The organism is Pseudonocardia sp. DSM 110487 (assembly GCF_019468565.1).
Lineage (GTDB): Bacteria > Actinomycetota > Actinomycetes > Mycobacteriales > Pseudonocardiaceae > Pseudonocardia.
The window spans coordinates 5,558,242-5,613,661 of sequence record NZ_CP080521.1; the positions used below are offsets into that span (position 1 = coordinate 5,558,242).

General features: G+C 73.0%; 63 protein-coding genes (2 of these 63 running past the window's edge). 45 read left to right on the forward strand and 18 right to left on the reverse strand.

Annotated features, from left to right (window positions below):
• On the forward strand, positions 1-49 hold the 3' end of the coding sequence (locus K1T35_RS25855; protein WP_220254296.1) for a helix-turn-helix transcriptional regulator. The gene continues 254 nt to the left of window position 1, outside the view; only the last 49 of its 303 coding nucleotides appear in the window; its start codon lies beyond the left edge, outside the window; it ends in the stop codon at positions 47-49.
• Positions 46-813, forward strand: coding sequence for a DUF899 family protein (locus K1T35_RS25860; protein ID WP_220254297.1), 768 nt, complete (start codon positions 46-48; stop codon positions 811-813). Before K1T35_RS25855 ends, K1T35_RS25860 begins: the two co-directional genes overlap by 4 nt.
• Here K1T35_RS25860 and K1T35_RS25865 read toward each other — a convergent pair.
• Both K1T35_RS25865 and K1T35_RS25870 read right to left on the reverse strand, forming a co-directional pair.
• Complete coding sequence (locus K1T35_RS25865) at positions 786-2,348, reverse strand: AMP-binding protein (RefSeq protein ID WP_220254298.1); 1,563 nt, start codon at positions 2,346-2,348, stop codon at positions 786-788. The two genes, K1T35_RS25860 and K1T35_RS25865, sit on opposite strands and share 28 nt — an antisense overlap.
• A 329-nt stretch (positions 2,349-2,677) precedes the next feature.
• On the reverse strand, positions 2,678-2,845 hold the full coding sequence (locus tag K1T35_RS25870; RefSeq protein WP_220254304.1) for a hypothetical protein: 168 nt from the start codon (positions 2,843-2,845) through the stop codon (positions 2,678-2,680).
• A 181-nt stretch (positions 2,846-3,026) separates the two neighbouring features.
• On the opposite strand from K1T35_RS25870, the gene K1T35_RS25875 reads away from it, so the two are divergent.
• Entirely contained in the window at positions 3,027-3,686 is a 660-nt protein-coding gene (locus K1T35_RS25875) for a hypothetical protein (protein ID WP_220254305.1), read from the forward strand.
• A gap of 191 nt (positions 3,687-3,877) precedes the next feature.
• Positions 3,878-4,219, forward strand: a complete 342-nt coding sequence (locus K1T35_RS25880) for an Lsr2 family protein (protein ID WP_220254311.1) — start codon at positions 3,878-3,880, stop codon at positions 4,217-4,219.
• Between the two features lie 10 nt (positions 4,220-4,229).
• Here K1T35_RS25880 and K1T35_RS25885 read toward each other — a convergent pair whose 3' ends face one another.
• Positions 4,230-5,003: a 3-hydroxyacyl-CoA dehydrogenase gene (locus tag K1T35_RS25885; protein WP_220254312.1), complete on the reverse strand. Its 774-nt coding sequence runs from the start codon at positions 5,001-5,003 to the stop codon at positions 4,230-4,232.
• A gap of 49 nt (positions 5,004-5,052) precedes the next feature.
• The gene (locus tag K1T35_RS25890) at positions 5,053-6,264 is read right to left on the reverse strand and encodes an MFS transporter (RefSeq protein WP_255620718.1); all 1,212 of its coding nucleotides are present in this window, start codon (positions 6,262-6,264) and stop codon (positions 5,053-5,055) included.
• 270 nt (positions 6,265-6,534) lie between these two features.
• On the opposite strand from K1T35_RS25890, the gene K1T35_RS49060 reads away from it, so the two are divergent.
• Positions 6,535-6,681 (forward strand): hypothetical protein, encoded by a 147-nt coding sequence (locus K1T35_RS49060; protein ID WP_255620720.1) that lies wholly within the window; start codon positions 6,535-6,537, stop codon positions 6,679-6,681.
• Complete coding sequence (locus K1T35_RS49065) at positions 6,678-6,899, forward strand: hypothetical protein (RefSeq protein WP_255620722.1); 222 nt, start codon at positions 6,678-6,680, stop codon at positions 6,897-6,899. The genes K1T35_RS49060 and K1T35_RS49065 overlap by 4 nt, the downstream gene beginning before the upstream one ends.
• A 2-nt stretch (positions 6,900-6,901) precedes the next feature.
• On the opposite strand, the gene K1T35_RS25900 is transcribed toward K1T35_RS49065, so the two are convergent.
• On the reverse strand, positions 6,902-7,198 hold the full coding sequence (locus K1T35_RS25900) for a hypothetical protein (RefSeq protein ID WP_220254316.1): 297 nt from the start codon (positions 7,196-7,198) through the stop codon (positions 6,902-6,904).
• A gap of 27 nt (positions 7,199-7,225) precedes the next feature.
• Positions 7,226-7,687 (reverse strand): ATP-binding protein, encoded by a 462-nt coding sequence (locus tag K1T35_RS25905; protein WP_220254318.1) that lies wholly within the window; start codon positions 7,685-7,687, stop codon positions 7,226-7,228.
• A 140-nt stretch (positions 7,688-7,827) separates the two neighbouring features.
• Between K1T35_RS25905 and K1T35_RS25910 the strand changes: the two genes are divergently transcribed.
• The 7 genes from K1T35_RS25910 to K1T35_RS25940 are packed head-to-tail and all read left to right on the forward strand — an operon-like array spanning position 7,828 to position 11,984.
• Positions 7,828-8,451 carry an AIM24 family protein gene (locus K1T35_RS25910; protein WP_220254320.1) on the forward strand — a complete coding sequence of 208 codons (624 nt, stop codon included), beginning with the start codon at positions 7,828-7,830 and terminating at the stop codon, positions 8,449-8,451.
• Positions 8,451-9,101, forward strand: a complete 651-nt coding sequence (locus K1T35_RS25915) for an AIM24 family protein (protein ID WP_220254326.1) — start codon at positions 8,451-8,453, stop codon at positions 9,099-9,101. Before K1T35_RS25910 ends, K1T35_RS25915 begins: the two co-directional genes overlap by 1 nt.
• A gap of 5 nt (positions 9,102-9,106) precedes the next feature.
• Complete coding sequence (locus K1T35_RS25920) at positions 9,107-9,865, forward strand: AIM24 family protein (protein WP_220254334.1); 759 nt, start codon at positions 9,107-9,109, stop codon at positions 9,863-9,865.
• A 50-nt stretch (positions 9,866-9,915) separates the two neighbouring features.
• Positions 9,916-10,965, forward strand: a complete 1,050-nt coding sequence (locus tag K1T35_RS25925; RefSeq protein ID WP_220254338.1) for an aromatic acid exporter family protein — start codon at positions 9,916-9,918, stop codon at positions 10,963-10,965.
• Between the two features lie 47 nt (positions 10,966-11,012).
• On the forward strand, positions 11,013-11,498 hold the full coding sequence (locus tag K1T35_RS25930) for a phage holin family protein (protein WP_220254340.1): 486 nt from the start codon (positions 11,013-11,015) through the stop codon (positions 11,496-11,498).
• Entirely contained in the window at positions 11,495-11,839 is a 345-nt protein-coding gene (locus tag K1T35_RS25935; protein WP_220254341.1) for a DUF3618 domain-containing protein, read from the forward strand. The genes K1T35_RS25930 and K1T35_RS25935 overlap by 4 nt, the downstream gene beginning before the upstream one ends.
• Positions 11,826-11,984: a hypothetical protein gene (locus K1T35_RS25940; RefSeq protein WP_220254342.1), complete on the forward strand. Its 159-nt coding sequence runs from the start codon at positions 11,826-11,828 to the stop codon at positions 11,982-11,984. Before K1T35_RS25935 ends, K1T35_RS25940 begins: the two co-directional genes overlap by 14 nt.
• 10 nt (positions 11,985-11,994) lie before the next feature.
• Here the strand turns inward: K1T35_RS25940 and K1T35_RS25945 are convergent, their stop codons facing one another.
• Entirely contained in the window at positions 11,995-12,510 is a 516-nt protein-coding gene (locus K1T35_RS25945) for an MFS transporter (RefSeq protein WP_220254344.1), read from the reverse strand.
• Between K1T35_RS25945 and K1T35_RS25950 the strand changes: the two genes are divergently transcribed.
• Complete coding sequence (locus tag K1T35_RS25950; protein ID WP_220254345.1) at positions 12,490-12,816, forward strand: MarR family winged helix-turn-helix transcriptional regulator; 327 nt, start codon at positions 12,490-12,492, stop codon at positions 12,814-12,816. The genes K1T35_RS25945 and K1T35_RS25950 overlap by 21 nt on opposite strands.
• A 43-nt stretch (positions 12,817-12,859) precedes the next feature.
• On the opposite strand, the gene K1T35_RS25955 is transcribed toward K1T35_RS25950, so the two are convergent.
• From K1T35_RS25955 to K1T35_RS25970, 4 genes are all read right to left on the reverse strand, one after another.
• Positions 12,860-13,522 carry a VC0807 family protein gene (locus tag K1T35_RS25955; RefSeq protein WP_220254346.1) on the reverse strand — a complete coding sequence of 221 codons (663 nt, stop codon included), beginning with the start codon at positions 13,520-13,522 and terminating at the stop codon, positions 12,860-12,862.
• A complete protein-coding gene (locus K1T35_RS25960; protein WP_255620731.1) occupies positions 13,519-14,121 on the reverse strand; it encodes a TetR/AcrR family transcriptional regulator in 603 nt (200 codons plus the stop codon). The genes K1T35_RS25955 and K1T35_RS25960 overlap by 4 nt, the downstream gene beginning before the upstream one ends.
• 73 nt (positions 14,122-14,194) lie before the next feature.
• Positions 14,195-14,836, reverse strand: a complete 642-nt coding sequence (locus K1T35_RS25965; RefSeq protein WP_220254348.1) for an NAD(P)-dependent oxidoreductase — start codon at positions 14,834-14,836, stop codon at positions 14,195-14,197.
• A 14-nt stretch (positions 14,837-14,850) separates the two neighbouring features.
• Complete coding sequence (locus tag K1T35_RS25970; RefSeq protein ID WP_255620732.1) at positions 14,851-15,726, reverse strand: EamA family transporter; 876 nt, start codon at positions 15,724-15,726, stop codon at positions 14,851-14,853.
• 112 nt (positions 15,727-15,838) lie between these two features.
• Between K1T35_RS25970 and K1T35_RS25975 the strand changes: the two genes are divergently transcribed.
• A complete protein-coding gene (locus tag K1T35_RS25975) occupies positions 15,839-16,345 on the forward strand; it encodes a MarR family winged helix-turn-helix transcriptional regulator (protein ID WP_220254350.1) in 507 nt (168 codons plus the stop codon).
• Between the two features lie 111 nt (positions 16,346-16,456).
• On the opposite strand, the gene K1T35_RS25980 is transcribed toward K1T35_RS25975, so the two are convergent.
• Together K1T35_RS25980 and K1T35_RS25985 are read right to left on the reverse strand one after the other, a co-directional pair.
• Positions 16,457-17,860: an HNH endonuclease signature motif containing protein gene (locus tag K1T35_RS25980; protein ID WP_220254351.1), complete on the reverse strand. Its 1,404-nt coding sequence runs from the start codon at positions 17,858-17,860 to the stop codon at positions 16,457-16,459.
• 435 nt (positions 17,861-18,295) lie between these two features.
• Positions 18,296-19,195, reverse strand: coding sequence for a helix-turn-helix transcriptional regulator (locus tag K1T35_RS25985; RefSeq protein WP_370645133.1), 900 nt, complete (start codon positions 19,193-19,195; stop codon positions 18,296-18,298).
• A gap of 144 nt (positions 19,196-19,339) precedes the next feature.
• Between K1T35_RS25985 and K1T35_RS25990 the strand changes: the two genes are divergently transcribed.
• Positions 19,340-20,359: an alcohol dehydrogenase catalytic domain-containing protein gene (locus K1T35_RS25990; RefSeq protein WP_255620735.1), complete on the forward strand. Its 1,020-nt coding sequence runs from the start codon at positions 19,340-19,342 to the stop codon at positions 20,357-20,359.
• A 103-nt stretch (positions 20,360-20,462) separates the two neighbouring features.
• Here K1T35_RS25990 and ligD read toward each other — a convergent pair whose 3' ends face one another.
• Complete coding sequence (gene ligD / locus K1T35_RS25995) at positions 20,463-21,431, reverse strand: non-homologous end-joining DNA ligase (RefSeq protein WP_255620736.1); 969 nt, start codon at positions 21,429-21,431, stop codon at positions 20,463-20,465.
• Positions 21,432-21,638: 207 nt separating this feature from the next.
• Between ligD and K1T35_RS26000 the strand changes: the two genes are divergently transcribed.
• From K1T35_RS26000 to hrpB, 6 genes are all read left to right on the forward strand, one after another.
• Entirely contained in the window at positions 21,639-22,631 is a 993-nt protein-coding gene (locus K1T35_RS26000) for a hypothetical protein (RefSeq protein WP_220254354.1), read from the forward strand.
• 106 nt (positions 22,632-22,737) lie between these two features.
• On the forward strand, positions 22,738-23,742 hold the full coding sequence (locus K1T35_RS26005) for a DUF892 family protein (protein WP_220254356.1): 1,005 nt from the start codon (positions 22,738-22,740) through the stop codon (positions 23,740-23,742).
• Positions 23,743-23,816: 74 nt separating this feature from the next.
• Positions 23,817-24,446: a HemK2/MTQ2 family protein methyltransferase gene (locus tag K1T35_RS26010; protein ID WP_370645134.1), complete on the forward strand. Its 630-nt coding sequence runs from the start codon at positions 23,817-23,819 to the stop codon at positions 24,444-24,446.
• A 37-nt stretch (positions 24,447-24,483) separates the two neighbouring features.
• Positions 24,484-24,660 (forward strand): CDGSH iron-sulfur domain-containing protein, encoded by a 177-nt coding sequence (locus tag K1T35_RS26015; RefSeq protein ID WP_220262864.1) that lies wholly within the window; start codon positions 24,484-24,486, stop codon positions 24,658-24,660.
• Positions 24,647-25,663, forward strand: coding sequence for an iron-containing redox enzyme family protein (locus K1T35_RS26020; RefSeq protein WP_220254365.1), 1,017 nt, complete (start codon positions 24,647-24,649; stop codon positions 25,661-25,663). The genes K1T35_RS26015 and K1T35_RS26020 overlap by 14 nt, the downstream gene beginning before the upstream one ends.
• A gap of 51 nt (positions 25,664-25,714) precedes the next feature.
• A complete protein-coding gene (gene hrpB / locus K1T35_RS26025; protein WP_220254367.1) occupies positions 25,715-28,144 on the forward strand; it encodes an ATP-dependent helicase HrpB in 2,430 nt (809 codons plus the stop codon).
• On the opposite strand, the gene K1T35_RS26030 is transcribed toward hrpB, so the two are convergent.
• On the reverse strand, positions 28,110-29,366 hold the full coding sequence (locus K1T35_RS26030; protein WP_255620738.1) for an MFS transporter: 1,257 nt from the start codon (positions 29,364-29,366) through the stop codon (positions 28,110-28,112). The genes hrpB and K1T35_RS26030 overlap by 35 nt on opposite strands.
• Before the next feature lie 54 nt (positions 29,367-29,420).
• Between K1T35_RS26030 and K1T35_RS26035 the strand changes: the two genes are divergently transcribed.
• From K1T35_RS26035 to K1T35_RS26065, 7 genes are all read left to right on the forward strand, one after another.
• Positions 29,421-30,278 (forward strand): metallophosphoesterase, encoded by an 858-nt coding sequence (locus K1T35_RS26035; protein ID WP_220254368.1) that lies wholly within the window; start codon positions 29,421-29,423, stop codon positions 30,276-30,278.
• Positions 30,279-30,336: 58 nt separating this feature from the next.
• Positions 30,337-31,452: a glycosyltransferase gene (locus K1T35_RS26040; RefSeq protein ID WP_220254369.1), complete on the forward strand. Its 1,116-nt coding sequence runs from the start codon at positions 30,337-30,339 to the stop codon at positions 31,450-31,452.
• A gap of 69 nt (positions 31,453-31,521) precedes the next feature.
• Positions 31,522-32,748: a GNAT family N-acetyltransferase gene (locus K1T35_RS26045; protein ID WP_220254370.1), complete on the forward strand. Its 1,227-nt coding sequence runs from the start codon at positions 31,522-31,524 to the stop codon at positions 32,746-32,748.
• Positions 32,749-32,786: 38 nt separating this feature from the next.
• Entirely contained in the window at positions 32,787-33,233 is a 447-nt protein-coding gene (locus tag K1T35_RS26050; RefSeq protein WP_220254371.1) for a DUF2795 domain-containing protein, read from the forward strand.
• Positions 33,234-33,430: 197 nt separating this feature from the next.
• The gene (locus K1T35_RS26055; protein WP_220254373.1) at positions 33,431-34,396 is read left to right on the forward strand and encodes a TIGR03885 family FMN-dependent LLM class oxidoreductase; all 966 of its coding nucleotides are present in this window, start codon (positions 33,431-33,433) and stop codon (positions 34,394-34,396) included.
• Positions 34,393-36,003 (forward strand): alpha-amylase family protein, encoded by a 1,611-nt coding sequence (locus K1T35_RS26060; protein WP_220254374.1) that lies wholly within the window; start codon positions 34,393-34,395, stop codon positions 36,001-36,003. The genes K1T35_RS26055 and K1T35_RS26060 overlap by 4 nt, the downstream gene beginning before the upstream one ends.
• 73 nt (positions 36,004-36,076) lie before the next feature.
• Positions 36,077-36,988, forward strand: a complete 912-nt coding sequence (locus K1T35_RS26065; protein ID WP_220254376.1) for an aminoglycoside phosphotransferase family protein — start codon at positions 36,077-36,079, stop codon at positions 36,986-36,988.
• A 3-nt stretch (positions 36,989-36,991) separates the two neighbouring features.
• Here K1T35_RS26065 and K1T35_RS26070 read toward each other — a convergent pair whose 3' ends face one another.
• On the reverse strand, positions 36,992-37,918 hold the full coding sequence (locus K1T35_RS26070) for an AraC family transcriptional regulator (RefSeq protein ID WP_220254377.1): 927 nt from the start codon (positions 37,916-37,918) through the stop codon (positions 36,992-36,994).
• Between the two features lie 103 nt (positions 37,919-38,021).
• On the opposite strand from K1T35_RS26070, the gene K1T35_RS26075 reads away from it, so the two are divergent.
• Genes K1T35_RS26075 through K1T35_RS26095 form a run of 5 tightly spaced genes read left to right on the forward strand, consistent with a single transcriptional unit; the run spans position 38,022 to position 42,255 of the window.
• The gene (locus K1T35_RS26075; protein ID WP_220254379.1) at positions 38,022-38,942 is read left to right on the forward strand and encodes an NADP-dependent oxidoreductase; all 921 of its coding nucleotides are present in this window, start codon (positions 38,022-38,024) and stop codon (positions 38,940-38,942) included.
• A 55-nt stretch (positions 38,943-38,997) separates the two neighbouring features.
• Positions 38,998-39,798: an SDR family oxidoreductase gene (locus tag K1T35_RS26080; RefSeq protein ID WP_220254381.1), complete on the forward strand. Its 801-nt coding sequence runs from the start codon at positions 38,998-39,000 to the stop codon at positions 39,796-39,798.
• On the forward strand, positions 39,795-40,580 hold the full coding sequence (locus K1T35_RS26085) for a 5-formyltetrahydrofolate cyclo-ligase (RefSeq protein ID WP_220254383.1): 786 nt from the start codon (positions 39,795-39,797) through the stop codon (positions 40,578-40,580). The genes K1T35_RS26080 and K1T35_RS26085 overlap by 4 nt, the downstream gene beginning before the upstream one ends.
• Complete coding sequence (larA, locus tag K1T35_RS26090; protein WP_220254384.1) at positions 40,577-41,875, forward strand: nickel-dependent lactate racemase; 1,299 nt, start codon at positions 40,577-40,579, stop codon at positions 41,873-41,875. Before K1T35_RS26085 ends, larA begins: the two co-directional genes overlap by 4 nt.
• A 17-nt stretch (positions 41,876-41,892) precedes the next feature.
• Positions 41,893-42,255: a DUF2784 domain-containing protein gene (locus K1T35_RS26095; RefSeq protein ID WP_220254386.1), complete on the forward strand. Its 363-nt coding sequence runs from the start codon at positions 41,893-41,895 to the stop codon at positions 42,253-42,255.
• A gap of 162 nt (positions 42,256-42,417) precedes the next feature.
• Here K1T35_RS26095 and K1T35_RS26100 read toward each other — a convergent pair whose 3' ends face one another.
• Positions 42,418-42,621 (reverse strand): hypothetical protein, encoded by a 204-nt coding sequence (locus K1T35_RS26100; protein WP_220254388.1) that lies wholly within the window; start codon positions 42,619-42,621, stop codon positions 42,418-42,420.
• A gap of 62 nt (positions 42,622-42,683) precedes the next feature.
• Here K1T35_RS26100 and K1T35_RS26105 point away from each other — a divergent pair, with 62 nt between their 5' ends.
• The 11 genes from K1T35_RS26105 to K1T35_RS26155 all read left to right on the forward strand — a co-directional run bounded on the left by K1T35_RS26105 (position 42,684) and on the right by K1T35_RS26155 (position 54,984).
• Positions 42,684-43,730 carry a LacI family DNA-binding transcriptional regulator gene (locus K1T35_RS26105; protein ID WP_255620744.1) on the forward strand — a complete coding sequence of 349 codons (1,047 nt, stop codon included), beginning with the start codon at positions 42,684-42,686 and terminating at the stop codon, positions 43,728-43,730.
• A 205-nt stretch (positions 43,731-43,935) separates the two neighbouring features.
• Positions 43,936-44,847, forward strand: a complete 912-nt coding sequence (locus K1T35_RS26110) for a hypothetical protein (protein WP_220254392.1) — start codon at positions 43,936-43,938, stop codon at positions 44,845-44,847.
• Positions 44,848-45,229: 382 nt separating this feature from the next.
• The gene (gene araB / locus K1T35_RS26115; protein ID WP_220254393.1) at positions 45,230-46,909 is read left to right on the forward strand and encodes a ribulokinase; all 1,680 of its coding nucleotides are present in this window, start codon (positions 45,230-45,232) and stop codon (positions 46,907-46,909) included.
• A 5-nt stretch (positions 46,910-46,914) separates the two neighbouring features.
• Complete coding sequence (locus K1T35_RS26120) at positions 46,915-47,598, forward strand: L-ribulose-5-phosphate 4-epimerase (RefSeq protein WP_220262866.1); 684 nt, start codon at positions 46,915-46,917, stop codon at positions 47,596-47,598.
• Entirely contained in the window at positions 47,595-49,082 is a 1,488-nt protein-coding gene (gene araA, locus K1T35_RS26125; protein ID WP_220254394.1) for an L-arabinose isomerase, read from the forward strand. Before K1T35_RS26120 ends, araA begins: the two co-directional genes overlap by 4 nt.
• Before the next feature lie 23 nt (positions 49,083-49,105).
• A complete protein-coding gene (locus tag K1T35_RS26130) occupies positions 49,106-50,095 on the forward strand; it encodes an aldose epimerase family protein (RefSeq protein WP_220254401.1) in 990 nt (329 codons plus the stop codon).
• A gap of 108 nt (positions 50,096-50,203) precedes the next feature.
• Complete coding sequence (locus tag K1T35_RS26135) at positions 50,204-51,100, forward strand: helix-turn-helix transcriptional regulator (protein ID WP_220254406.1); 897 nt, start codon at positions 50,204-50,206, stop codon at positions 51,098-51,100.
• 63 nt (positions 51,101-51,163) lie between these two features.
• Positions 51,164-52,003, forward strand: a complete 840-nt coding sequence (locus tag K1T35_RS26140) for an SAM-dependent methyltransferase (protein WP_220254408.1) — start codon at positions 51,164-51,166, stop codon at positions 52,001-52,003.
• 585 nt (positions 52,004-52,588) lie between these two features.
• Entirely contained in the window at positions 52,589-52,975 is a 387-nt protein-coding gene (locus tag K1T35_RS26145) for a hypothetical protein (protein WP_220254411.1), read from the forward strand.
• 189 nt (positions 52,976-53,164) lie between these two features.
• A complete protein-coding gene (locus K1T35_RS26150; RefSeq protein WP_220254412.1) occupies positions 53,165-54,091 on the forward strand; it encodes a DMT family transporter in 927 nt (308 codons plus the stop codon).
• Positions 54,092-54,141: 50 nt separating this feature from the next.
• Positions 54,142-54,984, forward strand: a complete 843-nt coding sequence (locus K1T35_RS26155) for a sugar phosphate nucleotidyltransferase (protein ID WP_220254414.1) — start codon at positions 54,142-54,144, stop codon at positions 54,982-54,984.
• 23 nt (positions 54,985-55,007) lie between these two features.
• Here the strand turns inward: K1T35_RS26155 and K1T35_RS26160 are convergent, their stop codons facing one another.
• Positions 55,008-55,420 carry the final stretch of a glycoside hydrolase family 13 protein gene (locus tag K1T35_RS26160; RefSeq protein WP_220254415.1) on the reverse strand. 1,222 nt of this gene lie beyond the right edge of the window, so the window shows 413 of its 1,635 coding nt (coding positions 1,223-1,635); its start codon lies beyond the right edge, outside the window; its stop codon occupies positions 55,008-55,010.

The window sequence follows — 55,420 nt, forward strand, 5'->3', positions numbered from 1 at the left end:
CGCGCGGCTCGCCGCCCTCAAGCAGGCCCTTGACGAGGAGGAGACATGACGTCAACGCAACCGACATCGACGCAGTGGTGGACCGAGCTCAAGAGCATCACCCTGCACGTCGAGGGCGAGTCGCCGCGGCTGTGGCCGGAATCGGCGGCCGAGGAGTACCGCCTGGCGCGCATGGAGCTGGTGGCGGCCGAGGCGGAGCTGCGCGACCGGATCGAGGCCGTGGCCGCGCGGCGCCGCGCGCTCCCGCCCGGCGGTGAGCTGCCCGACTACCGCTTCGCCGAGGGCCCCGACGACCTCTCGGTGGACGGCCCCGAGCGACCCGTCGCGCTCTCGGAGCTCTTCGCGGGCCACGCCGAGCTCGTGCTCTACCACCTCATGCTGCACCCCGAGGACACGAAGGCCTGCGCGGCGTGCTCGATGTTCGTCGACGGCCTGGACGGGGTCGAACGGCACCTGACCCGGCGCGCGGGCTTCGCCGTCATGGCGCCGGCGCCACTCCCCGTGCTGCGCGCCTGGGCCCGCAGCCGTGGCTGGCGGCGGGTGCGACTGGTCTCCTGCGCCGGCACGACGTTCCTCGACGACCTCGGCGTCGCGGGGTCCCGCGGTGCGCTGTTCCCGGCGTTCAGCGTGCACGCCAAGGGCACCGAGGGCCGGATCCGGCACGTCACCACGCAGCCGGCCGATTTCCCGGACGGCACCGGCCGCGGCATGGATCTGATGAGCCCGGTCTGGAACCTGTTCGACCTGCTCCCGTCCGGCCGCGGCGACCAGGAGCCCGACAACACCTACCCGCTCGCGCCTGCCGTGCGCTGACCCGCCATCTCACGCAGCACGTACTTCTGGACCTTGCCCGTCGACGTCTTGGGTAGCGGCCCGAACACCACCGCCTTCGGTGCCTTGAACCGCGCCAGCCGCCCGCGGACGTGCTCCCGCAGCTCCTCCGCGGTGGCGCTCGCGCCGTCGTGGAGGGTGACGTAGGCGACGGGTACCTCGCCCCATCGCTCGTCGGGCGCGGCCACGACGGCCGCCTCCAGTACCGCGGGGTGGTCGGCGAGCACCTGCTCCACCTCGACGCTCGCGATGTTCTCGCCGCCGGAGATGATCACGTCCTTGCTGCGGTCGCGCAGCTCCACGTAGCCGTCGGGGTGCACGACGCCGAGGTCGCCGGTGCGGAACCAGCCGTCGGGGGCCGCAGCGGCCGTCGCGTCCGGGTCGTGCAGGTAACCCAGCATCACGTTGTTGCCGCGCAGCGCGATCTCCCCGATCGTCGCGCCGTCGGCCGGGACGTCCGCGCCGTCCGGCCCGACCACGCGGGCCCGGCAGGAGATCATGTTCCCGACGCCTTGGCGGGCCTTGAGCCGCGCCTGCTCTCCCGGGTCGAGGCCGTTCCACTCCGGCCGCCAGTCGCAGATCATCACCGGGCCGAACGTCTCGGTGAGGCCGTAGAGGTGGGTGACGTCGAATCCCAGCTCGCCCATCCTGCGCAGGATCGCGGGCGTCGGCGGAGCCCCACCGGTGGCCACCCGGACCGTGCGCTCCAGCGGGGCCGCCGCCGCGGCGTAGGCGATCATCGAGAGCACCGTCGGCGCGCCCTCCAGGTGGGTGACGCCCTCATCGCGCATCAGCCGCCAGACCTCGTCGGGCTCCACCTTCGGCAGGCACACGTGGGTGCCGGCGGCCGCGGTGACCGCCCACGGGAAGCACCAGCCGTTGCAGTGGAACATCGGCAGCGTCCACAGGTGCACGGCCGACGGCGAGAGCCCGGTGTGCGCGGCCATGGCGAGGGCCTGCAGGTAGGCGCCACGGTGGTGGTACATCACGCCCTTGGGCCGCCCGGTCGTCCCCGACGTGTAGTTGACCGAGAGCAGGGCTCGCTCGTCGCTCGGCGTTACGGTCAGCGGGGTGGCAGCGGCAAGCAGTTCCTCGTAGCGCTCCCCCACCGGCACGAGCACCGGTGGCTCGGCCAGCCCGGACACGGCTTCGGCGACCAGCGCGTCGAACACCGGGTCGTGCACGAGGACGGCCGCCCGCGCGTGCCCGAGGATGTAGGCGATCTCCGCCGCCGCCAGCCGGGTGTTGATCGCGACCAGCGGCACCCCGGCCCACGGCACGCCGAAATGCGCCTCGAGCAGGACGTGGGTGTTCGGCGCCAGCACCGCCACCGGCCGACCCTGCGCGAGGGGCGCGAGCGCGCCCGCCAGCCGCGTGCACCGCTCGTGCAGCTGCGCGTAGCTGTAGCGCAGGGCGCCGTCGACGACGGCGATCCGGTCGCCGTGCGCGGATGCGGCCCGATCCAGGAACGACACCGGTGTCAGCGGCTCGAACGAGAGGTCCACGGGGACGTCCATGCGGCCACTATCTCCCGCCGGGCGCCTCGACGCCCCGTCCTCCTAGCCGGGGCACTGGTATCTGGCGGCCGGCCCGGCACCTCCTGACGAGCGGTAACGCCCGCACCGCGATGGCCGAGCCCTTCAGGCACGCGCGGCGGGACTCCCGCCGTCGAAGGGACCGACCATGAGCGAGCTTGCGAGCGAATCGACGTCAGAGCGCCTGCGCGAAGCGCACGCGATGAGCACCAACTTCCCCGCCGAGCCATGGCACCGGCACGACCAGCGCTGCTACTGGGACCACACCCGCTGCGGCTGGGTCTGCCCGGCCGAGAACATCGAGCCGGACGTCATGGCGACCGAGGTGGCTCCTCCAGAACGGCCGCCCGCTCGTGCAGCCGTGCCCGGATCTCCTCCGGCGTGTACGCCCGCCGTTGCCGTTCCTTCCGCGCGATGACGACGCCGGTGGCGGCGACACCGGCAAGCCCGGCGAGTCCGAGCAGCTTCCACAGGCGCATGCCGCCAGTGTCCCGCGCCGGGAGCCCGGTACGTAGATCGGGGGATCCAGGTTTCCGCTGGGTGCGCCGGCGGGCCGGCCTCGTACCGGGCGTACTCGGTCGGTTCGCCGGTGCGCCCAGCGGGAAGCTGGGCCGTCGAGGTACGTGGTGGGCTCCCGGCGCGGGGCACTAGCTTAGCGGCGTGCCCGGCACCCCGATTACCCTCGACGAGGCCTGCGAGCTGGTGCGTACGGGCGACATGTGGCTCTTCCGCGGCTCCTCCGGCGCCGACCGGGCGATCCGCGGCGTCACCAACGCGCCGATCAACCACGTCGGCATGGCCCTCGTACTCGACGACCTCCCGCCCCTGATGTGGCACGCGGAGCTGGGCCGTGCGCTCCCCGACCTCTGGACCGGCGCCCGACACCGCGGCGTGCAGCTGCACGACATGCGCGACGCGGTGCTGCAGTGGGGCCATCGCTACCGGCAGCGGGCCTGGCTGCGACAGCTGGAGGGGCCGGTCGAGCGCGCACACGAGGACGGCGCGCTGCGGGCGGTCGCCCGGCTGGACGGCAAGCCGTTCCCGTCCGCGGCCCGGCTGACGGGCCGATGGCTGCGCGGCCGGCTGCCGGCCGGATTGCGCAGGCGCCGATCCGCATCCGAAGCCGGTTTGGAGAGCGCTTACTGCGCGGAGGTCGTCGCCCTCACCTACCAGGAGATGGGGCTATTGCCGCCAGATCGCAACCCGGACTGGTATGACCCCGGACGGTTCTGGAGCGGCGACGATCTCGACCTCGCGCCCGGGTTCCGGCTCGGCGGTGAGATCGCTGTGAAGCTGCCACCGGCTCCGGCCACGTCCTGACGCTCCACCCTTTCCCGGGGAGCGCGATCCATTCTGGTCACGGCACACCCATGGGTCAGGTCCCGGATCGACAATGCGCACCGGACTCCTTTATCATCGATCCCGAAATTAGTGCCCACCGTTCTCCAGCGCCGGATCCCCGCCCCGCGGGTAGTCCGGCGTACCCGGAGCAGTTCTGAAAGGCAGCACCAGTGGCCAAGCAGACGACCGTCACCCTGGTCGACGACCTGGACGGCAGCGTCGCCGACGAGCAGGTCGAGTTCGCGATGGACGGCAGGTCCTACGAGATCGACCTGTCCTCGGCCAATAGCGCCAGATTGCGCGAGGCCCTCGCGCCCTTCGTTTCCGCAGCTCGTCGCACGAGTGGACGCCGCCGTTCGGGTGGCGGTGGCGCCGTCGCCGCGGCCCGGCCCAGCACCGACCGCGAGCAGAACCAGGCCATTCGCGAATGGGCCCAGCAGCAGGGCATGAAGATCTCCGAGCGGGGCCGTATCCCGTCCAACGTGCTCGAGGCCTACCACAAGGCGCACTGACTCATCCTGTTCAGCGCGGGGCCATCCGGATTGCGCCGTCGAGCCGGATGACCTCGCCGTTGAGCATCGGATTGACAACGATGTGCGTCACGAGTGCCGCATACTCCGCGGGATCTCCGAGTCGGGCGGGGTGCGGCACCTGCTCACCGAGCGAGGCGCGCACCTCGTCCGATGCCCCGGCGAGCAACGGGGTGTCGAACAACCCGGGCGCGATCGTCATCACGCGGATCTGGGCACTCGCGAGATCGCGCGCGATCGGGAGGGTCATCCCCACCACGCCGCCCTTCGACGCGGAATAGGCGGCCTGGCCGATCTGGCCGTCGAACGCCGCCACGGACGCGGTGTTGACGATCACGCCACGCTCCTCGCCGATCGGGTCGAGCCGTGTCATTCGCTCGGCGGACAAGCGGATCACGTTGAACGTGCCGATCAGGTTGATCTCGATGACGCGCGTGAAGTCGGGCAGCGGGAACACCCCCTTGCGCCCGATCGTCCGGTGGGCGGTGCCGATTCCGGCGCAGTTCACCGCCACCCGCAGTGGCCCGAGCTCGTCGGCCAGATCGAGGGCGGCGGCCACGTCGGCCTCGCTGCGGACATCGGCGGGGGCGAAACGCACCCCGTCGCCGAGTTCCCTGCTGATCGCCGCGGCGCGCTCGGCACCCTCGGACGTCGGCAGGTCGACGATCACCACTTGCGCGCCCGCGGCGCGCAGCGCCTTGGCCGTGGCGAGTCCCAGCCCGGACGCGCCTCCGGTGACCAGCGCAACCCCATTCGTGATGTCCACAGTTCCCGCCTTCTCGCCTCGGTGATCGTCGGGACCTGTCATACCACCGTCAGTCGGCCACCGGGCCGGGGTCGACCGTCCCCCGGTCGCCGTAACGGCGGCGGGCGAGCACGGCCGCGATCGCCAGCGGCACGGACACCGTGAGCGCCGCCCGGAACACCGTGTCGAACGCGGCCGCGTCGGCGAGCGGGGCGAGTACCGCGGTGCCGACCGAGCCGCCGAGGAACAGCAGGGCTGCGAAGAGCGCGATCATCGCCGCCCGCTCCCCTGGCACCACCTCGGTGGCCCAGCTCTGCAGCGTCGTGTGCAGGAACGCCCACGACCCGCCCACCAGCAGTCCCCCGACGGTCACCGTGGTGAGCGAGACGGTCAGCGCGGGCAGTGTCCAGCCGGCGATGAGCATGGCCGCGCCGATCGCCGCGAGCCCGGACGCCGACAGCCGCCCGACCAGGAGTCGTACCACGCGCGACAGGACGACGGCGCCCACTCCGAACGACGCCGCCACCAGCCCGGCGATGGCCGCCGACGCGCCGAGCGCCTGCACCGCGGGCGCGAGGTAGGTCACCACACCCAGCACGACCGCGCCCTCGACGAGCACCAGGACGAGCACTGCGAGCGCCCACCGGTGGCGCACCACGGCGCCGAGGGAACGCATCGGGCTCCTGGTCACCGGCTCACGCTCGGGCTCGGGCAGCCGGCGCAGCGCCACCCACAGGGCGGCAGCGGCCACGCCGGTCGCGGCCGGCACCACACGCCAGCCGACCAGGTCAGCGGCCACTCCTGCCCCGGCCGTCGCGAGCGCCGTACCGAGCGACGACGCCGTGAGGACCTCCGCGAGCGGGCGCTGCCGCATCTGCGCGGGCCACATGTCGCCGACGTACACCAGCGTGGCCGGGATCAGCGCGGCTACGCAGGCGGCCGCGATCGTGCGGGATATGCCGAGGACCAGCAGGTTCGGGGCGACGGCCGACACGACGCCTGCCAGCGCGGCCCCCAGCAGCGCGATCCGCATGACGCGGACGCGCCCGATTCGATCGCTCACCAGCCCCCACACGGGCTGCATCAGCCCGTAGGCGAGGTAGTAGGCACTCGCCACGGCGATCACGGCCACGAGCGGCGCCCGCATGTCGATGCTGATGACCACCATCAGCGGCGCGAGAGAGAACCGGTCGCAACTGCTGGTCAGCCCGGTCAGCTGCAGCAGGCGCAGGCGGGTCCGCTCGCCGCTTCGGCCCGTCGTCGCGCCGGTCTCGCCAGTCACCGTTCGACCATGCGCCGCCCCGGCGCGATTCGCTGCGTGGCCTGCACGTGAGTCTTGCCACTGCACGTGGGTCGGGCAGCTGGGCCTCGACCCGGTGTTCACGTTCGCCGCGTCGCTGCTGTGGGTGCGCGACGGTGCCGCGCTGCCCGCGGCGCTGTCGATCACGCCGGAGTTTCTGCGCAACCCCGCGTCGGAGTCCGGCGCGGTGGTCGACTTCGGGACTGGCAGATACCGCTCGGGCGGCGGTTCCGGGCGCTCAAGCTGTGGGCGGTGGTGCACGGCACGGGACTGTCGGGTTTGCGGTCGCACATCCGCGAGCACGTCGCGCTCGCCGCGAAGCTCGCCGATCGGGTGCGCGCCGACCCTGCGTTCGAGCTGGCACCGAGCCGTCGCTCGGGCTGGTATTCCTCCGGATGATCACCGGCGCCGGTCCAGAGGCCGACGACGCCGCGACGCGCGAGGTGCTCACGCGCGTCAACGCCTCCGGCGCGGCGTTCCTGACGCACACCGTGACCGGCGGGCGTTACGTCATCCGCGTGGCGATCGGCGCGGTGACCACCCGCCCCGAGGACGTCGACCAGCTGTGGGACCGGCTGCGCGCCGAGGTGGCCTCGGTCCTGCGAAGCCGGCCGTGACACTAGCCGGGTTCGCCGCGCCACTTCCGGTACAGCACCCACACCAGGTCGACGAGGGCGATCACCGCGACGACCACCATGGCCCATCCGAGCATCGGGAACGCGTTCGCGAAGCCGATCCACGCCGCGCCGGCCGCGAACACGAGCCCGAACACCGCGAGCACCGCCCGCAGCGTCAGCGCGCTGTAGGCCGGGGCGGCCCCGCCGAAACCGGCCGTGGGGTCGTGGTAGTCGGGCAGGCCACGCTCGTAGTCGGCCCGCGTGCGGTGCGGCCTGTCCTGTCGTTGCCGCTTCACCATGAACCCGGGGTACCCGCCTCCGGGGTATCAGGCCTCCTCGTGCTCCCGGTCGCCGTTCGCATCGGGAATCCGGTGTCGCAGGAGCACGCGGCTGCCTCGATGGTCGAAGTGGATGAGCACCGACTCGGACATGTGGCTCATCAGCGGGATCCCCCGCCCACCCTCCTTGGGCCCGTCCGACGGGGGCCGCCAGCTGCCGTGGTCGACGACTTCGATGCAGAGCGTCGCTGGTCCCGATGGTCCCGACTCCGTCCACAGCGTGAGCTCGACGGCGCCGGCCTCGTCGGGGCCGTAGGCGTGCCGCACCGCGTTGGCGGCCGCCTCGTCGACGGCGAGCACGACGTCGGCGACCTCGATCTCCGTGAGCGCCAGTGGGGCGAGCCAGCCGGAGAGCTCCCGCCGGATCACCGCGAGCTGGTTCGGGTCCGCCGGCCAGCTGCGGTGAACGAACTCGATGCGGCCGGGGGCGGGCCGGCGCGAAACCTCCATACCCGTCACGTTCCACGACTTCCCGGAGAAGCAAACGTCGCCGGCCGCTCGGACACAGCCGGTGGCCCGTTCGTCGCGCCGAGTAGACCGGCGAGCGCTGCCTTCACCTGCTGTTCACCCCCCGCCGTGATGATCACGACGTGCGCGGGTTCCGGCTGAACGGCCATCGGGTGCTCGAGATCGACCTGCAGGGCGGCTCGGTGCGGGCCGCCACCGGCTCGATGATCGCCTACACCGGCGAGGTGACCTTCCGCAACGCAGGCCTCGGCGGTGGCGACGGGCTGCGGGCGGCGATCAAGCGCCGGGCCACCGGCGAGTCGGTCGCGCTGATGCAGTGCTCCGGCACGGGCACCGTCTGGTTCGCGAAGGACGCGATGGACGTCGTGATCGTCGAGCTCGACGGTGACACCCTCAAGGTCGAGTCCGAGCAGCTGCTCGCGATCTCCGACGGCCTGCGCACCGACGTGGCGTTCGCCGGGTTGCGCGGCGCGTCGTCCGGGCAGGGCCTGTTCACCACCACCGTCACCGGCGCGGGCGCGGTCGCCCTGCTGTCGGCGGGCGGGCCGCTCATCGCGCTGGAGGTCTCGCCCCAGTTCCCGCTCGTGGTCGACCCCGACGCGTTCGTCGCCAGCAGCGGCAGGCTCGACCAGACCTTCGTCACCGACGTGTCGTGGCGCAACCTGATCGGCGAGAGCTCCGGCGAAGCGTTCTCCCTGCGCTTCGACGGCACCGGCGTCGTCTACGTCCAGCCTGAGGAGCGGTAGTGCCCTTCACCGAGGTGAACCCGAAGGTCGTCATGGCCGCGGTGGCGCCGGGCACGGAGGTGCTCGCCCGCCGCGGCGCGATGCTCGCCTACACCGGCGACGTCGGCTTCGCCCCCGTCCACACCGGGCAGGGCGGGATCGGCGGCATGGCCGGCCGGATGGTCCGGGGCGAGCAGGTGTCGCAGATGGTCGCCCGGGGACGCGGCACCGTCTACTACGGCTTCCGCGGCATGTACGTCACGATCGTCGAGCTCGACGGCTCCGGGCCGCTCTCCGTCGAGGCCGACCGCCTCGTTGCCCACGACGCCGCGCTGCAGTCCACGGTGGTCTTCCTCGGCCAACAGGGCGGCATCCGCGGCGCGGTGCGGGGCGCCGTCACCGGCCAGGGCATGTTCACGACCCAGCTGCACGGGGTCGGCTCGGTCGCGGTGCTCTCCCACGGCGGCACCATCGCCCTTCCGGTGCAGCCCGGCCGGCCCACCACGGTCGACCCCCAGGCCTACGTCGCCCACGTCGGGCAGGTGAACGCCGACATCGCCGTCAACGCGAGCTGGCGTGACGCCGTCGGCCGCGGCTCGGGCGAGGCGATCCAGCTGAAGCTGACCGGCAGCGGCACCGTGTACGTCCAGGCGTCCGAGCAGAAGGTGTGATCGCGGTGACCGGCACGCTCAACCCGCAGACGCTGCCCGACAACGACAACATCCCGGGCAACCACTACGCCTACTGCGTGCGCCTCGACGGGCAGCTGTTCATGCAGACCGGGCGGATGATCGCCTACTACCCGGCGCACGGCTCGGGGATCAGGTTCGAGCCGCTCACCGCCGGGAGCATCGGCGGTTTCGTGGCCTCGCGCTTCTCCGCACCCCTCTACACCCGCGACTGGGTGGTGGCCACCGGAGCGGGGCACCTCCTGCTCGGCGACCGCGGCTACGACATCAACAGCTACGACCTCACCGACGGCAACCTCACCCTGCGCGCGGCGAACCTGCTCGCCTTCGACGCGACGCTCGAGCTCAAGCAGTCGATCGTGCCCGGCTTCCTCACGCTCATCGGAACCGGGAAGTTCCTCGCCTCCAGCTCGGGCCCGGTGATCTTCGCCGAGCCGCCGATCCGGGTCGACCCGCAGGCGCTCGTCGGATGGGCCGACTGCCCGTCGCCGTCGCACCACTTCGACGCGGGCTGGATGACCGGCTTCCTCGGCGCCGCCGCTGGCTTCTTCGGGGCCACCTCCGGCGAGGAACGGCAGTTCGACTTCACCGGCGCCGGCACCGTGCTGCTGCAGTCCTCCGAGCACGCCGTGGACGACCCGCACCTGCTGCGGCAGCTGGAGTCCCAGGTCGGCTCGCTCGGGCTTACCGGCCTCACCCACCTGCAGGGCGTCGTCCAGTCGCAGATCGCCCAGCGCCGGCCGTAGCGCGGTTCACGTTCGCGCATGTCCCGGCCGGCACGGGGCACCATCCGGTCGTGTCGAACCTGTGGTACCTGGTGCGGGAGCAGTTGCGTGTGCTGTGCAGGCCTGGCCGCGACCGCGAGGTCGTGGTGCAGGCGGTCAAGGCTGCACTGGCCGCCGTCGCCTCTCTGCTGGTGACGGGCCCGTGGGCCGGGAGTCACGCCTTCCTCGCCCCGTACGCCGCGGTCCTCACCGTGACGAGCACCGTGCGGGGCTCCTGGACCGGGGCGGCCCGACAAGCGGGCATGGTGGCCACCGGGGTCGTGCTGGCGCACCTCGTGGGCCTTCTCGTGCCGGTCGGCACCCTCGCCGTGCCCGTCGTCGTGCTGATCGGGCTGTTGGTCGGCCGGTGGCGGCAGTTCGGCCCCGACGGGTGGTGGGTCGCCATCACCTCGCTGATCGTGGTGGTCAACGGCACCGCGGCGAACGCCCTCGACCTGGCGGGCTGGGTGGCGCTCAGCCTCTGCGGGTCGCTGGTGGGCGCCCTCGTGAACACCGTCCTGTTCCCCCCGGTGCACCTGCGCGACGCGCGGCACGCGGTCGGCGCGCTCATCGATGAGGTCGCCACGCAGCTGCGCGACATGGCCGCCGCCGTGCGCGAGGGCTGGTCGGCCACCGACGCGCGCCGCTGGACGCACAGCGCCCGCGGCCTGCGCCGCGCCGTGCGGCGGGCCGACGACGCCGTGTGGTACGGCCGCGAGAGCGCCCGCTGGAACCCGCGCAGACGCCACATCCGCCGGGCCGACTCCCCGCTTGCGGGGCGCGACGTCGTCGACCGGCTCAGCCGGGTCTGCGAACGCGTGCTGCAGGTCAGCGTCCTGCTCGCCAACCGCGCCGAGCACGAGGACCACCCCGGCGACCCGGAGCTCGCGGTCCTGCTCGAGCGGCTCGCCGACGCCGTCGCCATCCTCGCCGAGCGACCGGACGAGCTCGCCGCCGCGCTCGACGCCCCCGGCGCCGAAGCGCGCAGGCTGCGGGACGGCGCCGGCACGCAAGCCGCCCGTGGTGCCTGCGTGATCGCGGTGTCGGACGCGGTGACCGAGCTCGAGGCGGTGACGGGTTGACTGCGGTGACGGGTTAGCGGAGCCGGGTGGTGGGGTAGCTCTCCGGCATGACCTCGCACACGACGGGCGTGCCGGCGCAGCGGACAGCGCCCCCTCCCGGTGCGCCCACGCCCGGTACCCCGGACCCGGCCGCGACCACCGCGGAGCTGACCGACGTCTCGACCGGCGAACTCGTCCGCAGGCTCTCCGCACAGCTCTCCGAGCTGTTCCGCCGCGAGCTGGAGCTGGCGCGGACCGAGCTCACCGCGAAGGGGAAGCGGGCGGGTGCCGGGGCAGGGCTCGCAGGCGCAGGTGGCGTGGTGGCCCTCTTCGGGGTCGGCGCGCTGATCGCGGCCGCGATCGCCGGGCTCGCCACGGTGATGCCGGTGTGGCTGTCGGCCCTGATCGTCGGGGTGGTGCTGCTGCTCGTGGCGGGGGCGCTCGCCCTCGTCGGGCGTTCGCGGCTGCGGAAGGCCACGCCCCCGGTGCCGGAACAGGCGGTGCAGGGCGTCCAGAACGACGTCGCCGCGGTCCGGAACGCGGTGCACCGATGACCAGGCCGGGAGACGGCGGCGCCCCGAACGAGGGTGAGGTCGTCGAGCGGGACGTCGCGCAGCTGAGGACGGAGCTCGGCGACACGGTCGAGGAGCTCGTCCACCGCGTCGACGTGCCGCAGCGGCTGCGCGAGAAGCGCGCCGAGGCCACCGAGCGGGTGCAGGCCCAGGTGGCGCACGCCCGCGAGGTCATGGCGGAGAAGGCACCCGCCGTCGAGGACGCGGTGCGCCAGCGGCCGCTGGTGGTCGGTGGGGTCATCGCCGCTCTGCTGCTCCTGTTCCTGCGCAGCCAGCGACGCCGGCGCATGCACCGGAAGGAGGACGCCGATGGAACGCGGTAGCTCCAAGCACAACCCCCGCGAGGACGAGGCGCTCGCCGACCAGGTCTCCGGCGAACTCGGCCCTGGCGGGTCGAACCGCGAGGAGTGGACGTCCGCGGAACCCCCGGCGGACGACGACCCACCCGAGCGCACCGACGAGGGCTGAGCCCCGGGGCTCAGTGCACCGGCCGGCGGCCCGGCAACCCGAAGCCGACCGCGACCACCGCCGCGAGCGCGGCGCCGATCGCGGTGATGCCGAAGCCCAGCTCGTACCCCTCGACCGACGGCAGCGCCGCGCCCGGTGACACGTGCGCGGCGAGGACGGCCGCCGCCACCGCACCGGATACGCTCGCCCCGAGCATCCGGACCAGGCTGTTCACGCCGCTGGCGACTCCGGTCCGCGCCGGGTCGACGTGCTCGATCGCCATCGTCGCGAGCGCGGAGTACGCGAGCCCGATGCCCACGCCCAGCAGCGTCATGGAGCTCAGCACGTCGGTGACATGCGCGTGGGACAGCACGAGCCAGAGCTCCGAGGCGCCGGTCAGCACCGCCCCGATCGCGACCACGTACGGCGCGGACAGCCGTCGGATCAGCCCGCCGGACGCCAGCGACACGATCATCATCAGGATCGACGCCGGCAGCACGTAGAGGCCGGCCTCCTCGCGGAGGCGATGCAGGTCGAGGGGCCGCACGCCACCCGGCAGGTCCAACGGCTGGTCGCCCGCGGTCTGATCGAGAAGACCGTCGACCCCGCCGACCGGCGCGTGGCGCGGCTCGCGCTGACCCACGAGGGGATCGAGCTGATCGACCGCTACCACGCGGTGATCAAGGGCTGGATGCGCGACGCGGTCGCCGACTGGCCGACCGAGGACAGGCGGCAGGTCTGCGCGCTCATCGTGCGCTGGGTCGATGACATCGAGACCTACTTCGACAAGCTCGACGCCCAGCCGTTCCCCAGGTTGGACGCAGGTGCCCCGAACCGGAAGTCCGGTGCATAAATCGGCGGATCAGGCCGGTCGGCCCGCCACGGCGACGAGCACGTCAGGCATCGAGGTGTTCCTTGCGGATGTACCAGACGTGCCAGGCGATCAGACAGGCCAGCACACCGAGCCATACCACCGTGGTGACCAGGGAGATGAGGTCGATCGGCAGCGTGTAGACGAGCACGACGTGGACCACCGCGTTGGCGAGCAGCACGGCGCCCCATGCGGCTGTGTCGATGCGCAGCCCGCGCCGGAACCGGGCGTCGGTCTCCCAGCGGGCGACCCACGCGGCCGCACCTTCGGCGCCGCGCTTGACCTCGGCGATCGTGCGGCCCAGCGTCAGCTGGGCTGGCCTGCCGATGAATACCGTGACCAGCATCCACGCGCCGAACAGGCCGCCCAGCGCGGCGGTCCACGCTTCCCGGATGACGAGGGTGCGTGGGTCGTCCGACAGCAGGCCGAGCACGACCGACAGCACCAGGACGCTCAACGTGACCAGGGCGACGAGGTCGATTCGGCGGTTGCGCACGACCGTCCACACCACGTACGGCGCGGCCACCAGGACACCCGCCATCAACGCCCACCACTGGCTCACGCCCGCGGCGCGCAGCCCGTAGAACAGCACCATCGGCACGATCACCTCGAACACGACGGCCATCAGGTTGGCGCGGACCACCCGGCGCAGGCCCGCGTCGGGAACGGGCTTCTCGTCGATCCTCATGCGGATCCCCCCTCGGGATCGGACGCGGTCGCCCGCACGTACAAGTCAGCGAGCTCGCCGCCGATGCGGGCGAGCTCGACGGGTTCGGGTGGGTCGGCGGCCGCGGTGGCGACGACGGCGTCGAGCCCGGTCATGAGGGCGATCGCCACCGTCCGCGGGTCGAACGGCCGGAACACGCCTGCTGCCTGCCCGGTGCGGAAGTGCTCCTCGAACAAGGCGAGACGGCCGCTGACCTCGGTGCTGTGCGAGCCGGCGTTCTTCACCAGGTCGATCAGCGCTCGGACAGCGGCCGGGTGCTCGCCGACGAGCGCGACATTCGCCTCGACGTAGGCGCGCAGCTGCGCGACGTGCCCGTCGGCGGCGTCGATGCGCGGCTGCATGAACGCGCCCGTGACCAGCTCGATCTCGGCGACGCACGCCGCGAGCAGGTCATCCTTGCCTGCGAAGTGGTAGCTGATCATGCCGGTACTGGACAGGCCGGCGCGTTTCGCGATCCGGCTGAACGACGCCTTCGCGTAGCCGACCTCGGCGATCACCTCGATCGCCGCCGCCACGATCTGGGTGCGCCTGCCCGACTCGGTGAACGTTCTTGCTCGCACGAGCAGAAATTAGCTCATACAAGCAAATGAGGCAAGCTGGTCGGCACAGCGGGCACCATCAAGGAAGTCGGTCCTAGTACGCCACGGTGAACCGCACTCGGCGGTGCGCAGGCGCCTCGATCTCGTCCACCAGCGCCACCGCCATGTCCTCGACGGAGATCGCCGAACGTCCCGCGGCATCGACGAGCAGCTCGTCGCCGCCCAGCCGGTAACGGCCGGTGCGCGCCCCGGGGAGCATCGCGGCCGGCGGGCTCACGTAGGTCCAGTCCACGTCGACGGCGGCACGGCAGGCCGCGAGCTGACGCACACCCGCCCTGGCGATTCCGCGGTAGTCCGGCTCGACGAGGTCAGGGTCCTCGGCGACGAGTCGCCCGCCCGAGCCGGGCACCGCCAGGCTGCCCGCCCCGCCGACCACCACGAGGCGCGCCCCGGTGCCGGCGAGCCCGGCAAGCAGCGCCTTCGTGGTGGCGACGAGCTCGCTCTCGCGCCCTGCGGGCGGACGGGTGGCCGCAACCACGGCGTCCTGCCCGTCGCCCAGCATCGCGACGTCGGCGATGTCGGCCGCGTCGCCGCTGCGGACGCGGACTCCCGCGGGCAGGACGGCGGCACGGGACCGGTCCCGCACGACGGCTGTGACGTCGTGGCCTCGGGCGACCGCCTCGGTCACGACCCGGCTGCCGACGAACCCGGCGGCGCCGATCACGGTGATCTGCACGATCGTTTCTCCAGTCAGGATTCGACGAGCTCGCGACGGCGTTCCGTGGCGCGAGGTGCCGGCCTCGGCCGGCTCAGCGCCTGGCCTGCGACCAGCGCCGCCAGCGCGACCGCGAGCCCGGCGATCTGGGGCGACGTCAGGGTCTGCCCGAGCACCACGAGCCCGGCGAGCGTCGCCGTGAGCGGGTTGGACAGGGTGAGCAGCGAGACGGTCGCCGGGGAGAGCCGTCCGATCCCGCGGAACCACAGGATGTAGGCGAGCGCACCGCCGAACGTCGCGAGATAGGTGTAGCCCGCCGCGTTGGCGACGCTCACAGCCGCCGGCAACCCTTCGCCCAGCAGCGTCACGGGCACCAGGACAAGGCCCCCGAGCGTCATCTGCCATGCGGTCGACATGAGCGGATGCCCCGGGCTCCCCCACTTCTTCACCAGGACGATCCCGAGGGCCATGAGGCCCACCCCGACGAGCATCGCGACCACGGCGAGCGGGTCGAGCCGGGCCTGCGCGGTGAGCGTCATCAGCGCCACCCCTGCGACGCCCGCGAGCGCGGCGAGGAGCTGCGGCAGGGGCGTGCGGGTCCGCAGCGCTAGCCAGGCAAGCCCGGCGACCATGAGCGGCTGCACCGTTCCCAGCGTGGCGGCGACGCCGCCCGGCAGCCGATAGGCCGCGTAGAACAGCAGCGGGAAGAACGCGGCGAAGTTCACGACGCCGAGCACGAGGAACCGCCACCACCACACCGGCGACGGCGGCAGCCGCCGCACGAACAGCAGTACGAGAAGCCCGGCGGGCAGGGCCCGCAGGAGGGCGGCGAGCAGCGGCCGGTCCGGCGGCAGGAGCGTCGCCGTGACGACGTAGGTGGTGCCCCAGCTGACGGGGGCGAGCATGGTCATGAGGCGGTCCTTCACTGAACTCTCCATCCTGATAATCTCGATGTCGAGATACATGCCAGCACGGCGGTAGCTCGACGTCAAGTTTCTCGACATGAAGAGAGGTGGGTCACGCGTGGAGGACGCGGTCGACCGGATCCTGGGCCAGTGGCGCCGCGAGCGCCCCGACCTCGTGACCGAGCTGTGGCCCATGGGGCTCGTCGGGCGCGTCCAGCGGCTCGACCGCATCGTCGAACGTGAGCTGAAGGCGTTCTGGGCCCAACGCGACCTCGAACTGTGGGAGGCCGACGTGCTCCTCACGCTGCGCCGTGCAGGCGCGCCCTACGCCCTCACCCCGGGCGCGCTGCTCAAGGCCGCCATGATCACGTCAGGGGCCATGACCAACCGCATCGACCGTTTGGAGGCGAAGGGCCTCGTCGAGCGCAGCCCCGGCCCCGACGACCGCCGCTCGGTGCGCGTGCAGCTCACGCGCCGCGCACACGAGCTGATCGACGAGTTCTTCGCCGAGCACATCGCGAACGAGGCCCGCCTGTTCGCAGGCCTCACCGCCGACGAGCGCGAGCAGCTCGCGAGGTTGCTCCGCACGGCGCTCCACGCGCTCGGCGACACTGATATCACATGACGCCCGAACGCGACGATTCATCATTCCACACTCGAAAGTGGAACTGAGCGGGTCTAGATTCGGCTGGATCTCGGGTGATGCGCGTTCCGCGGAACGCGGTGGCGGTTCGGTTCAGGCTGCCGTCTGGATCCGGCGAGGGAGGAGGACGTCCAGGATCGGGTCCGGGTCCAGCCGCTCACCACCCCAGTCCGGGGTCAATGTGGTGTGGTCGATCCGCAGCCTGGCCCTCGTGTGCATTTCGATCAGGCTTTCAGTGTTGCCGGATAACGGGACCGCCACATTCGGGATCGACGTGCCGTCGGGTCTGAGGAACTCCCACCGCCCCGGTAGCCTTCGGATGCCGTAGCCATGGTCGTGGACGAGGCGGTGGTGAAAGCTACAGATCAGGATCAGGTTGTCGATGTCGGTGCGGCCGCCGAACCACCACGCCACGACGTGATGGGCATGCAGGTGGCGGGTGTGCGTGCAGCCGGGGAACTGACACCCATCGCCGTCGCGGACGGTCAACGCGGCGATCTGGGCCGGGGTGGCCAGGCGGCGATTGCGACCCAGATACATCCGGTTGCCTTTGCGGTCGTTGAGCAGCACCTGCACCCGGGCATCACACGACAGCCGCTGCGCGGTCGACTCTGGAACCTCGGGCCCGCCCTCCAGCCGGGCCGCGCCCGTGGAGGCGTCGACGTGCACGATCACCTGCGCGGTGCCGCGCTCGACCACCGGTCCGGTTTCGTCCGTGTGGCCGTTGACCAGGGTGAGCAGTGCGTCCGCCCGGCGGGCCGCGACCCGATCCACCGTCGGCCCGGGTTCCTGTTCCAGCGCCCGCCGGTCCAGGTCCTCCGGGGACGGCGGGATCGGATGGGCAATGGGGGTGCCGGGCGGCACCAGAGCTTCGATGGCCGCGACCAACGCGGCGCCGTCGTCGGGGGTGAACCGGCCGCGGAGGATCAGGGTGCCGTCCTCGTCCCACTGCCACGACAGCGACCGGCGGGCGGCAAGGTTCTCGGGTGGGATGTGGCGGCGCCGCACCGCCCGCACCACCGTCTCCACGTGGCTCGCGGTGCCGTGCAGCGCCACGGTGAGCAGCACCTGTTCGGCGGCGGCCGGGTCGGCGACGGTGGTGTGGCGCAGGTCGGAGTCGCCGGCGGCGATCCCCGCCGCGAGCCGGGTCAAGGTCGCGGTGTCGGTGCCGGTGATGCGGGTGATGGCGCGGACCTTGGAGTAGGAGATCCGCCCGGCGGCGAACGCCGCGGTGATGCGGGGCAGGTTGCGCAGGGCGTGCGCGACGCGGAGGTGTTCGGTGGCGGTGCGCAGGCTCATCCCGGCCCGCCAGGACAACCAGTGCCCGCACGAGCGGATGCCGTCGCCGGCCCAGCCGTTGCGCTGGTCGAACTCGGCCAACAACTGCAGGAACCGACATTCGGCGGCGGCGATGTGCCCGGCCAAACCCAACAACTCCGATTCCAGATCATGGAGGGGCATGGCGTCCAGTGGGATGGGCAGCGAAACGACCGACATGACAAACCTCCCGAGTGGTGATACCGGTGTTCGATCCCAGGATGGCAGTCCGGTACGACAATTCTGCGTTCCGCGGAACGCGGCGAGCAGGCAACTACTTCGCGGTGAACCTGCGGGACGGGTCGGGACATAGTTGCGGGGTCACCGACCACACGCACCTAACAGACGTAAACCGGTGGCAGCGCCCCGAAACACCGCGGACGCCGATCGCAACCGGGCCCGAGGCGATCAGGCTCGCCCACGCGCGAAGCGTTCCGCGGAACGCGCGGACTCACTGATCTAGTCAGTGGCCGTACGCGGCCACGTCGCACTTGACGGATGCACTGGGGGCCAATCTGTGTCAGATACCGTGGCAAATCGCCGCGAGATGGTCGTGACGCCGGGCCTCGTTGCGTCGGTCGGTAGCCGGACGAGATCACGACGAAGCACGGAACCCTACCTGGAGTGGCTCTGGCCGTCGTCACGCATCGCGGGTCTCACGCCGGCGTCGGCCGTGGCGAGCCACGACGACAGCAGCCGCATCGCGTCGTGCGACGGGCTCCCCGCGCGGGTCGTGTACAGGAACAGGGTCTGGTCGGGGTCGCCTGGGAGGTTCATCGCCTCGTAATGGATCTCCAGCTCGCCGACGACGGGGTGCCGCATGCGCTTGGTGCCGTGGCTGCGCTCGACGACACGATGACCGGCCCACCAGCGGCGGAAGTCCTCGCTCGTCATCGCGAGCTCGCCGATCAGCTGCCGGGTGGCCGGGTCGTCGGGGTAGCGGCCCGCGTCGAGCCGCAGCGTCCCGACGGCTTCGGCCGCCACCCTCGCCCAGTCCGGGTAGAGCGACCTGGGCTCGGGCGCCAGGATCAGCCAGCGCACGTAGTTGCGTTCCCGGGCAGGCATCGCGTACCAGTCCGCGATCAGCGCTCTGGCCAGCGCGTTCGAGGCGAGCACATCGGTGCGGCGACCGATGATGAACGCGGGGTGGTCGGCGAGCCCGTCCATCAGGTCCAACAGCTCCGGCCGCACCTGCTGGGCCCGCGAGCCCGGCCGGGGCCGCGCCGGCACCCCGTCGCGGGCCAGGTTGATCAGGTGGGCCCGTTCGGCGTCGTCGAGGCGCAGCGCGGTGGCAACGGCCTCGATCACCGAGTGCGACGGGTGCTGGTGGCGGCCTTGCTCCAGGCGGGTGTAGTAGTCCACCGACACCCCCGCGAGCTGCGCCACCTCCTCGCGACGCAACCCGGGAACCCGCCGGTTCGGGCCCGCGGGCGGCAGGCCGACGTCCTCCGGTCGCGTGCGGGCTCGCAACGCCTTGAGGTACTCGCCCAGCTCGCCACCGGCCATGCCCTTCATGGTTGCGCACCCGCGACGGCTCCGGAGCGCCCGAAGGTGGGTGTGCCGTACCCAGGCACAGCCGGGCGGGTTATCGCGCCCGCCGACGGTCGCCACGGCGGTTGAGTTGGGCACGGCAGCACAGAACGAGAAACGAGGTGTGCAATGCCCACGTTCCGATCCGCCCAGATCAGCGAGCCCGGCGGTGCCTTCCACGTCGTCGAGCAGGAGCTCCCCGACCCGGCGCGCGGTCAGGTCCGCATCACCGTCGAGGCCTGCGGCGTGTGCCGATCCGACGCGGCCTTCGTGAACGCCGCGTTCCCGAACGTGTCGTTCCCCCTGGTCACCGGCCACGAGATCGCCGGTCGCATCGACACCATCGGCGACGACGTCGAGGGCTGGACCCCCGGGCAACGGGTCGCGGTCGGCTGGTTCGGCGGCCACTGCGGCACCTGCACGGCCTGCCGCGGCGGCGACTTCATCCACTGCGAGCGGCTCCAAGTGCCCGGCTGGGCCTACCCCGGCGGCTACGCCGAGGCCACCGTCGTGCCCGCGAATGCCCTCGCCCGCATCCCCGACGAGCTGAGCGCGACAGAGGCCGCTCCGCTGGGGTGCGCAGGCGTGACCACCTTCAACGCGCTGCGCCGCAGCTCGGCCCGCCCGGGCGACCTCGTCGCGGTGCTCGGCCTGGGTGGCCTCGGGCATCTGGCCGTGCAGTTCGCGAACAAGCTCGGCTTCGAAACCGTCGCTATCGCCCGCGGGGCGGACAAGGCCGCGGCGGCCGAGCGGCTCGGCGCCCACCACTATGTCGACGCCTCGGGTGGCGACGTCGCGAAGCGGTTGCAGGCCCTCGGCGGAGCCAAGGTCGTGCTGGCCACCGCGGGCAGCTCCGCCGCCATGAGCGCGACCATCGACGGGCTGGGCCGGTCCGGCGAGCTCATCGTCGTCGGCGCCGACCCGGAGCCGATCCAGGTGAGTCCGTTCCAGCTCATCGCGACCAGCAGGACCGTGCACGGCCACCCCTCCGGCACCGCCCGCGACGTCGAGGAGACCCTGAAGTTCGCCGCGCTCACCGGCATCCGACCGATCACCGAGACCCGCCCGCTGGACCAGGTCGGCGCGGCCTACGACCGCATGCTGTCCGGCGACGCCCGCTACCGGATGGTCCTGACCACCGGAAGGTGACTCGCGGATCCGCTCCGGGCCGTCACACACCGACTTCGGCGCTCGCACACCGACTGCCGTTGATGTGCCGGAGCAGAAGTCGGTGTGCGACCGCAGCCGGCGATCAGATCGTCGCGTCCGCCGGGTCCTTGTCGCTGCGCAGGCCCCGCCACGCGGCGTGCCGCAGCCTGCCCTCCTTCGTCAGCACCCGGTAGACGACCTCGCCCACCAGCTCGGGGCGCACCCAGCGGGCCTTGCGGGCCTCGTCGCGGGGCACCTCCTCGTCGAACGGGCTCCCCGGCTGCTCGCGAGACCGCAGCTCGACCAGCAGCGAGCGCAACGCGGCCTCGGTGAACCCGGTGCCGACATGCCCGAGGTAACGCAGCGACCCGTTGCCGTCGTAGGCGCCCAGCAGCAGGGCGCCGATGTTCTCCGCGCGCCGGCCCTCCCCCGCCGTCCAGCCCCCGATCACCACCTCCTGGGTGTGCAGCAGCGCCGTCTTGATCCACGCTGCCGAGCGGCGGCCCGGCTCGTAGCGGGAGGCGCGCCGCTTCCCGACGACGCCCTCCAGGCCGTGCGCCCTGGCGACCTCGAGCAGCTGCGCGCCGCTCACCCCCACGGCAGGCGGGGGCACCTGCACCCGCCGCCCGGCGATCCCCAGCTCCTCGAGCAGCGCGCGCCGCCGGTCGTAGGTATCGCCGAGCAACGACTCGCCGTCCAGGTACAGCAGGTCGAACACGATGTAGGACACGGGGATGCGTTCGACCAGCTGCGGGTCGGGCGAGCGGACGTGCATCCGGTGCTGCAGCGTCCCGAAGTCGGGCCGGCCGTCCTCGTCGAAGGCGACGAGCTCGCCGTCGAGCAGCACGGGCCTGCCGTCCAGGAGCTCGACCAGGTCGGTGAGCTCCGGGTAGCCCGCCGTCACCTCGTTGCCGCGCCGGCTCTGCGCCCGGATGCGGTCGCCCGCCACGGCCGTGACGGCTCGCACGCCGTCCCACTTGAACTCGAACGACCACTCGGCGCCCGCGCGTGGTTCCCCGGCGGTGGCCAGCATCGGCGACACCGGGGGCGGGAGCGGAACGGTCGGAGCCATCACCCGCAGCCTGCCTGGATCGTCGTACGTGCGCACGCCCGGAATCCCGATCGGGTGGACCGGCGGCCGCCTCTCGAGGGGGTGAGGAGGCGGCCGCCGGAGGCACGGGGCGGCCGGGGGTTCCGCCAAGCCGTGCTACCTCACGGTAACTGTTGCGCGCGCAATCGCGCGGATCATCGGACCGAAAAGTCCGACTAGGCTCGGTGTGTGCCGGACCACTTCGCCGAACCCGACACCGCGTCGGACGCCACAGCGCTGGACACCACAGCGCTCGACACCGTCGCCGACGAGCTGTACGCCGTGCCGCCCGACGAGTTCGTCGGCGCGCGCGACGCCGCCGTCGCCGCGGCCCGCGAGCGGGGCGACCGCGACCTCGCCAAGGCCATCGGCAGGCTGCGCAGGCCCACCAAGGCCGCGTGGCTGGCCAACCTCCTCGCCCGCCACCGGTCTGCGCAGCTCGATGGCCTGCTCTCGCTCGCCGGCGGGCTCGCCGACGCCCAGCGCACCCTCGACGGTGCGGCTTTGCGCCAGCTGTCCAGCAAGCGGCACCAGCTGGTCGCGGCCATGGCCCGCGAGGCGGGGCGCCTGGCGCAGGAGGCGGGCGACCCCGCCGCCGAGAGCGTGCTGCGCGAGCTGCAGGGGATCCTCGACGCGGCGATGGCCCGCCCGGAGATCGCCGAGCAGGTCCGGTCCGGCCGGCTCACCCGGACGCTGAGCTACACCGGCTTCGGCCCGGAGGCCGACGCGGACGCCGTACCCGCACCGGCACCCCGACCTGCTCCCCCGGAACCGGGTGCCGCGCCTGGACCGGCGGCCGCGGACGAAGGAGCGGACGACGGGGCGGCTGACCGTGTCCGACTCGAGCGGTTGCGGGCCGAACGCGACCGCAGGGCGGAGGCCCTGGCGGCCGCGGAGGACGAGGAGGCGGCGGCGCGCGCCAAGCAGGACGCCGACGAGGCCGCGCGGGAGGAGGCCGCCACGGCCCGCGAGGACGCCCGCCGCCGGGTGGCCGAGCTCACCGCCGAGCTCGAGGCCGCCCGGGAGCAGGAGCGCACGGCCGCTACGGCGGCCCGCGACGCGGAGACGGCGGCGAAGGCCTCCGCCCGTGCGGTGGGTGTGGCGGCGTCGCGCACGGCGAGGGCCCAGGCCCGACTGGAGGAACTGGACGCCCAACTCAACGCGACTTCACGCACCGAATAGGCGCTTCACAGAAGGCCCGCCGGGCGTGATGTCGCCGGATCGGCCGCGCCCGGATTCACTCTCGTGGCCGCGCGTGTCGATCCCGAGCCCCGGGCACCCGTGCGGCATGGCGAACTCCACCACCGCCCTCCCGACCGCCCCCGAGACGGCCGCGACCGACACCGTCGTGGGCCAGCTGAGGACACTCGAACAGCTCACCCGGACCGAGGCGCAGATCGCCCGCCTCCGCCTCGGCCAGGCCCGCACCGACGCCGTGCGCCGCGAGCTGGAGCAGAACGGCACGAACGCGGACCGCAGGGCGCAGCGCATCGAGCGGGCACTGCGCAACCTGGACGCCGTCCCGGACGTGGTGACACCCGCGATCGGACGCGTCCTCGCGCTGGTCAAGACCACCCTCGAACAGATGCAGGCGATCGACGAGGCACTCATCGGCGACCTCGCCCTCGAGCACCAGCTCCTCGATCGCGCCCGCTACCTGCGCGTTCTCGCCCGGCGGGCGGGGCTGGACTCGGTCGAACGGCTCGCGGACGACCTCATCGACGCGCACACCGCCACCGTCGAGTGGCTCACCACCGTCCTCGCCGAGGAGGCCCTCGGCGGCCCCGCGGCCCTCACTCCGACGAGGCTGCAGCGGCTGGCCGGGGGTGTGGCGCACGCGGTCGCGCTGCCCACGCGGTTCGCCGTGGAGCAGGTCAACCGCGCCGTCAACACGGTCTACCGCACGGGCGAGGGGGCCAAGGAGACTGTGGAGGACGTCGCGGAGACGGCCGCCCGGATCGGCAGCGACACCCGTGAGGTCGCCACGGCCGGCCGGGACGCGACGCTGCAGCAGGCCGAGCGTGTGGCGCGGCGCGAAGGGTCCGACACCGTAGCGGGCGCCGTGCACGACACCCGCGCGGACCTGGGCACCCTCGCCGCGTCGGAGCTGCCGATCAAGCACTACGAGGAGATGACGGCGCCGAACGCGATCGCCGCCATCCGCGAGCTGACCGACCCCGACCACCTGCGCGTCATGATCGCGTTCGAGGAGTCCCACAAGAACCGCTCCGGCGTCGTTGACGCCGCACAGGCGCGCTACGCGGCCGTCGCGAAGGACCGGTCGGACTCGTGACGAGGGTTTGACGCGCTCGGCCATGGGCATCATCCGCTCGTGATGTTCTCGTGATGTTGTTGTGCCCGCCTGGGGTGTACCGGGCAGAGAGCGACACCGAGTTGCTCATCGACGTGACCCGCGAAGGCGGGTTCGCCCGCGGACGGGACGTGCTCGACGTCGGAACGGGCAGCGGCGCTCTCGCGCTCGCGGCGGCCCGTTCCGGCGCGGCCACGGTCACCGCGGTGGACGTGTCGCTGCGGTCGGTGGCCACCACGTGGCTCAACAGCCGGCTGCGCGGGGCGCGGGTGGCCGTGCACCGCGGCGACCTCTTCGGCCCGGTCGCGGGCCGTCGCTTCGGGCTCGTGATCGCGAACCCGCCGTACGTCCCGGCGAGGTCCTCCCGGCTCCCGCGCCACGGCATGCGACGGTGCTGGGACGCCGGTCCCGACGGGCGGGCGCTGCTCGACCGGATCTGCGCGGACGTTCAGCACGTCCTTGCTCCCGCCGGCGACGTGCTGCTCGTGCACTCCGCGGTCTGCGACGTCGACCGGACGCTCGCCGCGCTCGACGGTGCCGGGCTCGTCCCTCGGGTCGTCGCCACGGCGAGGGTCCCGTTCGGGCCGGTGATGCGGGCCCGCGCCGCGCTGCTGGAGGCACGGGGCCTCATCCGGGCGGGACAGCGCGAGGAGGACCTGGTGGTCGTGGGAGCTCACCGTGCCTGATCGGGTTCCACGGGTCCTGCTCACCGACGAGGGGCCGATGCTCGTGTCCGGCCCGGTGGACATCGTGCTCCCCGACGGCCGGCGCGTGCGGTGCGACCGGCCGGTCACGGCGCTGTGCACCTGCCGGCGCAGCCGTCGTCAGCCGTTCTGCGACACCAGCCACCGGCGCAAGGTCCGGACCGGCCAGGAGGAGGACGGCCGTGTTCGGCGGTGACCCCGACTGCAGCACCGTCCGTCCCGTCGAGGCGGCGCCGCTGCCGCAGCCGCGCGGGCCGCTCTCGGCCGCCGTGATCAGCGCACTGCGGCGGGGCCCCGAGATCCTCCCGCCCGTGGACGGAGCCGACCCGTACGGCGCCGACCTCCAGCTCGCCCTGTACTGCCTGTACGAGATGCACTACCGCGGCTTCGCCGGGGTGCCCGACGAGCGCGAGTGGGACCCCGCACTGGTCACGATGCGCGTCGCGGCGGAGCGGCTGTTCCTCGACGCGCTGCGCGGCGAGATCGACCCGTCCGACGAGGTTGGCGCCGAGATCGACGCGCTGCTCGTCGAGCCGGTCGATGGCGTCGGCCCGTCATGGCACCTGGCGAAGGAGGGCGAACGCTGGCAGGTCCGCGAGTACGTGGCCCACCGTTCGCTCTACCACCTCAAGGAGGCCGACCCGCAGGCATGGGTGATCGCCCGGCTCGAGGGGCCGGCGAAGGCCGCGCTGGTGACCGTCGAGCACGACGAGTACGGCGCGGGCGATCCCGACCGGATGCACGCGCGGCTGTTCGCCGACATGATGCGGGCCCTCGACCTGGACGACAGCTACGGCGCCTACCTCGACGCCGCGCCCGCCGAGACGCTCGCCGAGGTCAACTTCATGTCCCTGTGCGGGCTGAACCGCGCCCTGCGCGGGGCGCTGATCGGGCAGTTCGCCACCGTCGAGCTCACCTCCTCCCCCGGCTCGGACCGCCTCGTGCACGCCATGCGGCGCCTCGAACTGCCGGAGGCGGCGGTCGCGTTCTACGCCGAGCACGTCGAGGCGGACGCGGTGCACGAGCAGCTGGTCCGCCGCGGCGTCATCACGCCGCTGCTCGCGGCCGAGCCCGCGCTCGCCGGGGACGTCGTGTTCGGGATCCGGGCGAGCGGGCTGCTCGCCGACCGGTTCGGCGGACACCTGCTCCGCTGCTGGGCCAACGGCCTGCCATCGCTGCTGCGTCCGGTGCCGGCCTGACGGGCAGACCAGTGCCCCCCGCCGGAAGTCCGGCGGGGGACACTGGCGGCGATGCTCCCCGACCTCCCGGTGCGCGCCGCCCTCCCCGAGATCACCGCCACGCTCGCGGCGGCCGGCTCGGCGGTGCTGGTGGCGCCGCCCGGCACCGGCAAGACCACGCTGGTGCCGCTGGCCCTCGCGCCCGATCTGCCCGGGAAGGTGGTCGTCGCCGAGCCGCGCAGGCTCGCCGCCCGGGCCGCGGCCGCCAGGATGGCGTCGCTGCTCGGCGAGGACGTCGGGCGCACGGTCGGCTACTCGGTCCGCGGCGACACGCGCACGTCCGCGGCCACGCGCATCGAGGTCGTGACGTCGGGGCTGCTGCTGCGCCGCCTCGTCTCCGACCCCGAGCTCCCCGGCACCGCCGTGGTGGTGCTCGACGAGTGCCACGAGCGGCACCTGGATGCCGACCTGCTCCTCGCGCTGCTGCTGGACGCCCGCGACGGGCTGCGGCCGGACCTGCGCCTGCTGGCGACGTCGGCGACGGTCCGGACGCGGCGGCTCGCCGAGCTGCTCGGCGACGCGCCCGTGCTGGACGTCCCGGCGCGCACGTTCCCGGTGGACATCCGGCACGCCCCGCCTGCCCGCGGCGAGCGGATCGAGGCCTGCGTGGCCCGCGCCGTACGGGCCGCGCTCGACGAGGGGGACGGCGACGTGCTCGCCTTCCTCCCCGGCGTCGCCGAGATCCGGCGCACCACCGACGCGCTCGCCGGAGCCGACGCGGATGTGCTCCCGCTGCACGGGCGCCTCCCACCGGCCGAGCAGGACCGCGCGCTGCGGCCGGGCGCCCGCCGCCGGGTGGTGCTGGCCACCGCCGTCGCCGAGTCGAGCCTCACGGTGCCCGGGGTGCGCGCGGTGGTCGACGCCGGACTGGCCCGGGTGCCGCGCACCGACCACCGCCGCGGGCTCGCCGGGCTGGTCACCGTCCGCGTGTCGGCCGCGGTGGCCGAGCAGCGGGCCGGACGCGCGGGGCGCGAGGCGCCGGGGCGCGTGTTGCGCTGCTGGCCGGTGGGTGAGCTGCTGGCACCCGAGCCGGAGCCGGAGATCCGCACCGCCGACCTCACCCGGCTCGCGCTCGACCTCGCCTGCTGGGGCACCCCGGACGGCGCTGGCCTGCGCTGGTGGGACGCCCCACCGGAGGGCCCGCTGCGGGCCGGGCGCGCGGTGTTGCACGCGCTGGGCGCGATCTCCGACAGCGGCGTCACGGACCGGGGACGCCGGATGGCCGAGCTCGGGCTGCACCCGCGCCTGGCCAGGGCCCTGCTGGACGGGGCGCCCGAGGTCGGGGCACGGGCTGCCGCGGAGGTGGTGGCCCTGCTCGACGACGACACCCTCGCGGCCGGCGTCGAGGTCGGCGCCGAGCTGCGCAGGCTGCGTTCCGGGGAGGCGCCGGGATCCGGCCGGTGGCGGGCCGAGGCGCGCCGGCTGGAGCGGCTCGTCGAGGGCCGTCGCGGACGCGACGACCCGGCGTTGGTCACCGCGCTCGCCCATCCCGAACGCATTGCGCGCCGCCGCTCCCCCGGCTCGCGGCGCTACCTCATGGCCGGGGGCACCGCCGTGGAGCTGCCGCCCGGCACGGCCATGGCCGACCACGAGTGGATCGCCGTCGCCGTGGCCGACCGGACACCCGGCGCCGACCACGGCCGGGTGCGCCTCGCCGCCGCGGCCGACCGGGACCTGGCGGAGCGGGCCGCACCCGCCCTCGTCACGGAGGCCGATGAGGTGGCATGGGTGCGCGGCGATCCGTCCGGTGTCGTGGCCCGGCACGTCCGGCGCCTCGGCGCGATCGTCCTCGACGAGCGCCGCATAACCGATCCCCCACCCGACGCCGTGCGCGCCGCGCTGCTCGACGGCCTGCGCACCGAGGGCCTCGGCCTGCTGCGCTGGTCGGACGGGGCTCGCCGGCTGCGGGACCGGCTCGCCACGCTGCACCGCACCCTCGGCCCGCCGTGGCCGGACGTCTCGGACGAGGCGTTGCTGGCCGAACCCGACCGCTGGTTGTCCGGGCCGCTCGGGTCGGCCCGCGGCCGCGCCGACCTCGGCCGCATCGACGCGGCGGGCACCCTGCGCGGCCTGCTCGGCTGGCGGGAGGCCGCCGCCCTCGACGAGCTGGCGCCGGAGCGGGTGACCGTGCCGTCCGGCTCGCGGATCGCGCTCGACTACTCCGGCGAGCGCCCCGTGCTGGCGGTGAAGGTGCAGGAGGTGTTCGGCTGGACCGGCGCGCCGGCCGTCGCGGGCGGGAAGCTCCCGGTGCTGCTGCACCTGCTCTCGCCCGCCGGCCGCCCTGCGGCGGTCACGGCGGACCTGGCGGGGTTCTGGGAGACGGGCTACCCGCAGGTCAGGGCGGAATTGCGAGGCCGCTACCCGAAACACGCGTGGCCGGAGGACCCTCGGAGCGCGCCTCCCGCCGTCACCGGTCGCGGGCGAGGGCGTCCTGGGCGATGACCGCCTCCTCCTCCAGCGTGGGGATCTCCCGCACCGCCGCCGTGGCCTCCTCGGTGGTCTCGGCTGCACCGTCGAGGTCGGCCCGGACCGTCTGCAGCAGCACCGCGCCCGCCAGCACGACCACCGCACCGAGCAGGAACGGCACGTGCACGCTCAGGTGCTCGGCGAGCAGGCCCGCCGCCAACGGGGCGAGCCCACCGCCGATGAACCGCACGAACCCGTAGGTCGCCGACGCCACGGGCCGCGGCACCGGCGAGATGCTCATGACCGCCGTGGTGACGAGGGTGTTGTTGAGCCCGACGAACGCTCCCGACGCGATGACCGCCGCGATGACGACCCATCGCGTGCCGGGGAAGATCCCGATCAGGGCGAGCACGAGGGCGACGAGGACGAGGCAGGCGGTGAGGGTGCGCGGTGTTCCGAAGCGTCCCTCGAGCCATGGCGCGCCGAACACGGCGAAGATCGCCACGAGCACGCCCCACGCGAAGAACACCCCGCCCAGCTGCAGCGCCGACAGGCCCATCAGGAACGGCGCGTAGCCGAGCAGCGTGAAGAAACCCCAGTTGTAGAGCAGGCCGGTGAGGCTCGTGGTGCGCAGGCTGCGGTGCCGTAGCGCGGCGAGGGGCTCCCGCAGGGACGAGCGCCGCTCCGACGCGGGCGTGGGCGGCAGGAAGACCACTGTCGCGACGAGCGCGATCAGCATGAGGACGGAGACGCCGAGGAACGGCCCGCGCCAGCTGATCTCGCCGAGCAGCCCGCCGAGCAGCGGCCCGGTGGCGATGCCGACGCCGAGCGCGGTCTCGTAGAGCACGATCGCTCCCGCGAACCCGCCGCTCGCGGAGCCGACGATCACGGCGAGCGAGGTGGCGATGAAGAGCGCGTTGCCCAGGCCCCACCCGGCACGGAAGCCGACGATCCCGGCGATGCTGTCCGCTGCCCCCGCCGCGGCCGCGAACACCACGATCAGCACGAGGCCTGCGATCAGTGTGCGCTTCGCGCCGATCCGGCTCGACACCGCGCCCGTCACGAGCATCGCGACGGCGGTGACGACGAGGTAGCTGGTGAACAGCAGCTCCACCTGCGTGTGGCTCGCGTCCAGCTGGGTGGCGAGCGCCGGGAGGATCGGGTCGACGAGGCCGATTCCCATGAACGAGATGACGCACGCGAATGCGACGGCCCACACGGCCTTCGGCTGTCGGAAGGGACTGATCTCAGCGGTCACGGATTCCGATTATAGATAGCGTTGCTAAGCATCCGCTGCGGCAGGATGATCCGTGTGACGCATCCCTCCCCCACCTACACGCTCGTCCAGCTCACCGACCTGCACATCGTTGCCGACGGCGAGGAGCTCCCCAGCGGTGTCGACACTGCCGGGGTCCTCGCGGACGCGCTGCGCGCCGTCGAGGACGCCGCGATCAGCCCGGCCGCGCTCGTCCTCACCGGCGATCTGACCGAGAACGGCCGCCCCGCGCAGTACCGCCGCCTGCGCTCGATCGTCGAGCCCGTCGCCACCCGCCTCGGCACCCCGCTCGTCTACGCGGCTGGCAACCACGACGACCGCGCCGCCCTGCGCGAGCACCTCCTCGACGAGCCGCCATCCGACGATCCCCTCGATCACTCCGTCCGCGTCGGCGACCTGCGGATCGCCGTCCTCGACAGCACGATCTCCGGTCACGGGCACGGCGCGCTGACGCCCGAGCAGCTGGACCGGCTGCGCGCCGAGCTCGCCGAGCCCGCACCGGCCGGCACGGTGCTGGCGCTGCACCACCCGCCGCTGCCGAGCGCCGCGCCGCTCGCCGCGTCCATCCCGCTGCTGCGCCGCGACGAGCTCGCGGCCGCCGTCGCGGGGACGGACGTGCGGCTGGTGCTGGCCGGGCACACCCACGTCGTCAGCGCCGGCACGCTCGGCGGGGTGCCGGTCTGGTCCGGCGGGCCGCTCGCCACCGTCCTCGACCCGTTCGCGCCCGGCGCCGCGCTGCGCGGACTGGCCACCCCGTCGGTGAGCCGGATCGACCTGTTCCCGAACGATCTGATCACCACCAGCGTGCCGATCGGCGCGCGGTGCGTGTCGGACGTGCCGGCCGCGACGATGGAGCCCGCCATCGCGGCCTTCCACTCAGCCTGGACCGGTTGACCCGTTCAGGTAGCGTGGAGCGATCACTGACCGGACGCGAGCGACCACGCGGAGAACGGTGAAAATCGCGCACCTCGTCCCGACCCTGCATCCGAACGGCCCGGAGATCGGCCTGGCCGACCTGGCGAGCGCGGCGGGCGAGGCCGGCCTGGAGCTCGTGGTGATCGCCCTCGCCACCACATCGGACACCACGGTCGTGAGCCCACTGCGCCGGCTCGGCGTGCCGGTGATCGAGCTCGGCCTCGCCCGCTGGGATCCGCACTCCGTGCCGCGCACCGCCGCGCAGCTGCGCGCGCACGGGGTGCAGCTCGTGCACACCCACCTGCCGCCCGCGGACGTGGTCGGCGCCGCGGCGGCGGTGCGCAACCGGATCCCCGCGGTCTCCACGCTGCACTGGATCGAGAACCTGCCGGCCGACCGCGGCGACCGGCTGAAGCGCACCGCCCGCATACTCGCGCGGCGGCAGTTCATGGCCCGCACGATCGCCATCTCGCAGACCCAGCTCGAGTGGTACCGGGGGCTCACCGGGTCGGGCCGCAAGCTCGTCGTCGTGCCGAACGGCGTGGCCGACCCCGGCGTGGCGAGCCCCGCCACGCGCAGGACCCGGCGGGCCGCGCTCGACGTCGCGGACCACGAGGTGCTGGTGGTCAGCAGCGCCCCGATGCGCCGTGGCGAGGGCCACGAGCTCCTGCTCGACGCCGTCGAGGCGCTGCCCGACAAGCTGCCGCTCGCGGTCGCGCTGGCCGGCGACGGCCCGCTGCGGCCGTGGCTGGAATCGCGGGTCGACCGCAACGACGACCTGTCGGGCCGGGTCCGCTTCGTGCACCGCCACCAGGACCCCGCGAGCCTGCTCGCGGCCGCCGACATCGTCGTGCACACCCCGCGGTCCGGGGCCGCACCCACGGCGCTGCTGCGGGCGATGGCAGCGGGCGTGCCGGTCGTCGCCACGCGGGTCGGCGGCATCCCGGAGATCGTCACCCCGGCGACCGGTGTCCTCGTCCCGCTGAGCGCGCCCGCGATCGTGGACGCGATCGTCGGCCTCACCGAGGACGACGAGCGGCGCGCGGGAATGGCCGCGGCGGCGCGGGCGCGTTTCCTCGCCGCGTACGACGCGGCCGGTTGGGCGCGGCGGCTGCGCGGCGTCTACGACGACGTGCTGGCGCGCCGCACCTGAGTCGGGCGCCTGAAACCCACGCCTGAATCGGGTCGACGACGGCCGCGGACCACTGCAGACTGCGGACTCGTGCTGCACCACGACGCGCCGCCCCTCCTCCCCCCGTCGATCATCCTGCGACGGGCGACCGCCGCCGACTTACCCGCCGTCATCGAGGCCGATGGACGGGCCTTCGGCGAGCACTACTCCGACGAGCGGCAGGACGAGATCCGGGCGCTGTTCGATCCCGACCGCCACCTCCTCGCCGAGGACGCGGGCGAGATCGTCGGCATCGCCGGGTCGTACCCGTTCGACGTGACACTGCCCGGCGGCGCCGCCCTCCCGGCCGCCGGGGTCTCGTGGGTGTCCGTCGCGGTCACGCACCGGCGGCGCGGCATCCTGCGGGCGCTCATGGCCGAGCAGCACCGCGGGTTCGTCGCGGACGGCCTCGCCGTCTCGCTGCTCACGGCCAGCGAGGGCGCCATCTACGGCCGGTTCGGCTACGGGATCGCCACCGAGCATCGCGAGGTCGAGATCAACCGAAGGCGCGCCGCGTTCCGGTCGGACGTGCCCGACCCGGGGGGCGTGCGCCAGGTCGGCACACCCGAGATGCGCCGGATCGCCCCGGAGATCCACCGACGGTGGGCGGCGCAGACGCCCGGCGCCCTCTCCCGCAGCGACCGGTGGTGGGACGGACTGCTCGCCGATCGCGAGTGGAACCGCGGCGGAGCGAGCGCGCTGTTCCACCTCGCGCACCCCGACGGCTACGCCTCCTACCGCATCGACCACGCCACCGATACCTGCCGTGTCGTCCAGATGGCCGCCGCCACCGACGAGGCATACATCGCACTGTGGCGCACCCTGCTCGCCCTCGACCTCGTCGAGACCGTCTTCGCGCGATCGCTCACCGTCGCCGAGCCGCTGCAGTTCCTGCTCGCCGACCCCCGGCAGCTGCGCACCGTCGGCCTGTACGACGGGATGTGGGCCAGGGTGCTCGACGTGCCGGCGGCGCTGTCGGCCCGCCGCTACGCCGCGGACGTCGACGTCGTCCTCGACGTGCGGGACCCGTTCCTCGACCGGGGCGGGCGCTTCCGGCTGCGCGGTGGGCCCGACGGCGCCGAATGCGTCGCCAGCGGCAGCGGCGAGCCGCTCGTCGGCATCGAGATGGCCGCGCTGGGTTCCCTGCTGTTCGGTGGCGCACACGCCGGTTCCCTGGCCAGGGCCGGGCTGCTCCACGCCGACGACCCGGCTGTCCTACGCCGCCTCGCCGCCGCCTTCCAGGGCGAGCGCACGCCCCAGCACGGCACCGAGTTCTGAGCCCGCATAGCGGCGGCCCGGCTGGGTAGACCCTGGTCATGGCGTTCCAGGTGACCGAGGTACAGCGCGTCCTCAAGGGCGCCGACTACCCGATGGACGGCAAGCAGCTCGCCGCACTCGCGAAGAAGAACGGGGCGGGCGACGACCTCGTCGGCGCCCTGAAGGGCGTGGGCAAGGCCAACGGGCCCAACGAGGTGATGAAGGAGCTCAAGGGCGACCTGGGCGGGTCCACACCGGGCGGAAACAAGTCCGAGCACCGGGAGTACAAGGAAACCGGACAGCCCGCCTTCCAGGTCAACGAGGTGCAGAAGTACCTCAAAGGTGCCGACTACCCCATGGACGGCACGGAGCTCGCCGCGCTCGCCGAGAAGAACGGGGCGGGCGACGACCTCACCGGCGCGCTGAAAGGCGTGGGCAGGGCCAACGGGCCCAACGAGGTGATGAAGCAGCTCAAGGAACACCTCGGCGGCCGGCCCGGCGCCTGAGCCCGCTGCTAGGTCGTGTCCTAGAGCAGCAGGAACAGCACGATGAGGCACGCCGTCAGCAGCACCGACAGCGCGACCGAGCCGAGGCACCCGAGCCTGCGGCTGTAGAACGCGATCACGGCTCCTGTGTACCCCGCCCGCGGCGGCCCGCCCACCGCGGGGGCAACCGGTCGTCCGGGCGGAGGTAGGGACCCGCGATGGCGCTCTTCGGCTTCCACGCCTCCCACGAGCAAGTACCTCCCGGCGCGCTGCTCGCCGCCGTCCGGCGGGCCGAGGAGGCCGGGTTCGACGCCGCGATGTCGTCGGACCACCTCTCCCCCTGGAGCGCCCGGCAGGGCCAGTCGGCGTTCGCATGGTCGTGGCTGGGCGCCGCGATGCAGGCGACGTCCCTGCCGTTCGGGGTGGTGACCGCGCCGGGCCAGCGCTACCACCCGGCGATCGTCGCGCAGGCCATCGGCACCCTCGCGGCGATGTTCCCGGGCCGGTTCTGGGCGGCGCTTGGCACCGGCGAGGCGAGCAACGAGCACGTCACCGGCGACCCGTGGCCGCGCAAGGAGGTCCGCAACGCGCGGCTGCGCGAGTGCGTGGACGTGATCCGCGCGCTGCTGCGGGGCGAGGAGGTCAGCCACGACGGCCTCGTCCGCGTGGACCGGGCGCGGGTGTGGACGCTCCCGCCCGAGCCACCACCCCTGGTCGGGGCGGCCGTGAGCGTCGCGACGGCGCGCTGGTGCGCGGAGTGGGCCGACGGGCTCATCACCATCAACCAGGAGGTGGACACGCTGCGCGAGATCGTGTCCGCCTACCGCCACGAGGGCGGGCGCGGCCGGCTGCACCTGCAGGTGCACCTGTGCTGGGACCCCGACCCGGATCGTGCCGAGGCGATCGCCCACGACCAGTGGCGCAGCAACGTCTTCCCTCCGCCCGCCTGCTGGGACATCGACTCGCCTGCGGTGTTCGACGTCGTGTCCGCGCACGTCCCGCGCAGCGCGGTGCACGGCCCCGTCGTGATCTCCCACGACCTGGGCCGGCACGCCGCGCGGCTCGCCGAGTACGCGGCGCTCGGGTTCGACGAGATCGCCCTGCACCACGTCGGCAGGGAGCAGGACGCGTTCGTCGACGCGTTCGGCGCCAAGGTCCTCCCCCAGCTGCGGGAGCACGCATGAGACTCACCCGGACCTCGGACCTCTGGTGGCGGAACGCGGTCGTCTACTGCCTGGACATCGAGACGTTCGCCGACTCCGACGGCGACGGCCGCGGCGACATCCAGGGCCTGATCCAGCGCATCGACCACCTCGACCGGCTCGGCGTCACGTGTCTGTGGCTGATGCCGTTCTTCCCCACGCCCGACCGCGACGACGGGTACGACATCGTCGACTTCTACGGCGTCGACCCGAGGCTCGGCTCGCTCGGCGACATGGTGGAGCTGATCCGCACCGCGCGCGACCGCGGCATGCGCGTGATCGCCGACCTCGTCGTCAACCACACCTCCGCGCAGCACCCCTGGTTCCAGGACGCGCGCCGCAACCACGACTCCCGCTACCGCGACTGGTACGTGTGGCAGGACGAGCCGCCGGCGGACGGCCCGCAGGGCATCGTGTTCCCCGACCAGGAGACCAGCCTCTGGGAGTACGACGAGCAGGCCGGCCAGTACTTCCTGCACCGGTTCTACAAGCACCAGCCCGACCTGAACGTCGCCAACCCGGAGGTCCGCGACGAGATCGCGCGGATCATGGGGTTCTGGATGGAGCTGGGGCTGTCCGGGTTCCGCGTCGACGCCGTGCCGTTCCTCATCGAGACCGCGGGCCAGGACGACGCGACGGCGCTGCCGGACCCGCACGACTACCTCGCCGACCTCAGCGCGTTTCTGCGCCGCCGCAACGGGGAGGCCGTGCTGCTGGGCGAGGTCAACCTGCCCTACCCGGACACGATGCCGTTCTTCGGCGCCGCCGACGGTGGTGGTTCGACGGACGAGCTGACGCTGTGCTTCGACTTCATCGGCATGCAGCACATGTACCTCGCGCTCGCCCGCGGGGACGCCGAGCCGCTCGCCGAGACGCTGCGCAACCGCCCCGACCCGCCCGAGGACGGGCAGTGGGCGACGTTCGTGCGCAACCACGACGAGCTGACGCTCGACAAGCTCAGCGACTCCCAGCGCCAGGAGGTCTTCGCCGCCTTCGGGCCCGACGAGGACATGCAGCTCTACGGCCGCGGCCTGCGCAGGCGGCTCCCCCCGATGCTCGGCGGCGACCACCGGCGCATCCGCATGGTCTATAGCCTGTTGTTCAGCCTGCCCGGCACGCCCGTCCTGTTCTACGGCGAGGAAGTCGGGATGGGCGAGGACCTCGGCCTGCCGGGGCGGTTCGCGGTGCGCTCCGACATGGACTGGGACGCAGCGCGCGACCAGCAGGCCGCCCCGGACTCTCTGCTGAACTGGATGCGCCTGCTCGTCGACAGCTACCGCGCGTGTCCCGAACTGCCGTGGGGCCGCTACACCTGCCTCGACCCAGGGCCCGACGCCCGTCCAGTGCTCGCCCACCGCTGCGACGCCGACGGCGCGTCGGTCGTGGCGCTGCACAACCTCGCCGACGCCGACGTCGAGGCCGCGCCGATGGTGCCGGACCTCGCAGGTGCGCGGCTCACCGACGTGCTCGACCCGCGCGCGAAGCCGGTCACCGTTGCCGACGACGGGCGGCTGGCCGTCACGCTGACACCGTACGGCTGCCGCTGGCTCCGCTCGGGCGACGGTGTGAACTTCCCGGCGGTCGAGTAGGGCCGGCCCACATCGAGTCCACCGTCGCCGAGGCCCACCCATCCTCGAGGCCTTCCACATAGGGTGGCCGGTTGTGCCCGACGCTCCCGACTCACTCGCACCCGTCACCCGGCTCGACCCCGCTGACCTGATCGAGCGGCTGCGCGCCGCCACCGGCACCGACCTCGAGCTGATCGGGCCGCTGCCCGGCGGCCAGGTCGGGGCGGCCCTCGTACGCTGGCCGGACGGACACGACGGCGTGCTCACGCACTGGGGCGACGCCTCGGACGAGTCGTGGGCGCGGATCGAGCGGACGGCGGAGCTGCTCGACATCGCCCGCGACGCCGGGATCCCCGCGCCCCGCTACGAGCTCGTCACGCGGCTGCCCGACCGGATCGCCGTGGCGCAGGAGCGGCTTCCCGGCGAGGCCCCCTCCCGGGTCGACCTCGCGCTGGTCGAGCAGCTCGTCGCCATCGCAGGGCGCGGCGCAGGCCTCCTCCGGGGGCGGCCCGACGTCCCGGCCGCCGAGCTGTACCTGCTGCGCAGCGGGCCCGGCTTCTGCCTGCACCAGCCACTCGCCCAGTACGACGACCGCACCCGGCGCCTGCTCGACGTCGTCCGCCGCACCGGTGCCGCATCGCCGCACCGCATGGCCGGCGACGACCTGGTGCACATGGACTTCCACCCCGGCAACGTGCTGGTCGACCGCGCCGACGCCGTCAGCGGGATCGTCGACTGGGACGGCGTCGGCCGTGGTGACCACCGCTTCGCGCTGGTCACTCTGCGCTTCGACCTCGCCGTGCCCGGCGCCGACGCACAGGCCCGTTCGGCTCGCTCCGCCGCGGCGCGGTGGCTCGACAACCGCATCGACGACCTCATCGAGCCCGCCACCCTGCGCGCGTACTGGGCACACATGGGGCTGCGGCTGGTCGACTGGGCCATCCGCCACCACGGCCCCGACGACGTGGACCGCTGGCTCACGGTCGCGGCGTCGCGGCTGGGGTAGGGATCAAGCCGATCTCGCCGTGGCGCGCCAGCGGCCCGGTGCCACCCCGTGGTGGCGCTTGAAGGCGGCCGCGAACGAGAACTCCGACGCGTAGCCCAGCGAGCGGGCGATGGCGGCCAGGCTCGCCTCGCCTGCGCGCAGCTGCTCGCGCGCCAGCGCCATCCGCCAGTCCGTGACGTACCCCAGCGGGCCGAGGCCGAGCAGCCGGGTGAAGCGCCGCGCGAAGGTCGCCCGGGACAGCGACGCCTCGGCCGCAAGGCCCGCGACCGTCCACTCCCGCTGCGGGTCTGCGTGGATGGCGCGCAGCGCCGCTCCGACCCCCGGGTCGGCCATGGCGCAGAACCAGGCGGGGGCGGCGTCCAGGTCGGCCGCGAGCTGCTCCCGCAACGCCTGGACGAGGATCACGTCCAGGAGGCTGTCCAGCAGCGCCTGCTGGCCGGGCCCCTCCTGGAGCACCTCGCCCGCGAACACGTCGAGCGTGGCACGCAGGCTGGAGCCGGCGCGCGGGCGCACGACGGTGAGCCCCGGCAGCCCGGCGAGCAGCCCTGCGCAGAGGTCCCCCTCGAAGCGGTAGGCGCCGCAGAAGAACGTGGTCGCGTCGCCGGCCCCCGAGCCGAACTCCATCCGGAGCGCACCGCCGGACGGTGGCGCGGCCGCCGGGTGCCCCTCGAACGGGACGAGGTCGGCCGCGGGCAGGTGACCCATGTGGTGCTGCGACGGGCCCCGGATCAGGACGACGTCGCCGGGAAGCACGCGACGGGCTCCGCGCGGCGCGTCGGTCCACGCGAACGCCTCGCCCCCGAGGATCCCGTGGATGGCGAGCTGGGTGGCCGGCGGGAACCGCACCCCCCACGCACCACGCGCCGTCGAGTGCGAGAACGCGGCCCCGCGCGCACGGGAGCGCCGCAGCATGTCCGTGAGCACGTCCACGAGATGAGACGGTCGCATATCTCTTCGCGCCGATCCAGCATGGATCGCCGCACCGGCCGCGGGTTGCATGGGTGATGTCAACATCACGAACAGGAGCGGTGACATGCCACTGGCAGTGCAGTTCGACGAGTACGGCGACATCGACGTGCTCGAGGTCCGGGACGTCCCGGCCCCGCGGCCGGGTACCGGCGAGGTGCTGGTCCGCGTCGAGGCGGCCGGGATCAACCCCGGCGAGAACTCGATCCGCCTCGGGGTGTACCACGAGCGCTGGCCTGCGCGCTTTCCCTCCGGCCAGGGCAGCGATCTCGCCGGGCGGATCGTGGGCGTCGGGCCGGACGTGCCCACCTGGTCGGTGGGTGACGAGGTGATCGGCTGGGTCGACGCTCGCGCCAGCCACGCCGAGCTGGTCGTGGTGCCCGCCGCGCACCTGGTCCGCCGGGACCCGGCGGTGCCGTGGGAGGTGGGTGGAGCGCTGTTCGTCGCCGGCACGACCGCGCACGCAGCGGTCGAGGCCGTCGGCACAGGCCCGGGCGACACGGTCGTCGTCGCAGGCGCGGCCGGCGGCGTGGGATCGCTGGCCGTGCAGCTCGCACGCCGGGCCGGGGCGACGGTGATCGGGCTGGCGAGCGGGTCCAACCACGGCTGGCTGGCCGACCACGGCGTCATCGGCGTCGCGTACGGCGACGGTGTCGCCGATCGCATCCGGGCGGCCGCGCCCGGTGGCGTCGACGCGTTCATCGACACCTTCGGCGACGGCTACGTCGACGTCGCGCTGGGGCTGGGAGTCGCGACCGACCGGGTCGACACCGTCATCGACTTCGCGGCGGCGGCGCGCACGGGGGTCAGGACGGCCGGCAACGCCGAGTCGGCGCGCGCCGAGGTCCTGGACGAGCTCGCCAAGCTCGTCGCGGCCGGTGAGCTCGACGTCCCGATCGCGGCGACCTTCCCGCTGACCGAGGTCCGTGCCGCGTACCGGCAGCTCATGCTGCGGCGGACCCGCGGCAAGATCGTCCTGCTGCCCTGACCCGGGAGGAGCGGGCTCCTCGGCGCGGCCGGGGGCGGGGTGGCAGGGTGTCGCCGTGACCACCGCACGCGACACCGTCGCCGTCGTCACCGGCGCCGCCCGCGGCTTCGGCCGCGAGATCGCCCGCAGGCTCGTGGCCCGCGGCCACCGGGTGCTGATCACCGACCTCGACGCCGACGCGGTGGCCGTCACGGCGGGCGAGCTGGGCGCCACGGGCATGCGGGCGGACGCGCGGGTGCCGGCCGACCACGCCGACGTCGCCGCGGCCGCTGCCGAGCTCGGGCCGGTCGGCGTGTGGGTCAACAACGCGGGTGTGCTGCGGGCGGGGCGGGTGTGGGAGCAGCCCGAACAGGACGTCACGCTGCAGGTGGAGGTCAACCTGCTCGGCGTCGTGCACGGCTCGCGCGCGGCCGTCGAGGCGATGCGGGGGCGCGGCGGGCACCTGCTCAACATCGCGTCGATGTCGGCGCACGGGCCGGTGCCGGGGCTCGCGGTCTACGCGGCCACGAAGGCGGCCGTCCTCAACTTCACCACCAGCCTGCAGGGTGAGCTGGACCTGGCGCGGCTGCCGATCCGCGCCCACGCCCTCTGCCCGGACGCCGCCGACACCGCGCTCGTGCGCGACGAGCAGGCCAGCCCGGACAGCGCGATGCTGTTCTCGCAGCGCACGCTCCTCGCGCCCGCCGCGGTGGCGGACGCCGCCGTCGCGCTGCTCGACGGGCGCCGGGTCGTGCGCTCGATCCCGACCTACCGCGCGGGCGCGATGCGGATCGCGGGCGCCGTGCCCCGGCTGGGGCTGCCGGTACTGGCCCGGTTGCGCGCCCATGGCGACCGACGCCGGGTCGCGGGCTCATGAGCCCTCGTCCGTCCCGCCGCCACGACCACGACGCGGGCGGTGACCCCGAGCTGCTCGCGGCGAAGGCGGCGCTGCGCGACGAGGTCTGGACGGCATTGTCGGAGGCGCGGGTGGCGCGCTTCCCGGGCGCCCGCAACCGCATCTCCAACTTCACCGGAGCCGAGGCCGCGGCCCGGCGGCTCGCCGAGACCGACGCGTGGCGGGCGGCCGCCACCGTCAAGGCCAACCCGGACTCGGCGCAGCTGCCCGTGCGCCAGCGGGCCCTCGAGGACGGCAAGACCGTCTACATGGCGGTGCCGCGGCTCGCCGAGCCCGAACCGTTCTTCCTGCTCGACCCCGACCACCTCGCCGACCCGCCCCGCCGCGCCGCGTCCATCGCGGGGGCGACGCGCTCGGCGCGCCGGGTGGCCGTGGCCGACCTGTCCCCCGTCGACCTCGTCGTCAGCGGCTGCGTCGCCGTCGGCGAGGACGGCGCACGGCTGGGCAAGGGTGGCGGGTTCGCCGACCTGGAGTTCGCGCTCGCCACGGCCGCTGGGCTCGTCGGCCCTGGGACACTGGTGGTCACCACCGTGCACGAGCTGCAGATCCGGCCCGCCGGGGCGATCCCGACCGCGCCGCACGACGCCCCGGTCGACCTCGTCGTCACGCCCGAGCGTGTGATCGACTGCCGGGAGCGGCGCGGGCCGCGGCCCGCCGACGGCATCCGCTGGTCCGAGCTCACGCGGGAGAAGATCGAGGCGATCCCGCTGTTGCGGGTCCTCGAGAAGGAGGCAGTGCGATGACGGGGACCACAACCGTGCGGCTCGCATACGGCGAGGCAGGCCTGTCGGTGGACCTGCCGGCCGAGCGCACCACCGTCGTCGAGCCCGTCTACGTGCCGGGCGCTCCCGACCAGCGGGAGGTGCTGCGCACGGCCCTGCGCAGGCCGGTGGCCGGGCCGCCGCTGCGTGAGCTCGCCCGACCAGGGCAGCGCGTCGCGGTCTCGATGTGCGACGGCACAAGGGCGCAGCCGAGGCACCTCATGATCCCGGCGGTGCTCGAGGAGCTCGACGGGGTCGTCGACCTCGACGACGTGGTGATCATCGTCGCCACCGGGACGCACCGCGGCAACACCGAGTCCGAGATCCGGACGATGCTCGGCGACGAGGTCGCCGACACCGTGCACGTGATCAACCACGACGCCCGTGACCCGTCGTTGCTCGTGCACCTGGGCACTCACGGCGGGGGAACCCACGGCAACGGCGTGCCGGTGTGGCTGAACCGCTACTGGGTGGAGGCCGACCTGCGGATCACCACCGGGTTCGTCGAGCCCCATTTCTTCGCCGGTTTCAGCGGCGGGCCCAAGCTGGTGGCTCCCGGCCTCGCCGGGCTCGACACCGTGCTCACCCTCCACGACGCCCGGCGCATCGGGCACCCGCAGGCCACATGGGCGGTCTGCGAGGGCAACCCCGTGCACGATGACATCCGGGCCGTCGTCGGCGCCGTGGGGAATGTCGACTTCGCGCTGGACGTGGTGCTCAACCGCGAGCAGCAGATCGTCGAGGCGTTCGGCGGCGAGCTGTTCGCGATGCACGCCGCCGCGCGCGAGGCGGCCAAGCGGCTCGCGATGCGCCCGGTGCCCGGCCGGTTCGACGTGGTCGTGACGACGAACGCGGGCTTCCCGCTCGACCAGAACCTCTACCAGTCAGTGAAGGGCATGTCGGCCGGCGCAACGGTCGTACGGGACGGCGGCACGATCGTGTGCGCGGCCGAGTGCCGCGACGGGTTCCCCGACCACGGCTCGTACCGCGAGGTCCTGGAGTCGGCGCCGTCGCCGCGGGCCCTGCTCGACGCGATCGAGGCGCGCACGGAGACCGTGCCCGACCAGTGGCAGGTGCAGGTGCAGGCCAAGGTGCAGAGCCTCGCGCGGGTCGTGATGCACACGTCGTACCTGTCCGACCAGGCGCTCGCAGCCGCCCATCTCGAGCAGACCGCGGACATCGCGGGCACCGTCGCCGAGGCGCTGGGCGCCGCCGGGCCGGACGCGCGGGTCTGCGTGCTGCCGGAGGGTCCGCAGACCATCCCCTATCCGGCCTGAGCTGGCATCCTCGCCCCATGGGCTACCAGCTGCTCGCCGAGCTGGTGATGCTGCTGCACTTCGGGTTCCTGGCCTACGTCGCGCTGGGCGGGTTCATGGCCTGGCGGTGGCCGTGGGCGGTCGTCCCGCACGCCGCGGCGGTGCTGTGGGGCGCGCTCAACGCCACGGTCGGGATCCCGTGCCCGCTCACAGCGTGGGAGGACGCCGCCCGTAGGCGCGCGGGCGAGCTGGGCCTGCCCCGCGGGTTCATCGACACCTACCTCACCGGCGTCGTCTACCCGGAGGAGCACCTGCTCACGGCGCAGCTGCTGGTGGCGGCGCTCGTCGTGGTGTCGTGGACGGGGTTCGTGCTGCGCATGCGCCGGAGTGCCGCCGTTTAGGAGGGTCCTGAACAACTCGGGCCGTAGCGAGCGGCGTCCAGGTGGTGTCCTCGCAAGGCGGACGATCGCGCCGATACCGCTGTTGTATCGGCGCGATCGTCCAACGCGGCGAGGGCGCCGCCTGGGCGCCGCGCAGTAGGTCCGAGTTGTTCAGGGCGCTCCTTAGTCCGGGTCGCGATCCGAGCCCTTCTCCGCCCACTCCCGGTCGGCGCGGTCGGCCGCCTCGGTGCGCTCGCGCGCGATCTCCAGTGCCCGCGCCGCGGTCTCCTGGTCCGGGTACGGCCCGAGCCGGTCGGCCGAGCGACAGCCGTCCCACGGCTCCACCTTGTGGTGTTTGAGGCAGTAGAACCATTGCTCGTCAGGCATACCGCGAAGCGTGTCACCTCAGGTCGGCTCCCGCACGGGCCGCGCGTGCGAGCATGTGCGCCATGGTGGAACCCGCTCAAGCCCCCGTGATGACCGACGTCGCGCGGCTGGCCGGCGTGTCCCACCAGACCGTCTCCCGCGTGGTCAACGGTTCCCCCCACGTGAGCGAACAGACCCGGGCCCGCGTGCTCGCCGCGATGGAGGAGCTCGGCTACCGGCGCAACGCCGTGGCGCGCGCGCTCGCCACCCGCCGCTCAGGCGCCCTCGGCGTGATCACGTTCGACACGGTGCTCTACGGGCCGGTGAGCACGCTGTACAGCATCGAGCAGGCGGCGAGCACGGTCGGCATGGGCGTCAGCATCGCGGTGGTCGAGAGGATCAGCTCCGAGGCGGTCGAGCGGGCGCTCGACCGGCTGCAGGACCAGTCCGTCGAGGGCGTCGTGGCGCTCGCCGCCCAGCTCGACGCCGTGGAGGTGCTCACCGCGAAACTGCGGCCGGTGCCCACCGTCTTCGTGGGTGGGCTGCTCGGCGGCGGGAACGGCGGGGAGACCCCAACCGTGCCTGCCATCGGCATCGACCAACGCGGCGGCGCGGCCCGAGCCACCCGCCACCTGCTCGAACTGGGGCACCGCACCGTCCACCACGTCGCAGGCCCCGCCGACTGGCTCGACGCCCGCTGGCGCGTCGAGGGCTGGCACTCGGCCCTCGCCGAGATCGGCGCGCCGGTGACCACCCCCGAGGCAGGCGACTGGAGCGCCCGCTCCGGCTTCGCCGCGATGCAGCGCCTCCTCTCATCCGACCCGGGGCTCACGGCCGTCTTCGTGGCCAACGACCACATGGCGCTCGGCGCACTGCGCGCCCTCGACGAGGCCGGTCGGCGGGTTCCGGAGGACGTCAGCCTCGTCGGGTTCGACGACGTCCCGGAGGCGGAGTTCTTCGGCCCACCGCTCACCACCGTGCGCCAGCACTTCCCGGAGGCGGGCCGGCGCGCGGTCCGCCTGCTGCTCGACTTCATCCGGCCGGACGAGGCCTCGACCTTCACGATCGGCGCAGGGGCCGACCTGGTGCCCACCGACCTCGTCCTGCGCCGCAGCACCGGGCCCGCCTGAGCGCGGCCGGACCGCCCTTGTGGATGGCCCTCGCGCCTCTTGCCGGCACCGACGCACCCGTTCTCCGCCGACGCCAACCGTCGATGGGTAGCGCCGGCCGACTCGAGGTGCGTCGGCAACGAAGGGGTGCGCCCGCCTGACCGAGTTGTCCACAGGCCGCCACAACACCTACCGCAGCGGCCGCCGCGCCCCGCACGCTTGGGTCATGACGATCTCGACGCAACCTCCCCTCCTGCGCCCCCACCTGCTCGCGCGCGGCTACTCCAGCGACGAGGTGCAACGAGCACGAAGAACGGGCGAGCTCGTCCCCGTCCGCCGGGGTGCCTACCTCGGCCGCGGTGACGAGCGCCTCGACGTCCCGGCCGCCCTCCACGCGGTGCTCGTGCGCGCCACGCTGCCGACGCTCGCCCCGGGCACCGTGGTCAGCCATGTGTCCGCCGCGCTGCTGCACGGTCTGGACGTCTGGGGGATCCCGCTCGATCACGTGCACGTCACCCGGTCAGAGCGCTCCGGCGGACGGATCGGCTCGGTGGTGCACCGGCACGTCGCACCGCTCGAACCCACCGAGATCACCTCGCTCGACGGCGTCCTCGTGACCTCACTCGCCCGCACGATCACCGACATCGCCCGCAGCGTCCCGTTCGAGCAGGCGGTGGTCGTCGCAGATTCCGCGCTGAACACGCACTCGGACCTCACCTCCTCCGCGCTGGATGCGGCTCTTCGAAGGGCCACCGGCTGGCCTGGCGCACCGGCCGCCCGGAGGGCGATCGGATTCGCCCGACGCGGAGCGATGTCGCCAGGGGAGTCACTCAGCCGGATCGCCATCGCCCGCGCCGGCCTGCCCGTTCCGCAACTGCAGTACCCCGTGCGGCTGGCGGGCAGCGTCGCCGTCACGGACTTCGGCTGGGTCGCCCAGCGCGCGGTCGGCGAGTTCGACGGCGAGGTGAAGTACGGCAGGCTCGTCCCGCCTGGGCGGACGCCGGGCGATGTCGTCTTCGCCGAGAAGGTTCGCGAGGACGCGGTGCGCGCCCTGGGCTACGGCTTCGCGCGCTGGACATGGGACGAGCTCGACGATTTCGCACCCGTGGCTGCCCGGATCGCCCGTTCCTTCCGCTGACCCGCGCATCCCATGTCGGCTCACGCGCCCGGCGTCGGCTCACGCGGCCCGTCGATGGGCAGCGCGGGCGGACACGAGGTGCGCGGGCCGAGAAGGGGTGCGCGAGCAACTCCTCGCCGTGCCACCAGGCACACCCCCCTCCTCCGCTCACGCACCCAGTCTCGGCTGATGCACCCGTTGACGGGTAGCGCCGGCCGAAAGCGGCCGCGCCGGCGGATACGGGGTGCGTGAGTACCCGCGGCCTCGCGCACCCCGGCGTCCAGCGACGACAGACGCGGGCCGCCACCAAGGATGTCAGAGGAGTTCGCGCGCCGTCTTGACAAGTCCCCACCCCGCCCCCGATTGTGAGCGCTAACAACGCCGTTCGACGGGAGAGAGCACCGTGCCGAGTCCGCACAGCCCACAGGGCGCCGTCACCGTCGGCATCGACTTCGGCACGCTGTCCGGGCGCGCGGTCGTTGTTCGCGTGTCCGACGGCGCCGAGCTGGCGAGTGCCGTGCACCCCTACCCCCACGGGGTCGTCGACCACACCCTGCCCACCACCGGCGCGACCCTCCCGCCGGACTGGGCCCTTCAGATGCCGGGCGACTGGATCGAGGTGCTCAAGGTCGCCGTACCGAAGGCGGTGGCCGCCGCGGGCGTCGAACCGCGCGAGGTGATCGGTATCGCCACCGACTTCACCGCGTCGACGGTCATGCCCACGCTCACCGACGGCACCCCGCTCTCCGACCTGCCCGAGTTCGCCGACCGCCCGCACGCCTACCCGAAGCTGTGGAAGCACCACGCCGCGCAGGGCCAGGCCGACCGCATCAACAAGGTCGCCGAGGAGCGCGGTGAGGCATGGCTCGCGCGCTACGGCGGGCGGATCTCCAGCGAGTGGGAGTTCGCCAAGGCGCTGCAGCTCCTCGAGGAGGACCCCGAGGTCTACGCGCGCACCGAGCGCTGGGTCGAGGCCGCCGACTGGATCATCTGGAAGTTGTCCGGCACGTACGTCCGCAACGCCTGCGTCGTCGGCTACAAGGGCATCTACCAGGACGGACACCACCCCGACCGGGACTACCTCGCCGCGCTGAACCCCGACTTCGCCGGCTTCGTCACCGACAAGCTGGAGCACCCGATCGCCCAGCTCGGCGACCGCGCCGGCGGCCTCACCGCGGAGGCCGCGGCCTGGACCGGGCTGCCCGAGGGCATCGCGGTGGCGGTCGGCAACCTCGACGCGCACGCCACCGTGCCGGCCGCGAACGCGCTCGAGCCCGGCCAGCTGGTTGCGATCATGGGCACCTCCACGTGCCACGTGATGATCGGCGAGCAGCTTGCCGAGGTGCCCGGCATGTGCGGCGTGGTCGACGGCGGCGTCCTGCGCGGAACCTGGGGCTACGAGGCCGGCCAGAGCGGCGTCGGCGACATCTTCGGCTGGTTCGTCGAGACGTCCGTACCGCCGGAGTACCACCAGCGCGCCGCCGAGCGCGGCATCGACGTGCACGCGCTGCTCACCGAGCTGGCCGCCGAGCAGGAGGTCGGCGAGCACGGGCTCGTCGCACTGGACTGGCACTCCGGCAACCGCTCCGTGCTCGTCGACCACGAGCTCTCCGGTGTGATCATCGGCCAGACGCTGGCCACCCGGCCCGAACACACCTACCGCGCGCTCCTGGAAGCCACCGCGTTCGGCACCCGCACGATCATCGAGTCCTTCGAGGCGTCCGGTGTGCCGGTCCGGGAGCTGGTGGTGGCGGGCGGGCTGCTGAAGAACAGGTTCCTCATGCAGCTCTACGCCGACGTGTGCAACATGCCGCTCTCGACGATCGTCTCCGAGCAGGGGCCCGCCCTCGGCGCGGCCATCCACGCCGCCGTCGCCGCGGGCGCCTACCCGGACGTGCGGGCCGCCGCCGCGGCCATGGGCGGCGCGAACCGGAACGCCTACACCCCCGACCCCGAGCGCACCCGCGCCTACGACGCGCTCTACGCCGAGTACCGCCGCCTGCACGACTACTTCGGACGAGGAGAGAACGATGTTCTGCACCGGTTGCGCGCGATCCGACGGGCTGCGGTGAATAACAAGTGACTGCCATCCCCGAGTCCGCCAAGGCGGCTGTCGACGAGCTGCGTGAGCGCGTCGCCGCCCTGCACGCCGAGCTGGTGCGCTACGGCCTCGTCGTCTGGACGGCGGGCAATGTCTCCGCCCGGGTGCCCGGCCACGACCTGATGGTCATCAAGCCGAGCGGTGTGTCCTACGACGACCTGTCCGCCGACCGGATGGTGGTCTGCGACCTGGACGGCACGCTCGTCGAGGGCGACTACTCCCCCTCCAGCGACACCGAGGCGCACGCGCACGTCTACCGGCACATGCCCGACGTCGGCGGCGTCGTGCACACCCACTCCGGATACGCGAGCGCGTGGGCCGCGCTCGGTGAGCCGATCCCGTGCGTCCTGACGGCGATGGCCGACGAGTTCGGCGGCCCGATCCCGCTCGGCCCGTTCGCCCGCATCGGCGACGACGCCATCGGCCGCGGCATCGTGGACACCCTCACCGGGCACCGCTCCCGCGCGGTGATCATGAAGAACCACGGCGTGTTCTCGATCGGCCCGGACCCGAAGGCCGCGGTGAAGGCGGCCGTGATGTGCGAGGACGTCGCCCGCTCGACGTTCATCGCCCGCCAGATGGGCCCGCTCCAGCCGATCCCGCAGGACGACGTCGACGCGCTCTACGACCGCTACCAGAACGTCTACGGCCAGCAGGGGGGCTCCAAATGACCGGACGGGTGTGGTTCCTGACCGGGAGCCAGGGGCTCTACGGCGAGGAGACGCTGCAGCAGGTCGCGCAGCAGTCGCAGGAGATCGCCAAGGAGCTCGGGGCGGCCCTGCCGGTCGAGCTCGCCTGGAAGCCGGTCCTCACCGACTCGCCGGGCATCCACCAAACCATGCTGGCGGCGAACGCCGACCCGGACTGCATCGGCGTGATCGCGTGGATGCACACGTTCTCGCCCGCCCGGATGTGGATCCACGGCCTCGACGCTTTGCAGAAGCCGCTGCTGCACCTGCACACGCAGGCCAACCAGGCCCTGCCGTGGTCCACGATCGACATGGACTTCATGAACCTGAACCAGGCCGCCCACGGCGACCGGGAGTTCGGCTACATCGAGGCCAGGCTCGGCGTGGTCCGCAAGATCGTCGCCGGGCACGTCTCCGACGCGGTCGTGCAGCGCAAGGTCGCGTCGTGGACCCGTGCGGCGCGGGGCTGGGCCGAGGTCCGCTCGCTGCGGCTCGCCCGCTTCGGCGACACCATGCGCGACGTCGCCGTCACCGAAGGCGACCGCACCGAGGCGCAGTGGCGCTGGGGCGTCACGGTCAACGGCTACGCGGTCACCGACCTCGCCGACGCCGTGCACGCGAGCCTCGACGCCGAGGTCGACCGCCTCGTGGCCGAGTACGAGGAGCGCTACGAGGTCGCCGGTGAGCTGCGTCGCGGCGGCGAGCGGCACGAGTCGCTGCGCTACAGCGCGCGGATCGAGCTCGGCCTGCGCGCCCTGCTGGACAAGATCGGCGCGAAGGCGTTCACCACCAACTTCGAGGACCTCGGCGCTTTGCGCCAGCTGCCCGGTCTCGCCGTGCAGCGGCTGATGGCGGAGGGCTACGGATTCGCGGGCGAGGGCGACTGGAAGACGGCCACCCTGCTGCGCACGCTGAAGGTCGCGGCAGATGGCCTGCCCGGCGGCACGTCGTTCATGGAGGACTACACCTACCACCTCGGCCCGGGCACCCCGAAGGTGCTGGGCGCGCACATGCTCGAGGTGTGCCCGACGATCGCGGCCGCCACCCCGCGCGTGGAGATCCACCCGCTCGGCATCGGCAACCGCGAGGACCCGGTCCGGATGGTGTTCGACGCCGAGCCGGGCGAGGCCGTCGTCGTCGGCATGTCCGACATGGGCGACCGCTTCCGGCTCGTGCTCAACGAGATCGACCTGGTGCCGGCCGACGAGCCGCTGCCCAACCTCCCCGTCGCCCGGGCGGTGTGGGAGCCGCGGCCGGATCTCGCCACCTCGGCGGAGACCTGGATCATGGCCGGTGGCCCGCACCACACCGTGCTCTCCACGGCCCTTTCCACCGATGAGGTCGCCGACCTCGCCGAGTTCGCCCGCACCGAGCTCGTCGTGATCGACGCCGACACGCGGGTGCGCCGGTTCCAGCAGGAGCTGCGCTGGAACCAGGCCTACTACCGGCTCGCCGGCGCCCTGTAGAAGCAGCACTGTAGACAGTGCTCATGGACGTCATGTGGCTGCGCAGCAGCGCGCTCGAGGTCGGCGTGATCACCTATGGGGCGCGGATCGTCTCGGTCCGCACCCCGGACCGCGACGGGACGTGGGCCGACATCGCGCTCGGCCTCGCCGACCTCGACGCGTACCGGCGCGACACCGGCTACCTCGGCGCCTGCGTGGGCCGCTACGCCAACCGGATCGGCGGGGCCCGGTTCACCCTCGACGGCGTCGAGTACCGGATCCCGCCGAACGAGGGCGAGAACGCGCTGCACGGCGGGCCGGGCGCCTTCGAGTCCGCCGAGTGGAGCACGGACGGTCCCGACGGAACGTCGCTGACGCTCCGCCACACCAGTCCCGACGGCGACAACGGCTTCCCCGGCACGCTCGCGGCCGCCGTCACCTACACCGTCGACGGCCCGGAGCTGCGCATCGAGCACACCGCCACCACCGACAAGCCGACCGTGGTGAACCTGACCAACCACACCTACTGGAACCTGGCGGGCGGCGGCAGCGCCGAGGACCACGAGGTGCAGCTCTACGCCGGCCACGTCCTGCCGGTGGACGACCGATCGCTGCCCACCGGCGCGCCCATCCCCGTGGACGGCACGCCACTCGACTTCCGCTCCCCAGCACGCCTCGGCGCCCGCGTCCGCGACGGGCACCCCCAGCTCGTCGCGGTACAGGGACACGACCACAACTACGTCGTCGACGGTTCGCCCGGCGAGCTGCGCGCCGCCGCCCGCGTGGTCGAGCCCCGCAGCGGCCGCACCCTCGACCTGCGCACCGACCAGCCCGGCGTGCAGTTCTACTCGGGCAACATGCTGAACGGCTCGCTCGTGCTGCGCGACGGCACCGCCGCACGCCAGACCGACGCCTTCTGCCTGGAGGCACAGGGGTTCCCGGACGCGCCGAACCACCCGGACTACCCGTCCACGGTCCTGCGGCCGGGCGAGGAGTACCGCTCCCGGATGGTCTTCACGTTCGCTACTGCGTAGCAAGAGCGGATCAGCAGCGCCCGCATCGCAGGCAGTCGGTTCGCCCCACCGAGGCATGGCCCGCGGTACCGTATTGCCCCGTTCCGCAATGACCCGCGGGGGGCGACGATGGCCGACGGCCAGGAGGGCGACTCGCTGCGGGCTGTCCAGGCCGAGGCTCGGGGCGGTTCCACGGTCCTGCGCCTCCTCGTCGGCGCGCAGCTTCGCCGGCTGCGCGAGGCGAGCGGCATCACCCGGGAGGCGGCCGGCTACGCCATCCGTGCCTCGGAAGCCAAGATCAGCCGGCTCGAGGCAGGCCGAGTCGGGTTCAAACGCCGGGATGTAGCAGACCTCCTCGCCATGTACGGGGTCACCGACGAATCGACGCGGGACTCAGTGGTGCGGCTGGCCGAGCAGGCCAACGAGCCCGCCTGGTGGCACCGCTACAACGACACCGTCCCCGGCTGGTTCTCGACCTTCGTGGGGCTGGAACAGGCGGCCGCGATCATCCGGTGTTACGAGGCCCAGTACGTCCCGGGACTCCTGCAGACCGAGGCCTACGCCAACGCCGTGATCGACCTCGGCCGACTCGTCCGGGTCGACCAGGTGAGCCAGCGCGTCGAGCTGCGGATGCACCGTAAGGAGCTGCTCTCCATGCCGAACCCTCCCGACTACTGGGCAGTGATCGACGAATCCGCGCTGCGGCGGATCATGGGCAGCCGGGAGATCATGCGCGACCAGCTCGACCACATGGTCGAGGCCAGCAAGCGCCCGAACATCACCGTGCAGGTCGTGCCGTTCGACCGAAGCGACGCCGCGGTACTCGGCGGCTCGTTCACGCTGCTGCGTTTCACCGAACCCGACCTGCCCGACATCGTCTACATCGAGCAGATCAACAGTGCCCTCTACCTGAACAGGAGCGAGGACGTGGATCTCTATCTCAAGATCGTCGACCGGCTGGCCGCGGGCGCCCTGACGCCCGCACGGTCCAGCGAGATGATCGCGTCCGTCCGCGACGCGCTCTGACGTCGCGGGTTCCGCAGTTCGGTGATCGACCAACCATTCAGCGAACACCCGAGGGGACGAACCGTGACGGAATCGACGGGCCTGCACAGCGCGACCGCGGCAGCGGAGCCGGTTCCGGCCGGCATCGACACGAACACGCCGGCGATCTCCCGCGTGTACGACTACTTGCTCGGCGGAAAGCACAACTACGACGTCGACCGTCAAGCCTCACAGGCCATGATCGACGCGGTCAGGGAGACTCCGCTGCTGGCAAAAGCGAACCGCGCATTCGTTCGCCGAGCGGTGGAATTCCTGGTCGGCGAGGCAGGGATCAAGCAGATCCTCGACATCGGGTCGGGACTGCCAACGGCGGGCAACGTCCACGAGATCGCCCAGTCGATCGATCCGAACGTCCGTGTGGCGTACGTGGACAAGGACCCGATCGTGCTCGCGTACGGTCGCGCCCTGCTCAGCACCGACGACAACACCACTGTGGTCACCGCGGATCTCCGAGACCCCGACGGGATCTTCCGGAATGCCGACGTTCGCCGGCTCATCGACACAGACGAACCGTTCGCGGTACTGCTCGGTGGCGTCATGATGCATCTCGAGGATGATGAGGATCCCACCGGAATCGCGGCTCGCATCCGCGCCCACCTCCCGTCGGGCGGTTATCTGGTGCACTGCGGCTGCGCCGATCCCGGGGACCCTCGCGCGAAGGAGCTCAACCGGATCTTCGCGGAGACCCACATGGGTACCCGGTGCTTCCGCCCCGTTGACGAGCAGCTCGTGTACTTCGACGGCCTCGAACTGATCGAGCCCGGTTTCGTTCCCGCCAACACGTGGCGACCGAGCCCCGATTTCCCCGAGCCCGACAACCCGGCCCACGCAATGCTGGTCGCCGGCATCGGCCTGAAGCCGTAGGCCCGGCCCCGCGGGCGCGGGGCCGGCGCTTCCCGTTCGGCGGGAAGCGCGAGCGGAGCCGGTGCGCGAGCGACCGGCGGGTGCGTCACACGTAGGCCGTTCGAGTGAACATCGAGCGATCGGCCACGAATCTCTGGCAGCTATGCCGAAATGAACTCGCCAAGGGAAAGCGATCGGATCTTCCAGAGGAGCACCCACCCGATGACAGCCGCCGCCCCACGCCGCGGCACTTCGCCGCCATAGATCCGCCGACTCGGCGGACACCACATCGGCACATCGCCGAGATGGGCTGACGGTCGGCCGGAGATCGGCCGGACAAACGGTCGGCACGCGTATCTCCAGGGACCCGGCTGCGCCAGATATTTCAGGCGACGGGCCTTCCCCGGTCGAGCTCGTGCCCGGATATCACAAATTCGAAGTCGCCTCCCGGGCAGGCCGCTCTGCGCCCGGAAACGCCGGAATGCTCGATGCATCTTCGCGCTCGACCCACACGATTCCCTCGGCGAGGAGGCCCCTCACTTGCCCCGCGACCTCCGCCGGCGAACCGACCGAGATCCATAGCCTTACGAGGAGAGAGGACCAGCCATGGCCGCCAGGAGTTTCGTCATCGTCGCCGTGGTCGCGGGCGCCGTCACCGGCCCCGTCGCGAGCGCCGCGTCAGCCCCGGCACCCGCGACCGCATCCGTGCAGGCCCATGCGATGAGCCGCCCGGCGGAGACGACGGCGAGCGCGGATGCCATCGACCTGCAGGTCACCCGGAACGGCAGCCTCGCCATGACACTGACGTGGTCCGGAGGCTCAGGACCGTACGACGTGCTGATCGACCCGACCACGGGCGCAGGGCGGTTCGAGTCGGACGTCGACGACACGACCATCACCGTCGCGACGGAGCCCGACCGGGGCTACTGTTTCGAGGTCTTCGGGGCGGACGGGGCCGAGACCGAGCAGCCGGAGTGCGTGTCGCCGCGGTAGGGCGCACTACGTGTGATCGATCCGAGTAGCACACCGCTGCTGTCGCGGCCGTGGCGTGCTGCCCAGCCGGAGTTGGGGCCTGTCCGCGTTCGGGCGCCGGCACGACGATCGGTACGCGGCAGGATTGGACCTACAGCAAGGCAGTCGAATGGACCTCATCGGAGGACCATTATGGCGCAGGCTGTGCCCATGACGATCCGATCCGAGACCCGGGGTGGCGCGCTCGCGATGGGCGCCGCCGGCATGGCGTGCGTCGGCGCCGGCGTCGCCGTGTCCGGTGTGCTGGCCGACGCCCCACTGTTCACCGTCCAGGCGATCCGCTACGCGTCGGCCTCATTGCTGCTGCTCGCGCTGGCCCGCGCCGCCCGGGTACCGCTGCGTGCGCCGCGCGGCACCGAGTGGCTGTGGCTGCTCGGGGTCGCCGCTCTCGGGCTCGTGCTGTTCAACGTCGCGCTGGTGCGCGGCTCGGAGCACGCGGAGCCGGCCGCGATCGGGGTCGCCGTGGCGTGCGTACCGGTGGTACTCGCGCTCGTCGGCCCGCTGATGGAGGGCGGGCGACCGGCCCGGGGCACGGTGCTCGCCGCGGTCGTCGTGACTGCGGGCGCGGCGCTGGTGCAGACCGGCGGCCGCACCGACCTCGCCGGGCTGGGATGGGCGGCCGTGGTGCTGGTGTGCGAGGTCGGGTTCACCCTGCTCGCGGTGCCGGTGCTGCGCCGGCACGGACCGTGGGGCGTGTCGGTGCACACCTGCTGGATCGCCACGGCCCAGCTCACGGTGCTCGCGGCCGTGACGGAGGGCCCGACCGCAGTGACGACCCTGCGCGTGCCCCACCTCGTCGCGATCGCGTACCTGGCGGTCGTCCTGACGGCGATCGCGTTCGTCCTCTGGTACTCGGCGGTCGGGCGGCTCGGCAGCGCGCTCGCGGGTCTGCTGACCGGCGTCGCCCCCGTCGCCGCGGCCGCGATCGGCGTGCTGCTCGGTGGCCCCGTTCCCGGCGCCGGCGTGTGGGCAGGGACGGCGCTGGTCGTCGCCGGGCTGCTGCTCGGGGTGCGGGCTCGACCGAGCAGGAAGAAGAACACACTGCCCGCGATCGCGTCCGCAGGCACTATGGAGTGATCAAGGGCCTTCAGGGGGAGGTCCCGTCGCGACGACGTGGGGTTCAACGGATGAAGGTCGTGCTGTTCTGCGGTGGGTTCGGGATGCGGATGCGGGACGGGATGTCCGATCTGCCCAAGCCGATGCACCCGGTGGGACCGCGGCCGCTGATCTGGCACGTGATGCGCTACTACGCGCACTTCGGGCACACCGACTTCGTGCTGTGCCTCGGCTACGGGGCCCACCACATCAAGGACTTCTTCCTGACCTACTCCGAGACCGCGTCCAACGACTTCGTGCTGCGCGGCGGGGACGTGCACCTCTTGGGCAGCGACATCTCCGACTGGACCATCACGTTCGTGCACACCGGGCTCGACTCCCCGATCGGGGAGCGGCTGCGGCGGGTGCGCCGGCACGTGGCGGGCGAGGAGATGTTCCTGGCCAACTACGCCGACGTGCTCACCGACCTGCCGCTGAACAGGATGGTGGAGAAGTTCCGGCGCTCGGACGCGGTGGGCGCGCTGTTGGCGGTGCCGCCGCAGTCGGCGTTCCACTGCGTCGACGTGGGTGACGACGACCGGGTTGCCGGGATCACCACGTTGCAGGAGATGCCGCTGTGGGAGAACGGCGGCTACTTCGTGCTGCGCCCGGAGATCTTCGACTACCTGCCCCAGAACGGCGATCTGATCATGGATGCGTGCCGCCCGCTGGCGAAGGAGGGCCGGTTGATGGCCTACCGCCATCGCGGGTTCTGGCAGCCGGCCGACACGGTGAAGGAGCGCCACGCCCTCGATGCGGCCTACCGGGCGGGCGCTCGCCCGTGGATGGTGTGGGAGCCGGAGCTCGACGACAGCGGGCTCGTGGCGGCCGACCTGGTGCCGCAGCAGCTGCGCACGGAGGTCCTGGCCCGCTGATAATGTGCTCGGACGGGGCCTCGCTACGTCGCGAGCCAGGCGGCGGTGTCCGCGGGAAGCGACCCATCGCCGTCGAGGGCACCGCTGGCCAGCAACACCTGCGCACCCTCCGGTAGCGGCACCGGGGCGTGCGAGAGGTTCACCAGGCACGTGAACCCGCCGCCACGGGAGAACGCCAGCACGTCCGGCCCGGCCGGGAGCCAGGTGAGCTCACCGTCGCCGAGGGCGGGCTGTTCGCGGCGCAGCCGCAGCGCGTTCCGGTAGAGCGTGAGCGTCGACGCCGGGTCGCCGTCCTGCGCCTCCGCTGTGATGGTGGCGAAGTCGGGAGGCTGCGGCAGCCACGGCGCGGCGCCCGTGCCGTCCGGGCTGAAGCCGAACGGCGCCTGCGTGCCCGACCACGGCAACGGCACGCGGCACCCGTCGCGGCCCACCTCCG

Coding starts and splice junctions, on each gene's coding strand:
- K1T35_RS26015 (WP_220262864.1), top strand. CDS start 24,484: ATGCTCGTGTCCGGCCCGGTGGACATCGTGCTCCCCGACGGCCGGCGC.
- K1T35_RS26055 (WP_220254373.1), top strand. CDS start 33,431: ATGGCGCTCTTCGGCTTCCACGCCTCCCACGAGCAAGTACCTCCCGGC.
- K1T35_RS25870 (WP_220254304.1), bottom strand. CDS start 2,845: ATGCGCCTGTGGAAGCTGCTCGGACTCGCCGGGCTTGCCGGTGTCGCC.
- K1T35_RS26130 (WP_220254401.1), top strand. CDS start 49,106: ATGGACGTCATGTGGCTGCGCAGCAGCGCGCTCGAGGTCGGCGTGATC.
- K1T35_RS26100 (WP_220254388.1), bottom strand. CDS start 42,621: ATGCCTGACGAGCAATGGTTCTACTGCCTCAAACACCACAAGGTGGAG.
- K1T35_RS26145 (WP_220254411.1), top strand. CDS start 52,589: ATGGCCGCCAGGAGTTTCGTCATCGTCGCCGTGGTCGCGGGCGCCGTC.
- K1T35_RS26095 (WP_220254386.1), top strand. CDS start 41,893: ATGGGCTACCAGCTGCTCGCCGAGCTGGTGATGCTGCTGCACTTCGGG.
- hrpB (WP_220254367.1), top strand. CDS start 25,715: ATGCTCCCCGACCTCCCGGTGCGCGCCGCCCTCCCCGAGATCACCGCC.
- K1T35_RS26135 (WP_220254406.1), top strand. CDS start 50,204: ATGGCCGACGGCCAGGAGGGCGACTCGCTGCGGGCTGTCCAGGCCGAG.
- K1T35_RS25900 (WP_220254316.1), bottom strand. CDS start 7,198: ATGGTGAAGCGGCAACGACAGGACAGGCCGCACCGCACGCGGGCCGAC.
- K1T35_RS25990 (WP_255620735.1), top strand. CDS start 19,340: ATGCCCACGTTCCGATCCGCCCAGATCAGCGAGCCCGGCGGTGCCTTC.
- K1T35_RS26075 (WP_220254379.1), top strand. CDS start 38,022: ATGCCACTGGCAGTGCAGTTCGACGAGTACGGCGACATCGACGTGCTC.
- K1T35_RS25865 (WP_220254298.1), bottom strand. CDS start 2,348: ATGGACGTCCCCGTGGACCTCTCGTTCGAGCCGCTGACACCGGTGTCG.
- larA (WP_220254384.1), top strand. CDS start 40,577: ATGACGGGGACCACAACCGTGCGGCTCGCATACGGCGAGGCAGGCCTG.
- araA (WP_220254394.1), top strand. CDS start 47,595: ATGACCGGACGGGTGTGGTTCCTGACCGGGAGCCAGGGGCTCTACGGC.
- K1T35_RS26110 (WP_220254392.1), top strand. CDS start 43,936: ATGACGATCTCGACGCAACCTCCCCTCCTGCGCCCCCACCTGCTCGCG.
- K1T35_RS26050 (WP_220254371.1), top strand. CDS start 32,787: ATGGCGTTCCAGGTGACCGAGGTACAGCGCGTCCTCAAGGGCGCCGAC.
- K1T35_RS49065 (WP_255620722.1), top strand. CDS start 6,678: ATGATCACCGGCGCCGGTCCAGAGGCCGACGACGCCGCGACGCGCGAG.
- ligD (WP_255620736.1), bottom strand. CDS start 21,431: ATGGCTCCGACCGTTCCGCTCCCGCCCCCGGTGTCGCCGATGCTGGCC.
- K1T35_RS26105 (WP_255620744.1), top strand. CDS start 42,684: ATGGTGGAACCCGCTCAAGCCCCCGTGATGACCGACGTCGCGCGGCTG.
- K1T35_RS25860 (WP_220254297.1), top strand. CDS start 46: ATGACGTCAACGCAACCGACATCGACGCAGTGGTGGACCGAGCTCAAG.
- K1T35_RS26085 (WP_220254383.1), top strand. CDS start 39,795: ATGAGCCCTCGTCCGTCCCGCCGCCACGACCACGACGCGGGCGGTGAC.
- K1T35_RS26150 (WP_220254412.1), top strand. CDS start 53,165: ATGACGATCCGATCCGAGACCCGGGGTGGCGCGCTCGCGATGGGCGCC.
- K1T35_RS26005 (WP_220254356.1), top strand. CDS start 22,738: ATGGCGAACTCCACCACCGCCCTCCCGACCGCCCCCGAGACGGCCGCG.
- K1T35_RS26060 (WP_220254374.1), top strand. CDS start 34,393: ATGAGACTCACCCGGACCTCGGACCTCTGGTGGCGGAACGCGGTCGTC.
- K1T35_RS25930 (WP_220254340.1), top strand. CDS start 11,013: ATGACCTCGCACACGACGGGCGTGCCGGCGCAGCGGACAGCGCCCCCT.
- K1T35_RS25980 (WP_220254351.1), bottom strand. CDS start 17,860: ATGTCGGTCGTTTCGCTGCCCATCCCACTGGACGCCATGCCCCTCCAT.
- K1T35_RS25935 (WP_220254341.1), top strand. CDS start 11,495: ATGACCAGGCCGGGAGACGGCGGCGCCCCGAACGAGGGTGAGGTCGTC.
- K1T35_RS25940 (WP_220254342.1), top strand. CDS start 11,826: ATGGAACGCGGTAGCTCCAAGCACAACCCCCGCGAGGACGAGGCGCTC.
- K1T35_RS25950 (WP_220254345.1), top strand. CDS start 12,490: ATGCAGGTCGAGGGGCCGCACGCCACCCGGCAGGTCCAACGGCTGGTC.
- K1T35_RS25970 (WP_255620732.1), bottom strand. CDS start 15,726: ATGACCATGCTCGCCCCCGTCAGCTGGGGCACCACCTACGTCGTCACG.
- K1T35_RS25905 (WP_220254318.1), bottom strand. CDS start 7,687: ATGGAGGTTTCGCGCCGGCCCGCCCCCGGCCGCATCGAGTTCGTTCAC.
- K1T35_RS25985 (WP_370645133.1), bottom strand. CDS start 19,195: ATGAAGGGCATGGCCGGTGGCGAGCTGGGCGAGTACCTCAAGGCGTTG.
- K1T35_RS26155 (WP_220254414.1), top strand. CDS start 54,142: ATGAAGGTCGTGCTGTTCTGCGGTGGGTTCGGGATGCGGATGCGGGAC.
- K1T35_RS25955 (WP_220254346.1), bottom strand. CDS start 13,522: ATGAGGATCGACGAGAAGCCCGTTCCCGACGCGGGCCTGCGCCGGGTG.